The organism is unidentified bacterial endosymbiont, from assembly GCF_918797525.1.
In the GTDB taxonomy this organism is placed as follows: Bacteria; Pseudomonadota; Gammaproteobacteria; order Enterobacterales; family Enterobacteriaceae; genus Enterobacter.
The window spans coordinates 344,216-401,886 of the sequence record NZ_OU963893.1; the positions used below are offsets into that span (position 1 = coordinate 344,216).

At 52.9% G+C, this 57,671-nt stretch carries 49 protein-coding genes, 2 rRNA genes and 4 pseudogenes (2 of these 55 running past the window's edge); 37 read left to right on the plus strand and 18 right to left on the minus strand.

The features are described from left to right. The 6 genes from NL510_RS01640 to aceK form a co-directional block, all read left to right on the plus strand. Positions 1–19: ribosomal RNA gene (locus NL510_RS01640) — 23S ribosomal RNA — on the plus strand; it begins 2,888 nt to the left of the window's first position. Positions 20–81: 62 nt separating this feature from the next. Further along, positions 82–197 (plus strand): 5S ribosomal RNA (rrf, locus tag NL510_RS01645). 181 nt (positions 198–378) lie between these two features. Continuing rightward, a complete protein-coding gene (gene metA / locus NL510_RS01650; protein WP_253381057.1) occupies positions 379–1,308 on the plus strand; it encodes a homoserine O-acetyltransferase MetA in 930 nt (309 codons plus the stop codon). A gap of 269 nt (positions 1,309–1,577) precedes the next feature. Then, positions 1,578–3,179, plus strand: a complete 1,602-nt coding sequence (aceB, locus tag NL510_RS01655; RefSeq protein ID WP_253381059.1) for a malate synthase A — start codon at positions 1,578–1,580, stop codon at positions 3,177–3,179. A 31-nt stretch (positions 3,180–3,210) separates the two neighbouring features. Further along, on the plus strand, positions 3,211–4,515 hold the full coding sequence (gene aceA, locus NL510_RS01660; protein WP_253381061.1) for an isocitrate lyase: 1,305 nt from the start codon (positions 3,211–3,213) through the stop codon (positions 4,513–4,515). A gap of 50 nt (positions 4,516–4,565) precedes the next feature. Further along, on the plus strand, positions 4,566–6,311 hold the full coding sequence (aceK, locus tag NL510_RS01665) for a bifunctional isocitrate dehydrogenase kinase/phosphatase (RefSeq protein WP_253381062.1): 1,746 nt from the start codon (positions 4,566–4,568) through the stop codon (positions 6,309–6,311). Here the strand turns inward: aceK and iclR are convergent. Next, on the minus strand, positions 6,283–7,110 hold the full coding sequence (iclR, locus tag NL510_RS01670) for a glyoxylate bypass operon transcriptional repressor IclR (RefSeq protein ID WP_253381064.1): 828 nt from the start codon (positions 7,108–7,110) through the stop codon (positions 6,283–6,285). The genes aceK and iclR overlap by 29 nt on opposite strands. A 191-nt stretch (positions 7,111–7,301) precedes the next feature. On the opposite strand from iclR, the gene metH reads away from it, so the two are divergent. From metH to rluF, 4 genes and pseudogenes are all read left to right on the plus strand, one after another. Beyond that, positions 7,302–10,985 carry a methionine synthase gene (metH, locus tag NL510_RS01675; RefSeq protein WP_253381067.1) on the plus strand — a complete coding sequence of 1,228 codons (3,684 nt, stop codon included), beginning with the start codon at positions 7,302–7,304 and terminating at the stop codon, positions 10,983–10,985. A gap of 113 nt (positions 10,986–11,098) precedes the next feature. Next, positions 11,099–12,730 (plus strand): Na/Pi cotransporter family protein, encoded by a 1,632-nt coding sequence (locus NL510_RS01680; RefSeq protein ID WP_253381069.1) that lies wholly within the window; start codon positions 11,099–11,101, stop codon positions 12,728–12,730. Positions 12,731–13,188: 458 nt separating this feature from the next. Next, a pseudogene (locus NL510_RS01685) lies at positions 13,189–13,434 on the plus strand (helix-turn-helix domain-containing protein); the annotation flags it as partial. A 53-nt stretch (positions 13,435–13,487) separates the two neighbouring features. Then, positions 13,488–14,360, plus strand: a complete 873-nt coding sequence (gene rluF / locus NL510_RS01690) for a 23S rRNA pseudouridine(2604) synthase RluF (protein ID WP_253381071.1) — start codon at positions 13,488–13,490, stop codon at positions 14,358–14,360. Here rluF and NL510_RS01695 read toward each other — a convergent pair whose 3' ends face one another. The 3 genes from NL510_RS01695 to lysC all read right to left on the minus strand — a co-directional run bounded on the left by NL510_RS01695 (position 14,361) and on the right by lysC (position 16,957). After that, entirely contained in the window at positions 14,361–14,633 is a 273-nt protein-coding gene (locus tag NL510_RS01695) for a YjbD family protein (RefSeq protein WP_253381073.1), read from the minus strand. It abuts the gene before it with no gap. A gap of 69 nt (positions 14,634–14,702) precedes the next feature. Then, positions 14,703–15,434 carry a hypothetical protein gene (locus NL510_RS01700; RefSeq protein ID WP_253381075.1) on the minus strand — a complete coding sequence of 244 codons (732 nt, stop codon included), beginning with the start codon at positions 15,432–15,434 and terminating at the stop codon, positions 14,703–14,705. Between the two features lie 173 nt (positions 15,435–15,607). Continuing rightward, positions 15,608–16,957 (minus strand): lysine-sensitive aspartokinase 3, encoded by a 1,350-nt coding sequence (lysC, locus tag NL510_RS01705; protein WP_253381077.1) that lies wholly within the window; start codon positions 16,955–16,957, stop codon positions 15,608–15,610. 374 nt (positions 16,958–17,331) lie between these two features. Between lysC and pgi the strand changes: the two genes are divergently transcribed. The 10 genes from pgi to NL510_RS01755 all read left to right on the plus strand — a co-directional run bounded on the left by pgi (position 17,332) and on the right by NL510_RS01755 (position 28,160). Beyond that, a complete protein-coding gene (gene pgi, locus NL510_RS01710; protein WP_253381079.1) occupies positions 17,332–18,981 on the plus strand; it encodes a glucose-6-phosphate isomerase in 1,650 nt (549 codons plus the stop codon). 365 nt (positions 18,982–19,346) lie between these two features. After that, on the plus strand, positions 19,347–19,589 hold the full coding sequence (gene yjbE / locus NL510_RS01715; protein WP_003860341.1) for an exopolysaccharide production protein YjbE: 243 nt from the start codon (positions 19,347–19,349) through the stop codon (positions 19,587–19,589). A gap of 63 nt (positions 19,590–19,652) precedes the next feature. Then, positions 19,653–20,291 (plus strand): YjbF family lipoprotein, encoded by a 639-nt coding sequence (locus NL510_RS01720; protein WP_253381081.1) that lies wholly within the window; start codon positions 19,653–19,655, stop codon positions 20,289–20,291. Further along, a complete protein-coding gene (locus tag NL510_RS01725) occupies positions 20,288–21,025 on the plus strand; it encodes a capsule biosynthesis GfcC family protein (protein WP_253381083.1) in 738 nt (245 codons plus the stop codon). Before NL510_RS01720 ends, NL510_RS01725 begins: the two co-directional genes overlap by 4 nt. Next, positions 21,025–23,121 carry a YjbH domain-containing protein gene (locus NL510_RS01730; RefSeq protein ID WP_253381085.1) on the plus strand — a complete coding sequence of 699 codons (2,097 nt, stop codon included), beginning with the start codon at positions 21,025–21,027 and terminating at the stop codon, positions 23,119–23,121. Before NL510_RS01725 ends, NL510_RS01730 begins: the two co-directional genes overlap by 1 nt. Positions 23,122–23,267: 146 nt before the next feature. Next, entirely contained in the window at positions 23,268–23,678 is a 411-nt protein-coding gene (gene psiE / locus NL510_RS01735) for a phosphate-starvation-inducible protein PsiE (RefSeq protein WP_000202963.1), read from the plus strand. 151 nt (positions 23,679–23,829) lie between these two features. Continuing rightward, positions 23,830–25,512: a PTS transporter subunit EIIC gene (locus NL510_RS01740; RefSeq protein WP_253381087.1), complete on the plus strand. Its 1,683-nt coding sequence runs from the start codon at positions 23,830–23,832 to the stop codon at positions 25,510–25,512. After that, positions 25,509–26,555, plus strand: a complete 1,047-nt coding sequence (locus tag NL510_RS01745) for an oxidoreductase (RefSeq protein ID WP_253381089.1) — start codon at positions 25,509–25,511, stop codon at positions 26,553–26,555. The genes NL510_RS01740 and NL510_RS01745 overlap by 4 nt, the downstream gene beginning before the upstream one ends. Further along, a complete protein-coding gene (locus NL510_RS01750; protein WP_253381090.1) occupies positions 26,552–27,415 on the plus strand; it encodes a DUF7916 family protein in 864 nt (287 codons plus the stop codon). The genes NL510_RS01745 and NL510_RS01750 overlap by 4 nt, the downstream gene beginning before the upstream one ends. A gap of 40 nt (positions 27,416–27,455) precedes the next feature. Continuing rightward, a complete protein-coding gene (locus NL510_RS01755) occupies positions 27,456–28,160 on the plus strand; it encodes a GntR family transcriptional regulator (protein ID WP_253381092.1) in 705 nt (234 codons plus the stop codon). Positions 28,161–28,261: 101 nt separating this feature from the next. Here NL510_RS01755 and malG read toward each other — a convergent pair whose 3' ends face one another. The 3 genes from malG to malE all read right to left on the minus strand — a co-directional run bounded on the left by malG (position 28,262) and on the right by malE (position 31,965). Then, a complete protein-coding gene (gene malG, locus NL510_RS01760) occupies positions 28,262–29,152 on the minus strand; it encodes a maltose ABC transporter permease MalG (RefSeq protein ID WP_253381094.1) in 891 nt (296 codons plus the stop codon). A gap of 14 nt (positions 29,153–29,166) precedes the next feature. Beyond that, on the minus strand, positions 29,167–30,711 hold the full coding sequence (malF, locus tag NL510_RS01765) for a maltose ABC transporter permease MalF (RefSeq protein WP_253381096.1): 1,545 nt from the start codon (positions 30,709–30,711) through the stop codon (positions 29,167–29,169). A gap of 63 nt (positions 30,712–30,774) precedes the next feature. Then, on the minus strand, positions 30,775–31,965 hold the full coding sequence (gene malE / locus NL510_RS01770; RefSeq protein ID WP_253381098.1) for a maltose/maltodextrin ABC transporter substrate-binding protein MalE: 1,191 nt from the start codon (positions 31,963–31,965) through the stop codon (positions 30,775–30,777). Between the two features lie 371 nt (positions 31,966–32,336). Here malE and malK point away from each other — a divergent pair, with 371 nt between their 5' ends. The 5 genes from malK (at position 32,337) to ubiA (ending at position 37,445) form a co-directional block, all read left to right on the plus strand. Further along, a complete protein-coding gene (malK, locus tag NL510_RS01775; protein WP_253381100.1) occupies positions 32,337–33,446 on the plus strand; it encodes a maltose/maltodextrin ABC transporter ATP-binding protein MalK in 1,110 nt (369 codons plus the stop codon). A 74-nt stretch (positions 33,447–33,520) separates the two neighbouring features. Then, positions 33,521–34,825: a maltoporin gene (locus NL510_RS01780; protein WP_494546343.1), complete on the plus strand. Its 1,305-nt coding sequence runs from the start codon at positions 33,521–33,523 to the stop codon at positions 34,823–34,825. Between the two features lie 114 nt (positions 34,826–34,939). Next, entirely contained in the window at positions 34,940–35,887 is a 948-nt protein-coding gene (gene malM / locus NL510_RS01785; protein WP_253381104.1) for a maltose operon protein MalM, read from the plus strand. Between the two features lie 178 nt (positions 35,888–36,065). Further along, complete coding sequence (ubiC, locus tag NL510_RS01790) at positions 36,066–36,563, plus strand: chorismate lyase (protein ID WP_253381106.1); 498 nt, start codon at positions 36,066–36,068, stop codon at positions 36,561–36,563. 12 nt (positions 36,564–36,575) lie between these two features. Then, positions 36,576–37,445 (plus strand): 4-hydroxybenzoate octaprenyltransferase, encoded by an 870-nt coding sequence (gene ubiA, locus NL510_RS01795; protein ID WP_253381108.1) that lies wholly within the window; start codon positions 36,576–36,578, stop codon positions 37,443–37,445. 57 nt (positions 37,446–37,502) lie between these two features. Here ubiA and plsB read toward each other — a convergent pair whose 3' ends face one another. Beyond that, positions 37,503–39,923, minus strand: a complete 2,421-nt coding sequence (gene plsB, locus NL510_RS01800) for a glycerol-3-phosphate 1-O-acyltransferase PlsB (protein ID WP_253381110.1) — start codon at positions 39,921–39,923, stop codon at positions 37,503–37,505. Positions 39,924–40,057: 134 nt separating this feature from the next. Between plsB and NL510_RS01805 the strand changes: the two genes are divergently transcribed. The 4 genes and pseudogenes from NL510_RS01805 to NL510_RS01820 all read left to right on the plus strand — a co-directional run bounded on the left by NL510_RS01805 (position 40,058) and on the right by NL510_RS01820 (position 42,873). Further along, positions 40,058–40,426: a diacylglycerol kinase gene (locus NL510_RS01805; RefSeq protein ID WP_253381112.1), complete on the plus strand. Its 369-nt coding sequence runs from the start codon at positions 40,058–40,060 to the stop codon at positions 40,424–40,426. A 108-nt stretch (positions 40,427–40,534) separates the two neighbouring features. Next, positions 40,535–41,143, plus strand: coding sequence for a transcriptional repressor LexA (gene lexA, locus NL510_RS01810; RefSeq protein ID WP_253381114.1), 609 nt, complete (start codon positions 40,535–40,537; stop codon positions 41,141–41,143). A 64-nt stretch (positions 41,144–41,207) separates the two neighbouring features. Beyond that, positions 41,208–42,550, plus strand: a pseudogene (dinF, locus tag NL510_RS01815) (MATE family efflux transporter DinF). A gap of 113 nt (positions 42,551–42,663) precedes the next feature. After that, positions 42,664–42,873, plus strand: coding sequence for a CsbD family protein (locus NL510_RS01820; RefSeq protein ID WP_112012120.1), 210 nt, complete (start codon positions 42,664–42,666; stop codon positions 42,871–42,873). A 52-nt stretch (positions 42,874–42,925) separates the two neighbouring features. Here NL510_RS01820 and zur read toward each other — a convergent pair whose 3' ends face one another. Then, positions 42,926–43,438, minus strand: a complete 513-nt coding sequence (gene zur / locus NL510_RS01825; RefSeq protein ID WP_253381116.1) for a zinc uptake transcriptional repressor Zur — start codon at positions 43,436–43,438, stop codon at positions 42,926–42,928. Between the two features lie 72 nt (positions 43,439–43,510). Between zur and NL510_RS01830 the strand changes: the two are divergent. From NL510_RS01830 to pspG, 4 genes and pseudogenes are all read left to right on the plus strand, one after another. Further along, a pseudogene (locus tag NL510_RS01830) lies at positions 43,511–43,782 on the plus strand (cupin domain-containing protein); the annotation flags it as partial. Positions 43,783–44,003: 221 nt separating this feature from the next. Further along, entirely contained in the window at positions 44,004–45,263 is a 1,260-nt protein-coding gene (locus NL510_RS01835; RefSeq protein WP_436299124.1) for a conjugal transfer protein TraF, read from the plus strand. A gap of 82 nt (positions 45,264–45,345) precedes the next feature. Continuing rightward, positions 45,346–46,341 carry a tRNA dihydrouridine(20/20a) synthase DusA gene (gene dusA / locus NL510_RS01840; protein ID WP_253381120.1) on the plus strand — a complete coding sequence of 332 codons (996 nt, stop codon included), beginning with the start codon at positions 45,346–45,348 and terminating at the stop codon, positions 46,339–46,341. A gap of 136 nt (positions 46,342–46,477) precedes the next feature. Beyond that, positions 46,478–46,720: an envelope stress response protein PspG gene (gene pspG, locus NL510_RS01845; protein ID WP_253381122.1), complete on the plus strand. Its 243-nt coding sequence runs from the start codon at positions 46,478–46,480 to the stop codon at positions 46,718–46,720. A 274-nt stretch (positions 46,721–46,994) separates the two neighbouring features. Here pspG and NL510_RS01850 read toward each other — a convergent pair whose 3' ends face one another. Next, a complete protein-coding gene (locus NL510_RS01850; protein ID WP_253381124.1) occupies positions 46,995–47,990 on the minus strand; it encodes a quinone oxidoreductase in 996 nt (331 codons plus the stop codon). A gap of 66 nt (positions 47,991–48,056) precedes the next feature. On the opposite strand from NL510_RS01850, the gene dnaB reads away from it, so the two are divergent. Together dnaB and alr are read left to right on the plus strand one after the other, a co-directional pair. Further along, the gene (gene dnaB / locus NL510_RS01855; RefSeq protein ID WP_253381126.1) at positions 48,057–49,469 is read left to right on the plus strand and encodes a replicative DNA helicase; all 1,413 of its coding nucleotides are present in this window, start codon (positions 48,057–48,059) and stop codon (positions 49,467–49,469) included. Between the two features lie 16 nt (positions 49,470–49,485). Continuing rightward, a complete protein-coding gene (alr, locus tag NL510_RS01860) occupies positions 49,486–50,565 on the plus strand; it encodes an alanine racemase (RefSeq protein ID WP_253381128.1) in 1,080 nt (359 codons plus the stop codon). Between the two features lie 253 nt (positions 50,566–50,818). On the opposite strand, the gene NL510_RS01865 is transcribed toward alr, so the two are convergent. Continuing rightward, positions 50,819–51,718, minus strand: coding sequence for a LysR family transcriptional regulator (locus NL510_RS01865; RefSeq protein WP_253381130.1), 900 nt, complete (start codon positions 51,716–51,718; stop codon positions 50,819–50,821). A gap of 437 nt (positions 51,719–52,155) precedes the next feature. Then, positions 52,156–53,601, minus strand: coding sequence for a lytic polysaccharide monooxygenase (locus NL510_RS01870; RefSeq protein WP_253381132.1), 1,446 nt, complete (start codon positions 53,599–53,601; stop codon positions 52,156–52,158). Between the two features lie 536 nt (positions 53,602–54,137). Here NL510_RS01870 and NL510_RS01875 point away from each other — a divergent pair. Both NL510_RS01875 and NL510_RS01880 read left to right on the plus strand, forming a co-directional pair. After that, positions 54,138–54,294: pseudogene (locus NL510_RS01875) on the plus strand (IS6 family transposase); the annotation flags it as partial. 251 nt (positions 54,295–54,545) lie between these two features. Next, positions 54,546–55,166, plus strand: coding sequence for a response regulator transcription factor (locus tag NL510_RS01880; protein WP_253381134.1), 621 nt, complete (start codon positions 54,546–54,548; stop codon positions 55,164–55,166). A gap of 88 nt (positions 55,167–55,254) precedes the next feature. On the opposite strand, the gene NL510_RS01885 is transcribed toward NL510_RS01880, so the two are convergent. From NL510_RS01885 to NL510_RS01910, 6 genes are all read right to left on the minus strand, one after another. Then, entirely contained in the window at positions 55,255–55,545 is a 291-nt protein-coding gene (locus tag NL510_RS01885) for a hypothetical protein (RefSeq protein ID WP_253381135.1), read from the minus strand. Between the two features lies 1 nt (position 55,546). Next, complete coding sequence (locus NL510_RS01890; protein WP_253381137.1) at positions 55,547–55,954, minus strand: hypothetical protein; 408 nt, start codon at positions 55,952–55,954, stop codon at positions 55,547–55,549. A gap of 52 nt (positions 55,955–56,006) precedes the next feature. Continuing rightward, positions 56,007–56,489: a ribonuclease domain-containing protein gene (locus NL510_RS01895; protein WP_253381139.1), complete on the minus strand. Its 483-nt coding sequence runs from the start codon at positions 56,487–56,489 to the stop codon at positions 56,007–56,009. A gap of 26 nt (positions 56,490–56,515) precedes the next feature. After that, the gene (locus NL510_RS01900) at positions 56,516–56,965 is read right to left on the minus strand and encodes a lysozyme (protein WP_253381141.1); all 450 of its coding nucleotides are present in this window, start codon (positions 56,963–56,965) and stop codon (positions 56,516–56,518) included. Continuing rightward, the gene (locus tag NL510_RS01905; protein WP_253381143.1) at positions 56,965–57,564 is read right to left on the minus strand and encodes a DUF2589 domain-containing protein; all 600 of its coding nucleotides are present in this window, start codon (positions 57,562–57,564) and stop codon (positions 56,965–56,967) included. Before NL510_RS01905 ends, NL510_RS01900 begins: the two co-directional genes overlap by 1 nt. 75 nt (positions 57,565–57,639) lie before the next feature. Continuing rightward, positions 57,640–57,671: the 3' portion of a DUF2589 domain-containing protein gene (locus NL510_RS01910; protein ID WP_253381145.1), read on the minus strand. Its footprint extends 526 nt past the window's final position; the window shows 32 of its 558 coding nt (coding positions 527–558); the start codon falls outside the window, past its right edge; it ends in the stop codon at positions 57,640–57,642.

Consider the following 57,671-nt stretch of genomic DNA (forward strand, 5'->3'; position numbering starts at 1 on the left):
AACCGTGAGGCTTAACCTTACAACGCCGAAGCTGTTTTGGCGGAGAGAGAGATTTTCAGCCTGATACAGATAAAGAATTTGCCTGGCGGCTGTAGCGCGGTGGTCCCACCTGACCCCATGCCGAACTCAGAAGTGAAACGCCGTAGCGCCGATGGTAGTGTGGGGTCTCCCCATGTGAGAGTAGGGAACTGCCAGGCATCAATAAAGAAGAACCCCGTACCGTAAGGTGCGGGGTTTTTTGCTTTTGCATTTTACTATTTTCCCTCCTTGAAATTTTCTCACCTTGCACATGCATACTCGACATTCAAAGCATTTCTGGGTATCTTTAGCTGTCTGGATGTCTAAACGTTTATACGTATGCTGTGAGGAAGTAAGGTTATGCCGATTCGGGTGCAGGACGAGCTACCAGCCGTCAATTTCTTACGTGAAGAAAACGTCTTTGTGATGACGGCTTCACGTGCCACAGGTCAGGAAATTCGTCCGCTAAAGGTGCTTATTCTCAATCTGATGCCGAAAAAAATCGAGACAGAGAACCAATTTCTGCGTCTGCTTTCGAACTCACCCCTACAGGTGGATATCCAGTTGCTGCGTATTGATGCCCGCGAGTCGCGCAATACACCGTCTGAGCATCTGAACAACTTTTACTGTAACTTCGACGATATCCGTGAGGATAATTTTGATGGATTGATTGTGACCGGCGCGCCGCTGGGTCTGGTGGAGTTCAATGACGTTGCCTACTGGCCGCAGATCAAACAGGTGATGGAGTGGGCAAAAGATCACGTCACTTCCACGCTTTTTGTCTGTTGGGCGGTACAAGCCGCACTGAATATTCTTTATGGGATCCCCAAGCAAACCCGCAGTGACAAGCTTTCAGGCGTATATGCACACCATATTCTTCATCCCCATGCGCTACTGACGCGCGGTTTTGATGACTCCTTCCTTGCTCCGCACTCCCGGTATGCCGATTTCCCGGCTCAATTGATTCGGGACTATACCGATCTGGAGATCCTGGCGGAAACGGAAGACGGAGATGCCTACCTGTTTGCCAGTAAAGACAAACGTATTGCTTTTGTCACGGGACATCCTGAGTATGATCCGCATACCCTTGCGGCCGAATATTTTCGCGATATCGAAGCGGGTCTTAATCCGGATGTCCCGTACAACTATTTCCCGAAAAACGACCCGCAACACACGCCAGCGGCAACCTGGCGTAGTCATGGAAATTTGTTATTTACCAACTGGCTCAACTATTACGTCTACCAAATTACGCCATACGATCTGCGTCATATGAATCCGACGCTGGAGTAATCTTCTGCTCTAAACGATCCTAAAGCGTTTCAGCTATTTGCAACAGGCACCTTCGGGTGCCTTTTTTATTTCCGAAATAGCACTCAACATCCACTGCAACTTTAATAACTTGTTAATCAGCAAGTTACAGTTGACTTGAAATTAAAATGGAAATTGTTTTTGATTTTAGAAAAATAATAGATAGTCTTAAATCTGCTGAGCGAAAATCAAACAGCGATCTTTCGCTCGCATTGGGGGAGTGATATTGGATCTCGTTGAGGAGCAGAAAAATGACACAACAGACAATCACGGTTGATGAACTGGCTTTTACCCAGCCATATGGCGACCAGGAGCAGCAAATTCTTACGGCAGAAGCGGTAGACTTTCTCACCGAGCTGGTGACTCGCTTTACCCCACAGCGCAACAAACTGCTGGCGGCACGCATTTATCAACAGCAGGAAATTGACGAGGGTAAATTACCCGGGTTTATTTCGGAAACAGCTTCCATTCGTCATGGCGAATGGAAAATCCGCGGCATCCCTGATGATTTACAGGATCGTCGCGTGGAGATCACCGGCCCGGTAGAGCGCAAGATGGTGATCAACGCCATGAACGCCAACGTTAACGTTTTTATGGCGGATTTCGAAGATTCTCTGGCACCGGACTGGCGTAAAGTGATTGAGGGGCAAATCAACCTGCGTGATGCCGTTAACGGGACTATCAGTTACACCAACGAAGCCGGTAAAATTTATCAACTCAAACCGGATCCGGCGGTTCTGATCTGTCGCGTACGTGGTCTGCATCTGCCTGAAAAGCACGTGACCTGGCGCAGTGAAGCCATCCCGGGCAGTCTGTTTGATTTCGCTCTCTATTTCTTTCACAACCACAAAAGCCTGCTGGCGAAAGGCAGTGGCCCCTATTTCTATTTACCAAAAACCCAGTCATGGCAAGAAGCCGCGTGGTGGAGTGACGTCTTCAGCTATGCAGAAGATCGTTTCAACCTGGCGCGCGGCACCATCAAAGCCACGCTACTGATTGAAACGCTGCCTGCAGTATTCCAGATGAACGAAATTCTGCATGCGCTGCGCGACCATATTGTGGGCCTGAACTGCGGACGCTGGGATTACATCTTCAGCTATATCAAAACGCTCAAGAATCACGCCGACCGCGTGTTGCCGGATCGCCAGGTTGTCACCATGGATAAACCTTTCCTGAGCGCTTACTCACGCTTGCTGATTAAGACCTGCCACAAGCGCGGAGCCTTTGCGATGGGGGGCATGGCGGCATTTATTCCGAGCAAAGACGCCGGGCGCAATAATCAGGTGCTTAACAAAGTGAAAGCGGATAAAGAGCTGGAAGCGCGTAACGGCCATGACGGAACCTGGATTGCCCATCCGGGGCTGGCCGATACGGCGATGGACGTCTTTAATCGCGTACTGGGGAACAATAAAAACCAGCTGTTTATCACCCTTGAAGAGGATGCGCCAGTAGCAGAAGAACACCTGCTGGTACCCTGTACCGGCGAAAGGACGGAAGAGGGCATGCGCGCCAATATCCGCGTTGCCGTGCAGTACATCGAAGCGTGGATTTCCGGTAACGGCTGCGTGCCGATTTACGGCCTGATGGAAGATGCCGCCACGGCGGAGATCTCGCGAACCTCTATCTGGCAGTGGATCCACCATCAACAAACGCTAAGTAACGGCAAGCTGGTCACCAAATCCCTGTTCCGCCAAATGCTGGGTGAAGAGTTGCGGGTTATCCAGGACGAGCTGGGCGAACACCGTTTTAGCCGCGGCCGTTTTGACGACGCTGCGCGCCTGTTGGAGCAAATCACCACCTCAGATGAGTTAATCGACTTCCTCACTTTGCCGGGCTACCGCTTGCTGGCGTAATTCACCTCATAACAATACGGAGCATCTGCACATGAAAACCCGCACCCAACAGATCGAAGAATTACAAAAAGAGTGGACTCAACCGCGCTGGGAGGGCATCCGCCGTCCGTACAGCGCCGAGGAAGTGGTGAAATTACGCGGCTCGGTTAACCCTGAATGTACGCTGGCACAACATGGCGCGGCGAAAATGTGGCGTCTGCTGCACGGCAGCTCTAAAAAAGGCTACATCAACAGCCTTGGCGCGCTAACCGGCGGCCAGGCGCTGCAGCAGGCGAAGGCAGGTATTGAGGCAATCTATCTTTCCGGATGGCAGGTTGCGGCGGATGCCAACCTCGCCTCCAGCATGTATCCGGATCAATCGCTCTATCCGGCAAACTCCGTGCCGTCGGTGGTGGATCGGATCAACAACACTTTCCGCCGCGCGGATCAGATCCAGTGGGCGGCAGGTATCGAGCCAAACGATCCGCGCTTTACCGACTATTTCCTGCCGATCGTCGCGGATGCAGAAGCGGGTTTCGGCGGGGTATTGAACGCGTATGAGCTGATGAAATCGATGATTGAGGCCGGTGCAGCGGCCGTTCACTTCGAAGATCAGCTGGCGTCGGTGAAGAAGTGTGGGCACATGGGCGGCAAGGTACTGGTACCGACGCAGGAAGCCATTCAGAAGCTGGTCGCGGCGCGTCTTGCCGCAGACGTTCTCGGCGTGCCGACGCTGGTCATTGCGCGTACCGATGCGGATGCAGCGGATCTCATTACTTCTGACTGTGACCCGTATGACAGCGAATTTATTACCGGCGAGCGTACCAGCGAAGGCTTTTACCGCACCCATGCAGGTATCGAGCAGGCGATTAGCCGTGGCCTGGCGTATGCGCCCTATGCGGACCTGATATGGTGTGAAACCTCTACGCCAGACCTGGGGCTGGCGCAACGCTTTGCCGATGCCATTCATGCGAAATTCCCGGGCAAACTGCTGGCCTATAACTGCTCGCCGTCCTTCAACTGGCAGAAGAAACTGGATGACAAAACCATCGCCAGCTTCCAGCAACAGCTGTCTGACATGGGCTACAAATACCAGTTCATCACCCTGGCGGGTATTCACAGCATGTGGTTCAACATGTTCGACCTGGCACACGCCTACGCGCAGGGGGAAGGCATGAAGCACTATGTCGAGAAAGTGCAACAGCCAGAGTTTGCCGCAGGTAAAGATGGTTATACCTTCGTCTCGCACCAGCAGGAGGTAGGCACCGGCTATTTCGATAACGTCACCACCATTATTCAGGGCGGCACCTCCTCAGTCACCGCCTTAACGGGGTCAACCGAAGAAGCACAGTTTTAATCTGTTCCCCCTCTCCCCCCGGGGAGAGGGCCGGGTTGAGGGGGAATTATATGTCGCGTGGTCTGGAATTATTGATTGCACAAACCATTCTGCAGGGCTTCGACGCCCAGTATGGCCGTTTTCTGGAGGTCACTTCCGGCGCGCAGCAACGCTTTGAACAAGCAGACTGGCATGCGGTGCAACAGGCTATGAAGCAGCGTATCCACCTTTACGATCACCACGTGGGCCTGGTGGTGAAACAACTCCGTTGTATTACCGACGGTAAACACCCCGACGCGGCATTTTTACTGCGCGTGAAGGAGCACTACGCTCATCTGTTACCCGACTATCCGCGCTTCGAAATTGCGGAGAGTTTCTTCAACTCCGTCTATTGCCGGCTATTTGACCACCGGGCATTATCCCCTGAGCGGTTATTTATCTTCAGCTCCCAGCCGGAGCGACGCTTTCGTTCCATTCCGCGTCCGCTGGCGAAAGATTTTTTCCCCGATCGCGGATGGGAAAAGATGCTGCATCGGGTATTATCCGACTTACCGCTGCGTTTGCCCTGGGAGAACAAAGCCCGGGATATCGGCTATATCATCGCGCACCTCAATGAAACCATCGGCGCAGAGACGCTCACCCAGAGCCATTTGCAGGTTGCCAATGAGCTTTTCTACCGCAATAAAGCCGCCTGGCTGGTCGGCAAACTGGTGATGCCATCGGCCACGGTGCCGTTTCTGCTGCCCATTCACCGTACCGATGACGGTGAGCTTTTTGTGGATACCTGCCTGACGACCAGCGTCGGGGCCAGCATTGTCTTCGGTTTCGCCCGTTCCTATTTTATGGTCTACGCCCTGCTACCTGCGGCCCTCGTGGAGTGGTTGCGCGAGATCCTGCCCGGAAAATCGACTGCCGAACTGTATATGGCGATTGGCTGTCAGAAGCATGCAAAAACCGAAAGCTATCGGGAGTATCTGTACTATATTTCCAGCGCGGATGAGCTGTTTATTGAAGCCCCCGGTATTCGCGGCATGGTGATGCTGGTGTTTACGCTGCCAGGATTTGACCGGGTGTTTAAGGTGATAAAAGATAAATTCGCGCCGCAGAAAGAGATGACCGCCGCCCACGTCCGGGCCTGTTACCAGTTGGTGAAAGAGCACGACCGCGTCGGACGAATGGCCGATACCCAGGAGTACGAAAATTTCGTGCTGGATAAACAGCAGATTGATCCGGCGCTGATGGCGCTGTTAATGCAGGAAGCGCCGGGGAAGATCACCGATCTTGGCGACAAAATCGTGATAAGCCATCTTTATATTGAGCGACGCATGGTGCCGCTGAACATCTGGCTGGAACAGTCAGAAGGCCAGGCGCTGCGGGATGCGATTGAAGAGTATGGCAATGCCATCCGCCAGCTCGCCGCTGCGAACATTTTTCCTGGCGACATGCTATTCAAAAACTTCGGCGTCACGCGCCACGGCCGGGTGGTGTTCTACGATTACGATGAAATTTGCTATATGACCGAGGTGAATTTCCGCGACATTCCGCAGCCGCGCTATCCGGAAGATGAACTGTCCGGCGAGCCATGGTACAGCGTCTCGCCTGGTGATGTCTTTCCTGAAGAATTCCGCCACTGGCTGTGCGTTGACCCGCGTATCAGACCGTTATTTGAAGAGATGCATGATGACCTGTTTCGCGCCAGCTACTGGCGTGGTCTGCAGACGCGGATCAAGAACGGGCATGTGGAAGACGTCTACGCTTACCGCCGCAAGCAGCGGTTTAGCGTGCGGTTTAACGCATCCCACCGTACGCCAGCGTAACCTCTTTCGCCGCCTTAATCACCAGCGCACCCAGCTCGGTCACGCGGTCATCTGTCATACGCGAAATCGGCCCGGAGATGGAAATGGCCGCAAAGGGCTCGCGGTGTTCGTCAAAAATACAGGCCGCGAGGCAACGTAACCCGAGTGCATGTTCTTCATCATCAAATGAATAGCCGCGCTTGCGGGAAATAGCCAGATCTTCTTTCAGATGCACAGGGGAAACCAGCGTGGCGTGCGTATAGGCGTGCAGACCTTTGCGATGTAACAACCCGGTAACCTGCTCTTCGCTGAGCTGTGATAAGAAGGCCTTACCCGCCCCGGAGGCATGCATCGGCAACTTGCCGCCAATGGGCGCCGACATGCGCATTAACTGCGTGCACTGCACCTGGTCAATAATGATTGCCTGATGATCGCTCTGATCCAGCACTGCCAGGTTCACCGTCTCGCCAGAGTCTTCCATTAGCTGGCGCAGAATAGGGTGCACAATCGCCAGCAGGTTGCGGCTCTGCAGGAAGCTACTGCCGACAACAAACGCATGTGCCCCCACCGCCCAATGCCCTAAATCCCCCACCTGACGGACAAAGCCCAACTGTTGCATGGTGGTCAGCAGACGGTGGGTGGTAGAGTTTGGCAAACCAGCCTGTTGCGCCAGCTCGGTCAGGGCCACACTGCTGTGCGACTCGGCTATCCATTCCAGCAGCTTCAGGCCACGCGTCAGCGATTGAACCTGTCCGCCCTGAGGCGCAGCGGAGGGGACAGCGGGTTTTCTGCCGCGTTTAGCGGGAACGGTAGCGACCATGACGGTCTCCTTTTCTGTATCGTGGAAATCATTTTCGTTTTATTTGGTGATTTTGCAACCGTATCCTGACTGATCGGATGAGTCATGGTGAACTTGTCTCATGTTACGGCAGTGCGCCTTTTCCACCCTGCAAGATTATGCCAGTATGGAACGCAGCCTTTTGGCCATGTTGAGCGTTGTCGGGAGCAAGTGTGAGCAGCAAAGTAAAACAACTGCGTGCGCAGTTAAATGAACGAATTCTGGTGCTGGACGGCGGTATGGGCACCATGATCCAGGGCTATCGTCTGAGCGAAGACGATTTCCGCGGCGAGCGTTTCGCCGACTGGCCCTGCGACCTGAAGGGTAACAACGACCTGCTGGTGTTAAGCAAGCCGAAAGTGATTACCGATATCCACAACGCCTACTTCGAAGCGGGGGCGGATATTGTTGAAACTAACACCTTTAACTCGACAACCATCGCCATGGCGGATTACCAGATGGGATCCCTGTCGGCAGAGATCAACTTTGAGGCGGCAAAACTGGCGCGCGCCTGCGCAGACGAGTGGACGGCGCGCACGCCTGACAAGCCGCGCTACGTGGCGGGGGTTCTGGGGCCGACAAACCGCACCGCGTCAATTTCACCGGATGTGAATGACCCTGCTTTTCGTAACATCACCTTCGATCAGCTGGTCGACGCATATCGTGAGTCCACCAAAGCGCTGGTGGAAGGCGGTTCAGATCTGATCCTGATCGAAACGGTATTCGATACCCTCAATGCCAAAGCGGCCATTTTCGCGGTGAAAGAGGAATTCGAGGCGCTGGGCGTTGAGCTGCCGATCATGATTTCCGGCACCATTACCGACGCGTCTGGACGCACCCTGTCCGGCCAGACGACCGAAGCCTTTTACAACTCTCTGCGCCATGCTGACGCGCTCTCATTCGGCCTGAACTGTGCGCTGGGGCCGGATGAACTGCGTCAGTATGTGCAGGAACTTTCGCGCATCGCACAGTGCTACGTTACCGCGCACCCGAACGCGGGTCTGCCAAACGCCTTTGGCGAATACGACCTGGACGCTGACACCATGGCAGCGCAAATCCGCGAGTGGGCTGAATCCGGCTTTCTGAATATCGTCGGCGGCTGCTGCGGCACCACGCCGGAGCATATCGCCGCGATGAGCCGTGCGGTCGCCGGGCTGCCGCCGCGTAAACTGCCTGAGCTGCCGGTCGCCTGCCGTCTTGCTGGCCTTGAGCCGTTAACCATCGGCAACGATAGCCTGTTTGTGAACGTCGGAGAACGTACTAACGTCACGGGTTCCGCGAAGTTCAAACGGCTGATTAAGGAAGAGAAGTACAGCGAAGCGCTGGACGTCGCCCGCCAGCAGGTGGAGAGCGGTGCACAAATTATCGATATCAACATGGATGAGGGAATGCTCGACGCGGAAGCGGCGATGGTGCGCTTCCTCAACCTGATTGCTGGTGAGCCGGATATCGCCCGCGTGCCAATCATGATCGACTCCTCCAAATGGGAGGTCATCGAAAAAGGGCTGAAATGCATTCAGGGTAAAGGCATCGTTAACTCCATCTCGATGAAAGAGGGGGTCGAAATCTTTACCCACCATGCGAAGCGGGTGCGCAGATATGGCGCGGCTGTCGTGGTGATGGCCTTCGACGAAGTGGGCCAGGCCGATACTCGCGAGCGCAAAATTGAGATATGCCGCCGCGCGTACAAGATTCTGACCGAAGAGGTGGGCTTCCCGCCGGAAGACATCATCTTCGACCCGAACATTTTCGCCGTCGCGACCGGTATCGAAGAACACAACAACTACGCCCAGGACTTTATCGGCGCGTGTGAGGACATCAAGCGCGAGCTGCCGCATGCGCTGATCTCCGGCGGGGTGTCAAACGTGTCGTTCTCGTTCCGTGGCAACGACCCGGTGCGTGAAGCCATCCACGCTGTGTTCCTTTATTACGCCATTCGTAACGGTATGGACATGGGGATCGTCAATGCCGGACAGTTGGCGATTTACGACGACCTGCCGTCAGAGCTACGTGATGGGGTGGAAGACGTCATCCTCAACCGCCGTGACGATGCCACCGAACGGATGCTGGATCTGGCAGAAAAATACCGCGGCAGTAAATCGGACGGAGCCGTTAACGTTCAGCAGGCCGAGTGGCGTGCGTGGGACGTGAAAAAACGTCTGGAGTACTCGCTGGTCAAAGGCATCACTGAGTTTATTGAGCAGGATACGGAAGAAGCGCGTCAGCAGGCCGTCCGCCCGATTGAGGTGATCGAAGGGCCACTAATGGACGGCATGAACGTGGTGGGCGATCTGTTTGGCGAGGGCAAAATGTTCCTGCCGCAGGTGGTGAAATCCGCGCGGGTGATGAAGCAGGCGGTGGCCTACCTTGAACCCTATATTGAAGCCAGCAAAGAGAAGGGTTCCAGCAACGGTAAAATGGTCATCGCCACCGTGAAGGGCGACGTGCATGACATTGGCAAAAACATTGTCGGCGTTGTGTTGCAGTGTAATAACTATGAGATTGTCGATCTTGGGGTGATGGTCCCGGCGGACAAAATCCTCAAAACCGCGCGTGAAGTGAATGCCGACCTGATTGGTCTCTCCGGGCTGATTACCCCGTCGCTGGACGAAATGGTCAATGTAGCTAAAGAGATGGAGCGTCAGGGCTTTACTATTCCGCTGTTGATTGGCGGGGCGACCACCTCAAAAGCGCACACGGCGGTGAAAATTGAGCAAAACTACAGCGGCCCGACGGTCTATGTGCAAAACGCTTCGCGTACCGTGGGTGTTGTCGCTTCGCTATTATCAGCCACGCAGCATGACGATTTTGTGGCACGCACCCGCAAAGAGTACGAAACCGTCCGTATCCAGCACGCCCGCAAGAAACCGCGCACCCCGCCGGTGACGTTGCAGGCAGCGCGCGATAACGATCTGGCGTTTGACTGGTCAAGCTATACGCCACCGGTGGCGCACCGTCCTGGCGTGCAGGCGGTGAGTGCCAGCATTGAGACGCTGCGAAACTACATCGACTGGACGCCGTTCTTTATGACCTGGTCGCTGGCGGGGAAATATCCGCGCATCCTCGAAGATGAGGTGGTCGGCGTTGAGGCGAAGCGTCTGTTCCAGGATGCCAACGACATGCTGGATCAACTGAGCGCAGAGAAAACCCTCAACCCGCGCGGGGTAGTGGGGCTGTTCCCGGCGAACCGCGTGGGTGACGACGTTGAAATTTATCGTGATGAAACCCGCACGCATGTGCTCGCCGTAAGCCGCCATTTGCGCCAGCAGACGGAGAAAGTGGGCTTTGCGAACTACTGCCTGGCTGATTTTGTTGCGCCAAAGCTCAGTGGTAAAGCCGACTATATCGGCGCTTTCGCCGTAACCGGTGGCCTGGAAGAAGACACCCTGGCGGAGGCGTTCGAAACCCAACACGATGATTACAACAAAATCATGGTGAAGGCAATTGCAGACCGACTGGCGGAAGCCTTCGCGGAATACCTGCATGAGCGCGTACGTAAGGTGCACTGGGGCTACGCGGCAAATGAAAACCTCAGCAACGAGGAACTTATCCGTGAAAACTACCAGGGGATCCGGCCGGCACCGGGCTACCCGGCCTGCCCGGAACATACCGAGAAGGGGACTATCTGGCAGTTGCTGGACGTCGAAACCCATACGGGGATGAAACTGACCGAATCGTTCGCCATGTGGCCTGGGGCGTCGGTCTCAGGCTGGTACTTCAGCCATCCGGACAGTAAATACTTCGCCGTGGCGCAGTTGCAGCGCGATCAGGTCGAAGATTACGCGCTGCGCAAAGGCATGAGCGTGTCAGACGTCGAACGTTGGTTAGCGCCTAACCTGGGCTACGACGCCGACTAACGTCACTTTTTCTTACAACAAACAGGGTACCTCTTTGGCGCCCTGTCTCTTTCTTGCGTTTAACCCCTTATACTGAGTCATAAAATCGATAACGATAAGGAGAACTCCCTTCCGTGCTGACGTTGTTACACCTGCTCTCCGCAGTGGCATTGCTGGTCTGGGGCACGCACATTGTCCGTACCGGCGTGATGCGCGTATTTGGCGCGCGCTTACGTACCGTTCTTAGCGGAAGCGTTGAGAAGAAGCCGCTCGCCTTCTGCGCGGGCATCGGCGTGACCGCGCTGGTGCAAAGCAGTAACGCCACCACCATGCTTGTGACCTCGTTTGTGGCGCAGGATCTGGTGGCGCTTGCTCCGGCGTTAGTGATCGTTCTGGGCGCCGACGTGGGAACCGCGCTGATGGCGCGTATCCTGACCTTTGACCTCTCCTGGCTGTCGCCGCTGCTGATTTTTATCGGCGTCATCTTTTTCCTCGGCCGCAAGCAGACCCGTGCCGGACAGCTTGGCCGCGTGGGCATTGGCCTCGGCCTCATCCTGCTTGCGCTTGAGCTGATTGTGCAGGCGGTTACCCCTATTACCCAGGCCAGCGGCGTGCAGGTGATTTTCGCCTCACTGACCGGGGATATTATGCTGGATGCGCTGATCGGCGCGGTCTTTGCCATCGTCAGCTACTCCAGTCTGGCGGCGGTGTTACTGACGGCGACGTTAACCACGGCGGGGGCGATCTCCTTCCCGGTGGCGCTGTGCCTGGTTATCGGTGCTAACCTCGGCTCAGGGCTGCTGGCGATGCTCAACAACAGTGCGGCCAATGCCGCCGCCCGCCGCGTGGCGCTGGGCAGCCTGCTGTTTAAGCTGGTGGGCAGCCTGATTATTCTGCCGTTCGTTCACCCGCTGGCAAACCTGATGGACAACCTCCCGTTACCGAAGGCGGAGCTGGTTATCTACTTCCACGTCTTCTATAACCTGGTGCGCTGCCTGGCGATGGTACCTTTTGCCGTGCCGATGGCCCGCTTCTGCGAACGCCTTATTCGCGACGAACCGGAACTCGATGTTCGCCTTAAGCCTAAGCATCTGGATACCTCTGTGCTGGACACGCCGGCGCTGGCTATCGCCAATGCCGCCCGCGAAACGCTACGCATGGGGGATGCGATGGAGACCATGCTCGAGGGCCTGCAAAAGGTCATGCACGGGGAGCCGCGCGAAGCGAAAGAGTTGCGCAGGCTGGCCGACGACATCAACGTGCTCTATACCGCCATAAAACTCTATCTGGCGCGTATTCCGCAGGACGAACTGGCGGAAGAGGAGTCCCGTCGCTGGGCGGAAATCATCGAGATGTCGCTTAACCTTGAGCAGGCCTCGGATATCGTCGAGCGTATGGGCAGTGAAATTGCCGACAAATCGCTGGCCGCGCGTCGGGCGTTTTCAGGCGAAGGTTTGAAGGAACTGGAAACACTTCACGAAAAACTGGTGAGCAACCTGAAGCTGGCGATGTCGGTCTTCTTCTCCAGCGACGTACCGGGCGCGCGACGCCTGCGCCGCAACAAGCACCGTTTCCGCATCCTTAACCGCCGCTATTCACACGCGCACGTTGAGCGATTGCACCAGCAGAACGTGCAGAGTATCGAAACCAGTTCCCTGCACCTGGGGCTGCTGGGGGATATGAAGCGCCTTAATTCCTTGTTCTGCGCGGTGGCGTATAGCGTGATGGAACAGCCGGATGAAGACGGCGAGCGGGATGAGTATTAATTTCGGGGAGACTTAACCGCTAATCTCAGGCCCAACGCTTTCATGACCGCTAATATGGTTTTAAGCGTTGGGTTTAATAATCTTAAATTGTCTAATATTTTTGTGGTTATATATTATTTACTTTAAGTAAAGGTGGTTTCCCTTGGTATGGAGTTTTACATATTTAGATAAATCTCTTTAGGTACGATGTGTTATGTCTCGAATGGATGTGCTCTGGATATTTAATAGGCGGTGAAAACTGGCTGTTTTCATAATAAAATACACCAGTTTGGCTTGGTTTTGATTTATATCAAATAAATACAGAAGTCTCGTTTCTGATATTACTAATTCGCCTTACAAACTCCCACCAGAGAGTATTCATAAGTTGGGCAAAAGCCTCGTTTGCTTTAGCGAGTTAATCCCAGCTCTGTTTCAGTTGGAAGCGAAAGCTGATCAGCAACATTTTGCTTTTACGTATACAGCTACAGGAAAACGCTGAGAAAGAAGTAGGGCAACTGCTTGCTATCAAGCGGCAACTTATGCAAGAAATTTCCATATGGATTACGGAAAACAAACTCCGTCAGGTGGATGTTGCCGCCAGGCTTAATGTATCCCGACCACGTGTTTCCGACGTGGTGAATCTTAAAACTAACAAGTTTACGCTCGATACGCTGGTCATGATGTTGTGCAAACCTGGAAAACCCGTTTCAGTAACCGTAGGCTAATCTTTTTTTCCAGCCCAAATCTAAGGTATATTTCGCCCTTCACAGGAGAAACTATGCTGCCAACTCAATCAACCCGATTAAACAAATACATTAGCGAGAGCGGGATCTGCTCTCGTCGTGAGGCTGACCGTTACATTGAACAGGGTAACGTGTTTCTTAACGGCAAGCGCGCCACCATCGGCGACCAGGTGGTGCCTGGCGATGTGGTGAAAGTGAATGGTCAGGTCATCGAACCGCGAGATGCTGAAGACCTGGTGTTTATCGCGTTGAACAAACCGGTTGGCATTGTCAGCACCACGGAAGACGGCGAGCGGGACAACATCGTTGATTTCGTAAACCACAGCAGCCGCATTTTCCCGATTGGTCGTCTGGATAAAGACTCTCAGGGTCTGATTTTCCTCACTAACCACGGCGACCTGGTAAACAAAATCCTGCGTGCCGGTAACGACCACGAGAAAGAGTACATCGTTACGGTGAACAAGCCAGTGACGGATGAGTTTATTCGCGGGATGGGGGCGGGCGTGCCGATCCTGGGTACCGTGACGAAGAAATGTAAGGTCAAAAAAGAAGCACCGTTTGCGTTCCGAATCACGCTGGTGCAGGGGCTGAACCGCCAGATCCGCCGCATGTGCGAGCACTTCGGCTATGACGTGACGAAGCTGGAACGTACCCGCATCATGAACGTCAGCCTGTCCGGGATCCCGCTGGGCGAGTGGCGTGACTTAACGGATGATGAACTGATCGAGCTGTTCAAGCTTATCGAGAACTCCTCGTCCGAAGCGAAGCCGAAAGCTAAAGCGAAACCTAAAACCCAGGCGATAAAGCGCCCGGTGGTGAACGCGCCGCAGGCGGAAGAGAAAGGGCGTGGCAAGCCGGCCAACGGGAAGCGCTTTGTCCAGCCGGGCCGCAAAAAGAAAGGGCGCTAGTTAGCGCCTGCCACGGGTTGATGTGGTGGCGGACCAGGAAAAGGTCGCCTCTGCATCTGGCTTATAGGCCTGCTCTTTTTTCAGCTTGCGGGCTTTCTTCGCCGCAGCCTCACGTTGCGCCATCAGTTTATCGATGTACTCTTTCTTAACCTGATTGGTTTCGGCGTTCGTCAGCGTGCGGCCATGCGCGATGCGGGCGCGGTCGAGAAGCGTTTTCAGTTCACGCTGCTCGGCTTCGGTCATCTCTTTCTGGGTCAAACGTGGTGTAGCCATTGCTGAAGCCTCCTGATGGGGAGGCTTCATTGTAAAGCAAACTGGTGAATGTGAAAAACACTCTTCACTCTATTTCAGTCGATATTTTTCGTCTATTTTTTCCCATTTTGTTGCGTCTAAGGGATAGCTTGTCGTCTTGTTTGCGATAAATTCCAGGTTAGCATTTATCCCGGATAATTTTGTGTCATTATGGCTTTTTATATAATCTTTCATCTCATTGACGAGCTGTTGATAATGGGTAAAATCTGGGCCCACAATATCTCCTGCCTTTGATTCAAAGGCTTCTTCCGGATCGTCAGACCGTTTTTTGGATTCCGGACCTGGGAAGAGATTTCCGGGCATCCAGATATATAATGAAAAGAAATCATCTTTATAATCTGGAGACTCCGTTTTGTCTTTATTCTCGGTGATGCTTCCACTGGCGATCATCGCTGCAAGCGAGGCCCCCCCCTGAATGTCATCGCTATGGCAATTTGACGCGTTATACTCGACTGCTTTGCTGCTCAATTTATTCAGAAAGCCAGCGAGTCGGGTAATTTTTCCATCTGCTATAACAGTGTTATAAAAATCACGTAATAAATTGTAGGGGATAATATGGTGTCGTGAAAGCTTAACGAGGTATTCTGCACCATCTCCGGTTGCCGTAAGGGATGAGTTATATTTCCCTAAATGTGGAAAACATTTATTCGGGCGTTCAGACATCTTAAGGTTATAACTCCCAGCCTCAATTAAACGCGGTGCTGCAAGAGTGCTTTGAGTCAATGTCAGTAGTATTGCGATAACGAAAACATGCTTTTTCATCTCTTTTTCCTTCATCAGTTAAGTGTGCCTGTTGAACATATTGAGATGCGCAATGCATGTATATTTGCCTTATGGCCTGTGCCATTTGGCAGCCACTGATATTGCGGTATGAATGATAATAAAAAAGCCGGGCTGGGCCCGGCTTGTCGCTTTGTGAATCACCTGAGTGACACTTATTCAAACAAATTCTGATGAAGTTTCTGCACGACCTGCTCTGCCTGATCGGCCGGTACCAGGAAACAAAGGTTATAGCTGGAAGCACCGTAGCAAATCATGCGGATGCTGAACGGGTCGAGTACGCCGAAGACCTCTTTGCCCACGCCACAGGCGCGCGACAGTTTGTTACCGATGATAGCCACCAGCGCCAGATCTTCTTCCACTTCTACGCGGCACAGCTCAGACAGCTCAATCAGCAGCGACTGCGTCAGCAGGGTATCGCCCTTGGACGTTGAGCCGGTGGTATCCAGCGTCAGGGCGATACTTACTTCCGACGTGGTGATCAGATCTACGGAGATATTGTGGCGCGCAAGGATCCCAAATACTTCTGCCAGGAAGCCGCGTGAGTGGAGCATATTATGGCTGTGCAGCGTGACCAGAGTCTGCTTGCGACGCAGCGCCAGCGCGCGGAACAGCGGCGGGCTTTCGGTACGCTTACAGACCATTGTGCCGCCTGCTTTCGGGTCTTTACTGGAGCCGACGAAAACCGGAATATCGCTGCGCACGGCAGGCAGCAGCGTTGCAGGATGTAGTACTTTTGCGCCGAAGGTTGCCATCTCCGCCGCTTCTTCAAAGGCGATGACATCAATACGTTTTGCCGTAGCAACCACGCGTGGGTCGGTAGTGTAAATGCCCGGCACGTCGGTCCAGATATCCACACGGCTAGCGTGCAGGGCTTCACCCAGCAGGGCTGCGGTATAGTCGCTACCGCCCCGGCCAAGCGTTGTGGTGCGGCCTTTCGCTTCGCTGCCGATAAAGCCCTGGGTGATCACAATACTTTCTTCCAGGCGCGGAGCTAACTGCTGGCCAGCCAGCTCGGCCAGCGCCTCAATGTCCGGCTCGGCACGGCCAAAGCGATCGCTGGTGCGCATTACTTTACGCACGTCAAACCACTGCGCCTGAACGCTACGCTCGCGCAGGATCTCAACGAACAGCAGGGTAGACATTAGCTCCCCGTGGCTGACCAGTTCATCCGTCAGGGCGGTGGAGTTTGCCAGAGAGGCCGCTTCCGCCAGCGTGGTGATGTTTTCCAGCAGACGCTCGATTTCCTCGCGGATCACGTCCGGATTGTGCAGACATTCAAGAATATCGAACTGAATTTTGCGCAGTGCATCCAGCTTCACGAAACGTTCGGGCGCTTCCAGTCCTTCAGACAGAGAAACCAGCAGGTTCGTCACGCCAGCGGATGCAGAGAGCACCACCAGGCGGGTATTCGGATCGGCCAGCACTACATCGGCGCTGCGGTTCATGGCAGCGTAATCTGCCACACTGGTGCCGCCAAATTTGGCGACCACAAAACTCGTCATAACAACCTCGTGTCAGGGAATGAATAAGCGACCTTGGCACAAGAATGAAATGAAAACAGGTGCAGGCGCAAAATACGGCCCTATAAATAAAATGCGGGGGAGGTCCTGTCAATGCCGGGATTATGCGGATTTTTTATGGGGGGGTACCCCTGAGAAACAGGACTTATAACAGGGCCATATTTTATGCTCCGTTTTAGCCTGTTTTGGACGACATTTTGCCGCCGCAGGAAGGGACTTCAGCAGCTATACTTTTCGGGTCTTTTCACCTGCGTTTGATGCAGGCCAGGGCAATGACATAAAAACCATCACAATTTTTATTCGCAGGCGCTACAATCGACCGCAGTCACAATTCTCAAATCAGAAGAGTATTGCTAATGAAAAACATCAACCCAACGCAGACCGCTGCCTGGCAGGCATTACAAAAACATTTTGATGAAATGAAAGACGTCACCCTCGCGGATCTGTTCGCAAACGATGGCGATCGTTTCAATAAATTCTCCGCGACTTTTGATGACCTGATGCTGGTGGACTTCTCCAAAAACCGCATTACCGAAGAGACGCTGGCAAAACTGCAGGATCTGGCGAAAGAGACAGAGCTGGCAGACGCCATCAAATCCATGTTCTCCGGTGAGAAGATCAACCGCACCGAAGACCGTGCCGTGCTGCACGTGGCGCTGCGTAACCGTAGCAATACGCCGATCATCGTTGACGGCAAAGATGTAATGCCGGAAGTGAACGCGGTGCTGGAAAAGATGAAAACCTTCTCTAAAGCGATCATCTCCGGTAGCTGGAAGGGCTACACCGGTAAAGCAATCACCGACGTGGTGAACATTGGTATCGGCGGTTCAGACCTTGGTCCTTTTATGGTGACCGAAGCGCTGCGTCCGTACAAAAATCACCTCAACATGCATTTCGTCTCTAACGTTGATGGTACCCATATTGCCGAAGTGCTGAAGAACGTGAACCCGGAAACGACCCTGTTCCTGGTGGCGTCTAAAACCTTCACCACTCAGGAAACCATGACCAACGCCCACAGCGCGCGCGACTGGTTCCTGAAAACGGCTGGCGATAACCAGCACGTGGCGAAACACTTTGCTGCGCTTTCCACTAACGGTAAAGCCGTGGGCGAGTTCGGTATCGATATCGCCAACATGTTTGAGTTCTGGGACTGGGTTGGCGGCCGTTATTCTCTGTGGTCTGCCATTGGCTTGTCTATTATCCTGTCCGTGGGCTTCGACAACTTCGTTGAACTGTTGTCCGGCGCGCACGCGATGGATAAACACTTCTCCAGCACCGCGCCTGAGAAAAATCTGCCGGTGCTGTTGGCGCTGATCGGTATCTGGTACAACAACTTCTTCGGCGCCGAAACCGAAGCCATTCTGCCATACGACCAGTACATGCACCGCTTTGCTGCTTACTTCCAGCAGGGCAACATGGAATCCAACGGTAAATACGTGGACCGTAACGGCAACGCGGTGGATTACCAGACCGGTCCAATCATCTGGGGCGAGCCGGGTACCAACGGCCAGCACGCGTTCTACCAGCTGATTCACCAGGGCACCAAAATGGTGCCATGCGATTTCATTGCGCCTGCCATTACGCATAACGCGTTGTCGGACCACCATCCAAAGCTGCTGTCTAACTTCTTCGCCCAGACGGAAGCGCTGGCGTTCGGTAAATCTCGCGAGGTGGTTGAGCAGGAATACCGTGATCAGGGTAAAGACCCTGCCACCCTTGACCACGTGGTGCCGTTCAAGGTGTTTGAAGGCAACCGCCCAACCAACTCCATTCTGCTACGCGAAATCACCCCGTTTAGCCTGGGCGCGCTGATTGCTCTGTATGAGCACAAAATTTTCACCCAGGGCGCCATTCTGAACATCTTCACCTTTGACCAGTGGGGCGTTGAGCTGGGTAAACAGCTGGCAAATCGTATTCTGCCAGAGCTGGGTGACGATAAGGCAATTAACAGCCACGATAGCTCTACGAATGGTTTGATTAACCGCTATAAAGCATGGCGTACGTAATTAATATGCCATGAAAAATGCCGGCAATATGCCGGCATTTTTTATCGGATAAATCCTGATGTCTGTTATTCATCTCAAATTCTGGATCTGAGTTTAATCTGAAAAAGCTCGTAAACCTGCTAATTATTGTAGTTTATTTTAGGACTATACGGATAAGCAAGTATACAGCGCTTAATTATATGTCATTGATTTTAATAATTTATATATTTATACGAAAGCCCCTGAAATTGAATTTTATCCATTAGTCTGAAAACCCTTCTCCTATTTACCCGCACGGCAAACCCTCTGCTTTAGTTGTGTATACTCGATTCCGCCTGAATTTCTTTTTAGGCACATCTCCATTCATTCAATGAAGGGAAATTGTTATGAAAAAAGTACTGTATGGCATTTTTGCCATATCTGCGCTTGCGGCGACATCTGTGTATGCGGCTCCGGTTCAGGTCGGTGAAGCAGCAGGGTCGGCAGCGACGTCTGCGTCTGCGGGGAGTTCTACCGCGGCCAGTACCAGCGCCGTAAGTTCAGCCGTGGGTGTCGCGCTGGCGGCAACCGGTGGCGGTGATGGCTCTAATACCGGAACCACGACCACCACGACGACCAGCACCCAGTAATACCGGGTGTTTTAATCATAACCACACTTCGGTGTGGTTATTTCGCCCCTTCGGAGAAGAGTCGTGAAGCGACCTGCAATCATCATGTTTTGCCTGCTGTTGCAGGCGTGCTCAGCCACCACCAAAGGGCTGGGAAATTCACTGTGGGACAGCATGTTTGGCACACCGGGCGTACATCTGACCGATGACGAACTGCAAAACATGCCGTATGCCAGCCAGTACATACAGTTAAACGATGGCCCGCAGCTGTTTGTGGTGCTCGCTTTCGATGAAAACGGGCAGCAGAAATGGGTGACGCAGGATCAGGCCACCATCGTCACCCGGCATGGACGTCTCGTGAAAACGCTTCTCGGCGGCGACAACCTGCTTGAGGTGAACAACATCGCCGCAGACCCACTCATTAAGCCGAACCAGATAACCGACGGCGCAAGCTGGACGCGCACCCTGGGGTGGACCGAACACAAGCAGGTGCGCTATGCCACTGCCCGCTCGGTATTCCGCTGGGATGGCACGGACAGCGTGAAAGTGGGCAGTGACGAAACGCAGGTTCGCGTGCTGGATGAAGAGGTCACCACCGACCAGGCCCGCTGGCATAACCGCTTCTGGGTGGATGATGAAGGGCAGATCCGCCAGTCCTTGCAGTATCTCGGCGCCGGTTTCTTCCCGGTGAAGACCACCCTGATCAAGGCCGCGAAGTCATGAAAACAGTTATCCGCGTAGCAGTGATCGCCAGCCTGATAACCCCTGTGGCATGGTCTGCGGGAACAGTGAAGGTTTATACGCCGGAAAGCCAAAAACCGAAAACATTAACCGACGCAGGGCACTTGCTCGATCTTGTCGGCCAGCCAAGGCTTGCCAACAGCTGGTGGACTGGTGCGGTCATCAGTGAGCGACAGGCGACGGTTGAGGCAGAACAAAAACACCGCGCGCTGCTGGCCCGGCTGGCGGGGTTAGCCGGACAGGAAGATGGCGATGATACTGCAGCCATTAACAGCGTTCGCCAGCAGCTCCAGGCGCTGAAGGTGACGGGCCGCCAGAAGGTGAACCTGGATCCCGATGAAGTGCGTGTGGCTGAAAACGGCAACCCGGCGCTGGAAGGGGACTATACGCTGTGGCTACCGGCGCAGCCTTCCACCATCACCGTGATGGGGCTGATTAGCAGCCCAGGTGAAAAGCCCTTTACGCCAGGCCGGGATGTGGCGAGCTATCTCGACGAGCAGCGCCTGCTGAGCGGGGCGGATAATAGCTACGCATGGGTGGTTTACCCTGACGGGCACACGCAAAAAGCCTCAGTGGCCTACTGGAATAAACGCCATATCGAACCCATGCCAGGCAGCATCATTTTTGTCGGTTTTGCCGACCATTTCTGGACGAAGGCCTATGACGGGTTAAACGCCGATATCCTTCATTCCCTGACGCAGCGGATCCCGGATTAATGAAAAGAACCTATCTCTACAGCATGCTGGCGCTGTGCGTAAGTGCCGCCTGCCATGCGGAAACCTATCCGGCACCCATTGGCCCGTCTCAGTCAGACTTTGGCGGTGTCGGTTTACTGCAAACGCCTACTGCCCGTATGGCGCGTGAGGGTGAAATCAGCCTTAACTATCGCGATAACGACCAGTACCGCTACTACTCTGCGTCGGTGCAGTTGTTCCCATGGCTGGAAACCACGCTGCGCTATACCGATGTCCGTACAAAAAAGTACAGCAGCGTTGAAGCCTTCTCCGGCAACCAGACCTATAAAGACAAAGCGTTCGACGTAAAATTGCGCCTGTGGGAAGAGAGTTACTGGATGCCGCAGGTTTCCGTTGGGGCGAAAGATATTGGCGGTACGGGCCTGTTTGATGCGGAATACATTGTGGCGAGCAAGGCGTGGGGCCCGTTTGATTTCTCGCTGGGTCTTGGCTGGGGCTATCTCGGCACCAGCGGCAACGTGAAAAACCCGTTCTGCTCCTACAGCGATAAGTATTGCTATCGCGATAACAGCTATAAAAAAGCCGGCTCGATTAACGGCGATCAGATGTTCCACGGCCCGGCTTCGCTGTTTGGCGGCGTGGAATACCAAACGCCGTGGCAGCCGCTGCGCCTGAAGCTGGAATACGAAGGGAATAACTACAGCGAAGATTTTGCCGGGAAAATTGAGCAGAAGAGCAAGTTTAACGTCGGCGCCATTTACCGCGTGACCGATTGGGCCGACGTTAACCTCAGCTATGAGCGTGGCAACACCGTGATGTTTGGCTTCACGCTACGCACCAACTTCAACGATATGCATCCGCGCTACAACGACAATGCGCGACCGACGTATCAGCCGGAGCCGCAGGATGCGATCATTCAGCACTCCGTGGTGGCTAACCAGTTGACGTTGCTGAAATATAACGCCGGTTTTGCGAACCCGAAAATTCAGACCAGGGGCGATACGCTGTACGTTACTGGCGAGCAGGTGAAATATCGCGACTCGCAAGAAGGGATAGAGCGTGCCAACCGGATAATCATGAACGATCTGCCGGAGGGGATCCGAACGATCCGCATCACGGAGAACCGTCTTAACCTGCCGCAGGTAACCACAGAAACCGATGTCGCCAGTCTCAAGCGCCATCTGGAAGGTGAACCCTTAGGGCATGAAACCGAGCTGGTGCAAAAACGCATTGAGCCGGTCGTACCCGAAACCACCGAGCAGGGCTGGTATATCGATAAATCGCGCTTCGATTTCCACATTGACCCGGTACTGAATCAGTCCGTTGGCGGGCCGGAAAACTTTTACATGTACCAGTTGGGCGTCATGGCGACGGCGGATCTGTGGCTCACTGACCACCTCCTGACCACCGGAAGCCTGTTTGGCAACATTGCGAATAACTACGGCAAGTTCAACTACACTAACCCGCCGAACGACTCGACGCTACCGCGCGTACGTACCCGCGTGCGTGAATATGTGCAGAACAACGCCTATGTGAATAACCTGCAGGCCAACTATTTTCAGTACTTCGGCAATGGTTTCTACGGCCAGGTGTATGGCGGTTATCTGGAAACCATGTACGGCGGCGCGGGGGCTGAAGTGCTTTATCGGCCTGTCGACAGCAACTGGGCGTTTGGGATTGATGCCAATTATGTGAAGCAGCGTGACTGGCGTAGCGCGCAGGACATGATGAAGTTCACTGACTACAGCGTTAAAACCGGCCATCTAACCGCCTACTGGACGCCGTCGTTTGCGCAGAATGTGCTGGTGAAAGCCAGCGTCGGTCAGTATCTGGCAGGCGATAAAGGCGGCACGCTGGATATCTCCAGACATTTCGACAGCGGCGTGGTCGTGGGGGGTTATGCCACCATCACTAACGTTTCGCCGGACGAATACGGGGAAGGGGACTTCACCAAAGGCGTGTATGTGTCAATTCCGCTGGATCTGTTCTCGTCTGGCCCAACTCGCAGCCGCGCGGCAGTGGGCTGGACGCCGCTGACGCGCGATGGCGGCCAGCCGCTTGGGCGTAAATTCCAGCTGTATGATATGACCAGCGATAAGAATATTAACTTCAGATAAGGGAATGATTCGCGCCGTCTTCCTTTTCGGGAGACGGCTGAGGTAGGGTAATGGCTCTGGATCGAACAAAACATAAACAAAAAATATAGATCCCCGTCACACTTTTGCGTTATACAGGAATCTCGTCCTGGAGAATGAGGTGCTGTATGACATCCCTGACCCGCCCGCGCGTTGAGTTTATCTCAACGATCCTCCAGACCGTGCTTAATCTCGGTCTGCTGAGCCTTGGCCTGATCCTGGTCGTCTTTCTCGGTAAAGAGACGGTGCATCTGGCGGATGTGCTGTTTGCCCCCGAACAAACCAGCAAATATGCGCTGGTGGAAGGGCTGGTGGTTTACTTTCTCTATTTTGAATTTATCGCCCTGATTGTGAAGTATTTTCAGTCCGGCTTTCACTTCCCGCTGCGCTATTTTGTTTACATTGGGATCACCGCGATTGTGCGGTTGATCATCGTCGATCATAAATCCCCGCTCGACGTGCTGATCTATTCGGCGGCAATCCTGCTGCTGGTGATCACCCTGTGGCTGTGTAACTCTAAACGGTTAAAGAGAGAGTAATCGGACGGCGCTATCTGGAAAAAGTGTGGGTTAAAATGTGATCGCTATAGATTTAATTTAAAACTATATAGTTTTAAATGTGTGGCAGTTCAGGTTCGAGTCGCACTGAAATTGACAGCCACATACTAAATCTCTTCGACAGGTGATCTGCATGAGCCACTCTTCATTACTGGAGCGGATAACTAACGTCTCGCAAAAGCTGGCGTCAGAAATCCACCTTCGCAGCTTGCGGGACAGTTTTATTATTACCGTCCCGTTCCTCGTCCTTGCCGGACTATTCATCATGCTCAATTATGTGTTTTTGGATGCCAAAGGCATATTGAGCCGCGTTTTATCGCCAGAATCTCTTCTTGATCTACGAAACATTGGTGAGCGTATTCTTAACGGAACCATGAATATATTGTCGCTGATGCTGGTGATATTAATTGCGTACCATATTGCAAGTAAGAAAAAACATTCCACGCCGGTTATTCCGGCGATGGTCGCCCTGGCGGTATTTTATGTGCTCATGCCCGTTGCGACCGTGCAAACCCTGGCTGACGGTCAGCAGGTTCAGCTAACGGGAATTGTCCCGTACAGCAATACCAATGCTGGCGGCGTATTCCTGGCAATCGTTACGGCAGTACTCGCCACCAATGTATTTTTGTGGATTGCCAAAAATAGACGATTACAGATCCGGCTGGGAGAGGATGTACCCCCTATGGTGGTGCAATCTTTCCAGTCGATGTTTTCAATCATGTTGACGGTTGGTATGTTCGCGCTTGCGGCGTTTGCGATTACGGTATTGCTGCATACTGAATTACAGGCATTGATCCAGCAGCTCATCCAGGCGCCGCTGGTGCATTTAACCACAAACTTACCTGGTTTCCTGGTGCTGACAACCCTGACCAATTTTCTCTTTTCTCTGGGTATCCATCCTGGCGGGATCATTAACCCGATTCTTGAACCCCCCTTGCTGGTTGCTATGCAGGAGAATATGGCCGCCTTTTCCAGCGGACACGTTCCACCTCATATCATAGTCTTGCCATTTCGCGATCTGTACGGACATATGGGAGGGACCGGGAGCACCCTGGCACTCCTTTTAGCCGTATTTGTGCGCAGTAAAATGGCCAGCCACCGCAATTTCTCCCGCACGGTAATTGCTCCCGGGGTGTTCAATATTAATGAGCCGGTCATTTTTGGTTTCCCGGTGCTCTTCAACCCGCTGATGATGATCCCGTTTATCATCTACCCGCAGATTAATTTTACGATCGCTTATTTCGCCACTGACTGGGGGTGGGTTTCTAAAATTGTTGCCTACGTGCCCTGGTCAGTGCCTCCGCTTATTTCAGGTTGGCTCGGCTCGGGCGGCGATATCCGTAATGTGGTCCTGCAGGTAGTGCTATTAGCGCTTGGGGTCATGATCTATCTTCCCTTTTTAACGGCGTATGAACGTTCGTTAATGACGCGCAATAAAAAAACATTAGTGAGCGATATTGTCGGCGGGCAAGAAGAGGCTGGAGATATTCATCTGCTGGACGGCAAAACAATTATTCTGGCCTGCAATGAAGGCATGTCGACCTCATTAATGGCAACAAAAATGCGCAAATACTGTGAGAGTCAAAACTGTACGCTCACTGTCTTTGCCGTTAATGCCGGAAAACTGGTTGAGGAATATCAACAGGCCCAGCTCATCCTGCTCGGGCCGCAAATCGCTTATCTTCAGGAGACTATCCTCCAGGATATTAACCATCACTGTCCGGTGCTGCCGCTGGATCCACAGCATTTCAGCAAACTCGATGGACCGGCGGTGATTAATGCCGCTCTGCCCTGGTTTAAAAAGGAAACTGTATGATTAACTGTGCCTACATTGGTTTTGGTAAAAGCGCGACGCGCTATCATCTCCCCTACGTATTATGCCGTAAGGATAAATTTCGCGTTAAATGCATTTATGATATTGCACGTAAATATGACGTTGAAGCGCAGCCGCAATATCAACATATTGATTTTACCTCCCGACTAAACGATATCATTGAGGATAACGCCATTCAACTGGTGGTGATTTGCACACATCCCGATAGCCATTTTGATTACGCCCGCTTATGCCTTGAGCACGGGAAACATGTGCTGGTGGAGAAGCCTTTTACCGCGACGTCTGAAGAGGCTAACATCCTCTTCGCGCTGGCGAGAAAAAAAGGGTTAACCGTATCCCCGTTCCAGAACCGGCGCTTTGACAGCTGTTTTCTGACTATGAAGCAGGCGATTGCCAGCGGCAAGCTTGGCGATATTGTTGAAATTGAGAGCCATTTTGACTATTTCCGTCCGCAGGCAAATACCCGTCCCGGGAGCTATTTCGACGGGGCATGGTACGGCCTCGGGATACATACAGTGGATCAAATCATCGCCCTGCTCGGTCGTCCGCAGCAGGTGGGGTATCACCTGCTACGCCAGCGAAACCCGCTCAATCCGGACGATGCCTTTGACGTTCGCCTCTATTACCCGACCACCACCGCAATCGTGAAAACCAGCCATCTGGTGAAAATCCCCGCCCCGCGATTCACCGTTCACGGCACCCGTGGCTCGTTTATTCGCTACAGTATCGACAGGCAAGAAACCAGCCTGAAGGCGGGCATTATGCCCATGGAGGCGGGTTTTGGCGAAGATGATGAGCGTGCGGTGATGGAATACATCGATGATAGCGGCCGCACTGTTCGTGAGGAAATGCAGGCGGTGCCGGGTGACTATGGTCGGGTTTACGATGCCCTGTACGAGACGTTGATCGCCGGAAAGGCAAATTACGTCAGCGAACGGGAAGCGTTGACCACACTCTCGATTCTCGAAAGGGCGTTTCATCAGCCCTCTCCCGCCATCATCACCCTCGACCAGGAGATATCATGATGAAACGGATCCTCAACTGCCGGGCCAGCGATTTCCAGATGGGCGTAACGGGAGAGCGCCTGCGCGAAGCCATTATTGCCAGCGAAGGGCGGGTGATCATGGCCGAGATTGCCGTCAATGCGCCTCCGCTGTTTGCAGAGGTGACAAATGCAGAGCTATTGTGCGCATTCGGTGCCGACCTGCTGTTGCTAAAAGGGATTAATTTTCAACAGCCTGCCCTAAACGGGGGAGATAAACGATTTGGAGCCGATCCTTTCAGTCAGGTGAAATTTCTTACCGGTCGCTTAACCGGCGTCAATTTTGAGGTTCTGCCTGCAGAAGCTCTCCCGCATCCTGGCGCCTTTTTACCCGCCCATCTGAATGCGATGCGGCATGCGGACTTTTTCTGTCTCACCGGATACGACAAACCTGGCGTCACGGCCGGGCGGATGCGCCAGACGATAGCGCAGCTCCGGGAGCAAACCGATAAGCCGATCCTGGCGGCGAAATTTTACATCTCTGGGCTGGCGGCACCGGATGAGTATGCCAGCTATATTGATGCGGGCGCGGATGGCGCGATCTTTCCTGCGCCGGGCGGATGCCGGGGCGCGTCGCAGGAAAAGGTTAGCCAAATTGTACAGGCGGTACAAACCCGGGGCGGTCTTGCCATCACGACGCTGAGCAGTAGTCAGGAAGGCGCGGATTGTGATACGGTGCGCGAAATTGGCCTGGCCAGTAAGCGATGCGGGAGCGACATGCACAACTTTGGCGATGCGGGGGTGGCGGGAATGGCCGACCCTCAGGCGCTAAATGCCCTGTCCATCGCCATTCGCGGTCGACGACACACCTGGGTGCGTATGGCGGCATCGATGTCGCGTTAATATTATTCGGCCCCGACAGGGGCCGCTTGCGGAGAGCGTTATGCCTAAGTATATGGCGATCTACCATGAGGTGCGGCGACGCATCGTGGCTGGCCTGTATGCTCCGGATAAAAAACTGCCTGAAGGGGTGAAGCTGGCGGGTGAATTTCACTGCAGCGAGCTTACCATCACCAAAGCGCTGGACCTGCTGGTCCGTGAGGGGCTGGTGCTGCGCAAGCGCGGGCTGGGCTCGTTTGTTAAGCGCCAGGTTTCGGCTGCCAGCAATTCACATCTGATAGGCACCGCGCAGCGTTGTGCCTGGCAAGGCAAAACGCTGACTACGCGCGTCCAGCGGTATACGGCCGTCCCTGCGCCGGCGAATATTGCGCAAAAAATACAAATTGCCGAAGGCAAACTGGTACATGAGATCCACCGGGTGCGCGTAATAGATAGCACGCCCTCGATTGTTGAGTATACCTGGATGCCCGTCGCCCTGTTTCCCCATCTTACGCTGGGCCATGTCCAGCAATCCATTTATGCCTACATCACGGATGAACTCGGCTATACCGTGCACAGTGCCCATATGAAGGTCACCGGGCATATCGCCAGCGAACAAGAGATGGCGTGGCTGGAGCGGGCGGAGCCGGTGACGTTAATTCAGGTTGAACAGACGGCGTTTCTTGATAACGGCAAGCTTTTTGAATACTCCTGCGCCCGCCATCTCTGGCAGACCTTCAACTTTGAAACTGATTTTGTCCGTGTCTGACATAAAAAAAGGCGGTCCGAAGGCCGCCAAACAACAGTCACAAGTAAGTTCAATACGATACGTCTAAAGTTGAGGGTTGCAGTGGCATAACATGATGAAACTTAACCTTTTACCCCGCCCGCCGTCAGGCCGTTAACCAGCCAGCGCTGCGCCAGCAGGAACACAACGGTAATCGGGATGGCAGAAAGCACGGCCGCTGCGGCAAAGTCGCCCCACAGGTAATTTTGCGGATTGAGGTATTGCTGCATACCCACCGCCAGGGTGTAGCTGCTCACATCGCGCAGCAGCAGCGATGCGACCGGCACTTCGGTGATGGCGGCGATAAACGACAGGATGAACACCACCGCCAGGATAGGTACCGACAGCGGCAGTAGCACCAGGCGGAACGCCTGCCAGGGTGTTGCGCCATCCAACGCCGCTGCTTCTTCCAGCGAGCCATCGATGGTTTCGAAATAGCCTTTGATGGTCCACACATGCAGAGCGATGCCGCCAAGATAGGCGAAGATCACCCCGCCGTGGGTATTCAGGCCGATAAACGGAACATACTGGCCCAGACGGTCAAACAAGGCATATAACGCGACCAGGGAGAGTACCGCCGGGAACATCTGAAAAATTAGCATCCCTTTTAGCAGCGTGGCTTTGCCCGGGAAACGCATACGGGCAAAGGCGTAAGCACAGGTGGTGGAAAGGGCCACGATCCCGATCGCGGTGATGGTCGCGACTTTTACCGAGTTCCATAGCCACAGCAGCACCGGGAACGGCGGCGGCGTGATACGGCCATCCGCATGTTCAACGCTGAAGCCCAGCGCTAACTTCCAGTGCTCCCAGGAGATTTCGTCCGGGATCAGGCTTCCGGTCGCAAAGTTACCCGGGCGCAGTGAGATGGCGATTACCATCAGCAGCGGGAACATAATTGCTGCGATAAACGTCAGCAGGCCTACGTGCGTGGCAAAGAGGCGCAGTTTTTGAGATTTGGGTTGGACCATAGACATATTCTGTCCCCTCCTTAGTCGAATTTCATGCGTGTGGCTTTCAGGTTCACAATCGCCAGGACGCCTACCAGCAGGAAGATCAGGGTGGCAATCGCTGCCGCCAGACCGAAGTCCTGGCCGCCGCCCCCTTCAAAGGCGATACGGTAGGTGTAGCTTACGAGCAGGTCGGTATAACCTGCAGGCGTGGTGGTACCCAGACGGTCCGGGCCGCCGTTGGTTAACAACTGAATCAGCACGAAGTTGTTAAAGTTAAAGGCGAAACTGGCAATCATCAGCGGCGTCAGCGGCTTAATCAGTAGCGGCAAGGTAATTTTGAAGAAGTTCTGGAACGGGCCGGCGCCGTCCATTGCTGAGGCTTCGTACAGATCTTCCGGAATGGCCTTCAGCAGCCCCATGCACAGAATCATCATATACGGGTAGCCCAGCCAGGTATTGACGATGATAACCATCGAGCGGGCCGTGGTCGGGTCGCTGAACCAGGCCGGTTTGATGCCGAACAGCGCGCTCAGCATCATATTGATTTCGCCGAAGCTCTGGTTAAACAGCCCCTTGAAAATAAGAATCGAAATAAACGACGGCACGGCATACGGCAGAATCAACAGCACGCGGTAAATCGCTTTGCCTTTGAGAGATTCCCACTGCACGAGACAGGCCAGCACCATGCCTACGGCTACGGTCAGAATGACGGTCAGTACGGAGAAGACCACCGTCCAGACGAAGATGGCGAAGAAGGGTTTTTGGATGCCTTCGTCGGTGAAAACGCGGGTAAAGTTCTCCCAGCCGATGGTCACGGTATAGCCCGGGCTGAGTTTGTCCTCCCCCCAGCTACCGTCTGCATTGACGGACTGATAGAAGCCGACGTCGTTGTTCGGGCGGTATTTCACACCGCTCTGGTTGTTGGTCAGCGTGCCGTTATCTGCCAGGGCGTAGAGCGGTCGCGTGCCAGAGAACTGGCGCAGTGAGCTCATGGTCACTTTGCTTTCATTGGGCAGCATGGCGGTCAGTCGAGTCAGCGCCTGTCGATTTTGGGTGATGATACGCAGGTTGGCGCGTTCATCTTCCGGCAGGGCTTCCGTTTCGTTTAAAATCAGCTTCTGCTCGCCGCCAAATTTGAAGGCGTCGGAAATAAAGTGTTTACCGCTTTCTGTGTCAGTGAGTGCTAACTTCCACTCATCGCCTGCGGGATACAGGCCGAAGTTAAAGCTTTTACCCGCCTGATAAGATCTGTCCATAAGTACCTGCGTGGCCCGCTCTTGCGCCAGCTGGTTGGTGCTGCTGTAGTTAGTGAAAGCGATGGCGATAGTGCAGATCAACGGGAAGAGAACAAACAGCCCCATCCCGGCCACACCCGGATAAACATAGCGCCAGGCATAGGCTTTACGGTTGGCGAAAATATACAGGCCAGCAGAGCTTAAAATCAGCGTCATGATGGCAAAAAGGTACTCCCCTTGTACGTACATTAAAACAACAAGGTAACCCACCAGCAGGCACAGCAGACCAAGCACTGACCATTTCAGCGCGTCGCTTTGCCACCAGCGTTTCTTTTTAATGACATCCATGGGGTTCTTCCTCTACAACATATTCTGTTTTCCCTCTCCCTTAGGGGAGAGGGAACTGCGGTATTACCGGGTTATACGGCCCTGAGCATCCTTCAGCGCGGCTTCAACAGTCTGGCGACCGCTGGCGGCGTTGATGACGGCCGTGCGGGTGGCGTACCAGAACGCGGCCATCTGTGGAATGTTCGGCATGATTTCGCCCTTCTGGGCGTTATCCATGGTGGCCGCGATGCGTGGGTCTTTTGCCAGCTGATCCTGGAAGGATTTCAGCGCCACCGCACCCAGCGGTTTGTCTTTGTTTACGGCATCCAGACCCTCATCGGTCAGCAGGTAGTTTTCCAGGAACTCTTTCGCCAGCTCTTTATTTGGGCTGGCGGCGTTAATACCTGCGCTCAGTACGCCAACGAACGGTTTTGACGGCTTGCCGTTGAAGGTGGGCAGCAGCGTGACGCCGTAGTTGATTTTGCTCTTGTCGATGTTGGTCCAGGCCCAAGGACCGTTGATGGTCATCGCAGTGTCGCCTTTGTTGAAAGCCGCTTCTGCGATGGAGTAATCGGTATCGGCATTCATATGCTTGTTTTTAATCAGGTCAACCAGGAAGGTCAGACCCGCTTTCGCGCCAGCGTTGTCCACGCCCACGTTTTTCACATCATATTTGCCGTTTTCAAACTTGAATGCGTAACCACCGTCGGCTGCAATCAACGGCCAGGTGAAGTACGGTTCTTGCAGGTTGAACATCAGGGCTGATTTGCCTTTCGCCCTCAGCTCTTTATCCAGCGCCGGGATCTCTTCCCAGGTTTTCGGCGGATTGGGCACCAGGTCTTTGTTGTAAATCAGCGACAGCGCTTCCACTGCGATAGGGTAGGCGATAAGTTTGCCGTTGTAGCGAACGGCGTCCCAGGTGAACGGGACCAGCTTGTCCTGGAACGCTTTGTCCGGGGTAACTTCAGCCAGCAGACCTGATTGTGCATAACCACCAAAACGATCATGCGCCCAGAAGATAATGTCCGGACCGTCACCGGTTGCTGCAACCTGCGGGAATTTCTCTTCCAGCTTATCCGGATGTTCAACGGTGACTTTAATACCGGTGTCTTTTTCGAATTTTTTACCCACTTCCGCCAGGCCGTTATAGCCTTTGTCGCCGTTGATCCAGATAACCAGCTTACCTTCTTCAATTTTGGCGAGAGCCGGTGCGGAAATCATCATTGCTGCCAGGGCGGACAATGCGAAAACGCGTGCGCCAGTCTTGATCTTCATATCTGCCATCCTTTATGGGTGATGTGCTCGTGGATACATTGAGGTGGTTCAATGTGACTCAGTCTCCTTATTTGACATCCTCTTTCCATCCTCCTGAGCCCTACGCCCCACCCCCTGTTTGTGTGATCTCTGTTGCATAAATTTAAGTTATGAGTGCTGGCGCACATAAACACCCACCGAATTTTGCAGGCGATATCACGAATTTCGCCTCAGCCTGCCAGCTGCGGTCGCAGGGCCTGCTCTCTCATCCTCCCGCCTCCTCCCCCATAAAAAAGACAGGGGTGGAGGATTCACGAGAGTAATGGATATCCGATAGTGAACTTATCTTGAATGTTTCTGTCAGTGACAGGTTGTAACGAAGGGAGAAGGGCATGGCGAGCGTACAGCTGCGTAATGTAACGAAGGCCTGGGGCGACGTAGTGGTGTCGAAGGAGATCAATCTGGACATCACAGAAGGTGAGTTTGTGGTGTTCGTTGGCCCATCTGGCTGTGGTAAATCTACTCTGCTGCGTATGATTGCCGGTCTTGAAACCATCACCAGCGGCGATTTGTTTATTGGTGATACCCGTATGAACGACATTCCGCCTGCCGAACGTGGCGTAGGTATGGTGTTCCAGTCCTATGCGCTTTATCCCCACCTGTCCGTTGCCGAGAACATGTCCTTTGGCCTGAAACTGGCTGGTGCGAAGAAAGAGGTGATTAACCCGCGCGTCACCCAGGTCGCGGAGGTGTTGCAGCTAGGACACCTGCTAGAGCGTAAACCGAAAGCCCTCTCCGGCGGCCAGCGTCAGCGTGTTGCAATCGGCCGTACGCTGGTGGCAGAACCGCGCGTGTTTCTGCTCGATGAACCGCTTTCTAACCTGGATGCCGCCCTGCGCGCCCAGATGCGTATTGAAATTTCCCGTCTGCACAAACGCCTTGGCCGCACGATGATTTACGTCACCCACGATCAGGTCGAAGCGATGACCCTGGCCGATAAGATTGTGGTGCTGGACGCCGGTCGTGTGGCGCAGGTGGGGAAACCACTGGAGCTTTATCACTACCCGGCAGACCGCTTTGTTGCGGGCTTTATTGGCTCGCCAAAGATGAACTTCCTGCCCGTCAAAGTGACCGCAACAGCCATTGAGCAGGTACAGGTGGAGCTGCCAAACCGCCAGCAGGTCTGGCTTCCGGTCGATAGCGCCAACGTACAGGTGGGGGCCAACATGTCCCTCGGTATTCGTCCTGAGCATTTACTGCCAAGCCATATCGCTGATGTGACGCTGGAGGGTGTTGTTCAGGTTGTAGAACAGCTTGGTCACGAAACTCAGATTCATATCCAGATCCCCGCCATCCGTCAGAACCTGGTCTACCGCCAGAACGACGTGGTGTTGGTAGAAGAGGGTGCCACATTCGCTATCGGTTTGCCGCCAGAGCGTTGCCATTTGTTCCGTGAGGATGGCACTGCATGTCGTCGGTTGCACAAAGAGCCAGGCGTTTAAGCAATCCCAAAAGAAGACGCGAAGCCGACAGGTGAAGTGTTCAAAGAAAAGCAATGATCTCAGGAGATAGATTAATGATTACTCTGCGCAAAGTTCCTCTGGCGCTCGCTATTGCGGCAGGTATCCTGTCTGCACAGGCAGGCGCCGTAGACTTTAAAGGTTATGCTCGTTCCGGCATTGGCTGGACCGGGAGTGGCGGTGAACAACAGTGTTTCCAGGCAACGGGTGCTCAAAGTAAATACCGTCTGGGTAACGAATGTGAAACCTATGCTGAACTGAAACTGGGTCAGGAAGTGTGGAAAGAGGGCGATAAGAGCTTCTACTTCGACACCAACGTTGCCTACTCTGTTTCTCAGCAGAACGACTGGGAAGCAACCAGCCCGGCCTTCCGTGAAGCTAACGTGCAGGGTAAAAACCTGATTGAATGGCTGCCAGGCGCCACCATGTGGGCCGGTAAGCGTTTCTATCAGCGTCATGACGTACACATGATCGACTTCTACTACTGGGATATTTCTGGTCCTGGCGCAGGTCTGGAAAATATCGACCTGGGCTTCGGTAAGCTCTCTCTGGCTGCCACCCGTTCTTCTGAATCAGGCGGTTCCGGCACCTTCGCCGACCGTGATGTAGACGGCAACCGTGTCTACGACAATATCGTCCCGAACGATGTCTTCGACGTGCGCTTAGCCGGTATGGAAATCAACCCAGGCGGTACGCTGGAGCTGGGTGTTGACTACGGTCACACTAATCTGCCAGACGACTACTCTCTGGCGCCGGGCGCATCTAAAGATGGCTGGATGTTCACCGCTGAACATACCCAGAGCATGATGAAAGGCTTCAACAAGTTCGTTCTGCAGTACGCAACGGACTCAATGACCTCTAACGGGAAAGGTATTCCACAAGGCGGTAGCATCAATAACGATGGTTCCATGTGGCGTGTTCTCGACCACGGTGCGATCACCCTGGCAGAGCGTTGGGACCTGATGTATGTCGGTATGTACCAGAACATCGATCGTGACAACAACAACGGTACCGAGTGGTGGACTGTCGGTGTGCGCCCAATGTACAAATGGACGCCAATCATGAGCACCTTGCTGGAAGTGGGTTACGACAACGTTAAATCGCAGAAAACTGACGAGAAAAACAGCCAGTACAAAATTACGCTGGCCCAGCAATGGCAGGCAGGCGACAGCATCTGGTCTCGTCCGGCTATCCGTGTCTTCGCAACCTATGCGAAGTGGGATGAGAAATGGGGCTATGCCAACAATGACGACACGGGTTACTCCTCTGGCGTTGCGTATAGCGATACTTCAGCGAAAACCTTCAGCCGTGGCGACTCTGACGAGTGGACCTTCGGTGCTCAGATGGAAATCTGGTGGTAAGTGGTTAGACCTGACGTAATGACCTAAAAAGAGGGGCGAAAGCCCCTCTCTCCTTAGGGCGCTGCGCGCTATTGCCTGGCCACCGCAGTGCTCATGCTATCAGAGGTAATAACAATGAAAATGAAGAAAAGTCTCGTCGCGCTGTGCCTCTCTGCGGGGCTGCTGGCCTGTGCGCCAGCGCTCACCTTTGCAGACGTCAATTTCGTGCCACAAAATACCAGCGCTGCGCCAGCCATTCCGGCTGCGGCGCTCCAGCAGTTGACCTGGACGCCTGTGGACCAGTCCAAAACGCAGTCAACCCAGCTTTCTACGGGCGGTCAGCAGTTAAACGTTTCCGGTATTACCGGCCCGGTTGCTGCCTACAGCGTTCCGGCAAACATCGGTGAGCTGACCCTGACGCTCACCAGCGAAGTGAACAAACAAACCAGTTTATTTGCCCCTAACGTGCTCATTCTTGACCAGAATCTGACACCATCGGCTTTCTTCCCGAGCAGCTACTTTAGCTATCAGGAGCCGGGCGTGATGAGTGCCGATCGCCTGCAGGGCGTTATGCGCCTGACGCCCGCACTGGGACAGCAAAAAATCTATGTGCTGGTATTTACCACGGAGAAAGATTTACAGCAGACCACTAAGCTGCTTGACCCAGCGAAAGCCTATGCGAAGGGGACCGGAAACGCCGTCCCGGACATTCCTGACCCCATTGCCCGTCACACCACGGATGGCCTGGTCAAACTCAACGTCTCTACCAATAGCGCTTCCAGCGTGCTCGTTGGCCCGCTGTTCGGTTCGTCCGGTCCGGGTCCGGTTACCGTGGGTAACACGGCAGCGCCAGCGTATGCCGCCCCTGCAGCCGTTGCTGCTCCGGCCGCCGCCGCCCCTGCTCCCGCGAAACCTTCCGGGCCTGTCCTCAACGACACCGAAACGTACTTCAATAATGCCATTAAGCAGGCAGTGAAGAGTGGCGATGTCGACAAAGCGCTGAAGCTGCTTGATGAAGCCGAGCGTTTAGGTTCAACCACTGCCCGTTCCACCTTTATCAGCAGTGTAAAAGGCAAGGGGTGACCGTCTCCCCACAGTGCTGATTTGTTCGTTTTAGTGCGCCTGAAGGGGCGCACTTTTTTTTGTGTTATCCGTATTGTTGCGCTGTTGTTGCAATAGTGATCGCTAAATATCGTTTGGCCGCCCTGAATCCGCTTTTCTGCGATACAATGCCATTACGTTATGTATCGGAGACTCTGGCATGTCACACCCTGCGTTAACGCAACTGCGTGCGCTGCGCTATTTCGAGCAAATACCCGCGCTTGACCCGACGCAACTCGACTGGTTGCTGCTGGAAGATTCCATGACGAAACGTTTTGAACAACAGGGCAAAACGGTTACGGTGACGATAATTCAGGAAGGGTTTGTCTCTTCGGCTGATATTGCCGCCGAGCTGCCGCTGTTGCCGCCAGAAGAACGTTACTGGCTGCGTGAAATTCTACTCTGCGCTGACGGCGAGCCCTGGCTTGCCGGGCGGACAGTCGTGCCTGAATCCTCCCTGTCCGGGCCGGAGCTGGCGCTGCAACAACTGGGAAAAACGCCGCTGGGGCGCTATCTTTTTACGTCGTCCCGGCTAACCCGTGATTTTATTGAAATTGGACGCGATGCCGAACTGTGGGGGCGTCGTTCCCGCCTTCGCCTGAGTGGTAAACCGTTAATTCTGACGGAGCTTTTTTTACCGGCGTCGCCGTTGTACTAAGAGGAAGAAAAAATGGAGTGGAGCCTGACGCAAAGCAAGCTGCTGGCCTATCACCGCTTAATGCGTACAGATAAACCCATTGGCGCATTACTGTTGCTATGGCCAACCTTATGGGCATTGTGGGTAGCGACCCCAGGCATACCACCGCTGTGGATCCTGGGCGTGTTCATTGCTGGCGTCTGGCTGATGCGCGCGGCGGGCTGTGTCGTTAATGACTATGCAGACAGAAAATTCGACGGCCATGTTAAACGTACCGCTAACCGCCCCCTGCCAAGTGGACAGGTCACCGGGAAAGAGGCTCGGGCGCTGTTTGTTGTGCTGGTGCTGCTCTCCTTCCTGCTGGTATTAACGCTCAATACCATGACGATTCTGCTCTCCGTTGCGGCGCTCGCATTAGCGTGGGTTTATCCCTTCATGAAGCGTTATACCCATCTGCCACAGGTGGTGTTAGGTGCCGCGTTTGGCTGGTCGATACCTATGGCATTTGCCGCGGTAAGTGAATCTTTACCGCTCAGCTGCTGGCTGATGTTCCTCGCCAATATCCTCTGGGCGGTGGCGTACGATACGCAATATGCGATGGTCGACCGCGACGATGACCTGAAAATTGGCATCAAATCAACCGCGATCCTGTTTGGTCGTCAGGACAATACGATCATCGGTATTCTGCAGGTTGCTGTGCTGGCGTTGATGGTGGCAATTGGCCGCCTGAACGAGCTGAACTGGGCGTTCTACTGGTCAGTACTTATCGCGGGTTTGCTGTTTGCGTATCAGCAGAAGCTTCTCGCGAAGCGCGAGCGTGAAGCGTGCTTTAAGGCATTTTTGAATAATAACTATGTCGGGCTGGTGCTGTTTTTAGGACTGGCAATGAGTTACTGGTATTAATTATCCCTATGGCGAGTAAAAACCCGGTAAGCGTGAGTGCCACCGGGCTTTTTCCCATCACTCGTCCTGAGTGGCGCTCTCAATCGTCAAACGCACATCCGACGTAATCAGCCCGGCAAGCATCTGATAAACCTTGAGCGTTTCTTCCGGTTCGGCATCGCCCGTATCGCTGATAAACCCTTCATCACGCAGCGTCAGCACCAACGAACTGAAGACCGCTTTATCGAAGAATTCGGGAGCGTTAATACCATGCAAAACAGACAGGCGCTGTGCCAGCGTCCGGCTCTCTTTTTCCAGCGTTCCGCGGTTGATAGACGGATTGACGCTCAGCAGCCAGAAGGTTATAGCGTAGCGCTGTAGCGTTTCACGCGCACCGGCCGCCAGCAGTTGCAGGGTTCGGGAACGTGAAGGATTAATGGTGAGTTGGTCGTTATTGACGGTAATCAGCCCCTGGCGACGCATCTCTTCCGTCATCTTATCCAGCTCAACCGCCAGCTCCTCCTTGCTCCAGCGCAGGAACAACTCGGTTTTCAGCATGGGGTAGAGCGTCTCGACGTGGCGCAGCAGCTCCTCACGTGAGATATGGCGGTGCTGCGTAACGATCGCGGCCATCAGTGACGGCAGCATCAGCATATGCGTGATGTTGTTGCGATAGTACGTCATCAGCACGGCCTGTTCGCGTGGCAGAATAATAATGTCGCCGATTGTGTCTTTCTCGACTTCAAATTTGTTCATCTGCAGCGCATGTTCGATCAGCTCGTTCGCGGTGCTGGTTGGCACGGTCGAATCCACCGAGTACGGCACGTTACGCATAATGTCCAGATAACAATCCAACTGCTCGGTGAGCTGTTCCCGTGTCAATGAACGCTGGCGTGAGGCCAGTAGCGCCGTGCAGCACAGGTTCATGGCGTTTGCCGCACCTGCGTTGTTAATGCGAACCATAAGCTCCGCGGCGATGCTGTTTACCGTCGGGGTTAGCCAGGCGGGGCGGATCGCTTCGATAGGGTCAATGGATTCACGCCATTCCGGCACACGGGTGTTCAGGTACGTCATCAGCGGCATAGGTTCGCCAAAGTTAACGTAGCCCTGGCCGAGATTGCGCAATTTGCTCAGGCCGCGCATCATCTGCAGCAGGCTCTCTTTCTCTTTGGTCGCCCCCCGCAGCTCTTTTGCATACGTGCCCACTTCCATTACGTGCTCGTAACCGATGTAAATCGGCACCAGCGTAATTGGACGAGTACCGCCTCGCAGCATCGCCTGAATGGTCATCGACAGGGTGCCGGTCTTCGGATCGAGCAGACGCCCGGTACGAGAACGACCGCCTTCGACGAAGTACTCAACGGAATAACCCCGACTGAACAGTTCGCCCAAATATTCGCGAAATACGGTGGAGTAGAGCTTGTTGCCCTTAAAGGTACGACGAATAAAGAATGCGCCCAGGCGACGGAAAATCGGGCCTGCTGGCCAAAAGTTCAGGTTAATTCCGGCCGCAATATGTGGCGGGACCAGTCCCTGGTGATAAAGCACATAAGAGAGCAGCAGGTAGTCCATGTGGCTACGGTGGCAAGGCACATAGACAATTTCGTGACCATCGTGGGCCAGTTGACGCACGCGTTCCGCGTTATGGACGTTGATGCCCTGATAGAGGCGGTTCCACGTGAAACTCAGGATCCGGTCAGAAAGACGAATCATCTCATAGGAGAAGTTCGCCGCGATCTCTTCCATCAGCGCAATGGCGTTCTGCTGTGCTTTTTCGTGTGAAATCTTCTTGCTACGCGCTTCATCTTCAACGGCACGGGCGATAGCTTTAGAGGCCAGCAATTTGTTGAATAGATCCTGTCGCGCCGGGAGGCGAGGCCCAACGGCGGCCAGGCGCTGACGAGCGAAGTGCATACGCGCTACGCGCGCCAGCTTTTGCGCGATGATTTTATCAGTACCGTGCTCGTCCGCCATTCGGCGTAGCGAAACGGAAGGGGAGAAGCGCACAAAGCTGTCACGTCCCAGCCAGGAGACAGCGAAGAATTTTTGGATGCCGTTCAGCATGCGCAGCGGTGGGTTCTCTTCCCCTTTCTCGCGACCCGGTCGGCGACCGAACATCACGGAAACCGGCACCATCTGCACATCCAGATCGGGATTGCTGCGGTGCAGGTCAAGGTACTCGTGGAACAGCTTGATGGACTCTTCTTTTGGCGTGTAATAAGTAAACACGCGCGGCCCGCCGTGAATGAACACGTAACGCGGTAGCAGAGCGCCGTCAATTTCCAGCGGTTCAAGCGGATCGGGTAAATCATGCGCCAGACACTGGGCGCGAAGCGTCAGTAAATCTGCCTTCGAGTTATAAGGCAAAACGTACATAATGGGGCGCGAGGTATCGAGCCCCAATTCCAGCGCGGGTTCTGCTGGAATAGACTTACTTTTTACCAGGACGCTTAGTGGTAAATTCAGTAATTTGTAGTAAATTCGTGGCCAGCCGGACATAAACGATGTAAAGCCTCTGGTTAATAATGCAAATGCGGCGCAAGGATAACAGAAAGCGCGCAAAATTTCTGTTGTTACCCGTCATACTTCAGGCGGTATAGTTACTGACGCTGTTTCCAATAAAAGGTTCTAAAATGGCCAATAATACCACTGGGTTAACCCGCATCATCAAAGCTGCCAGCTATTCATGGAAGGGGTTTCATGCCGCGTGGGCCAATGAAGCCGCTTTCCGTCAGGAGAGCATCGTCGCCCTCGTCGCGGTGGTCGTCGCCTGTTTCCTTGATGTCGATGCTATTACCCGCGTTCTTCTCATCGGCTCCGTGCTTCTGGTGATGATAGTGGAAATTCTCAATAGTGCTATAGAGGCCGTCGTTGACCGTATTGGATCGGATTTCCATGAGCTCTCTGGCCGGGCGAAAGATATGGGGTCTGCTGCTGTCCTGCTGGCGATGATAATCGCGGCAATCACCTGGGTCACGCTGTTGTGGTCGCATTTTCGATGAGCCTCGAAGAATAATTAAGTCCCTGGTTTTTTGTGCAGTTTTTGGTTCCATAATCGACTTTGACTGTATATACTCACAGCATAACTGTATATACACCCAGGGGGCGGAATGAAAGCGTTAACGACCAGGCAGCAAGAGGTGTTTGATCTCATCCGGGATCACATCAGCCAGACGGGTATGCCACCCACGCGTGCGGAAATCGCTCAGCGTCTGGGCTTCCGTTCTCCAAATGCTGCCGAGGAACACCTTAAAGCGCTCGCGCGCAAAGGCGTGATTGAGATTGTTTCAGGTGCTTCACGTGGCATCCGCCTGTTGGTGGAAGAGGAGACGGGCATTCCACTGATTGGCCGTGTCGCTGCCGGTGAACCTCTGCTGGCACAACAGCATATTGAAGGGCACTATCAGGTCGATCCTGGTATGTTTAAGCCGAGCGCGGATTTCTTGCTGCGTGTAAGCGGTATGTCAATGAAAGATATCGGCATTCTCGACGGTGACCTACTTGCAGTGCATAAAACGCAGGACGTGCGCAACGGCCAGGTAGTGGTTGCGCGCATTGATGATGAAGTGACCGTCAAGCGTCTTAAGAAACAGGGTAATACCGTTCAACTGCTGCCAGAAAACAACGAATTTACCCCGATTATGGTGGATCTCCGCGAGCAGAACTTCTCTATCGAAGGGCTAGCGGTTGGCGTTATTCGCAACGGTGAATGGCTCTAACTCCTCCCTGACAGGCTGCGAAATCACCGTGGCCTGATTCACTTTTTTCTTTCCCGGTAATGTCATGTCACTGCTGAAGGCCTCAGATAGGGCATTGTGGCGTCTTGCTCTGCCAATGATTTTTTCCAACATCACTGTTCCTTTACTGGGACTGGTGGATACGGCGGTAATTGGTCATCTGGATTCGCCCGTCTATCTGGGCGGCGTGGCGATCGGCGCGACGGCGACCAGCTTCCTCTTCATGCTGCTCCTCTTCTTGCGTATGAGCACCACTGGGTTGACGGCACAGGCGTTTGGGGCGAAAGATCCCCTGCGGCTGGCTCGGGCGTTGGTTCAGCCCTTAATTCTGGCGCTGGGCGCGGGTGGGGTCATCGTTCTGCTGCGCGCGCCGCTCATCGATCTGGCGCTGACTCTTGTGGGGGGCAGTGACGCGGTACTTGAGCAGGCGCGGCGTTTTCTTGAAATTCGCTGGCTCAGCGCGCCTGCATCGCTGGCAAACCTGGTATTGCTTGGCTGGCTGCTGGGCGTGCAGTACGCCCGGGCCCCGGTCATTCTGCTGGTGGTGGGAAACCTCCTGAATATTGTTCTCGACCTCTGGCTGGTGATGGGCCTGCACATGAACGTGCGGGGGGCAGCGCTGGCGACCGCGATTGCAGAATACGGGACATTTATCTTCGGCCTGTGGATGGTATGGCGCGTTCTGTCGCTGCGTGGCATCTCCTGACGCTGCTGAGAACCGCATGGCGTGGCAATATCCGCAAGCTGTTAGCGCTTAACCGCGACATCATGCTGCGTTCTCTGCTCCTGCAGCTCTGCTTTGGCGCCCTGACGGTCTTTGGGGCGCGTCTCGGGCCGGAGATTGTCGCGGTGAACGCGGTGTTGATGACGCTGTTGACCTTTACCGCCTATGCGCTGGATGGCTTTGCCTATGCCGTTGAAGCGCATTCCGGGCAGGCCTATGGCGCGCGCGAAAGCGGCCAGCTTCGCGAGGTCTGGCGGGCCGCGTGTCGTCAGGCAGGCTTTGTGGCCGTGGGTTTTGCGCTCATTTATGCCCTGTTCGGCGAGCATCTTATTGCGCTACTTACCACCCTGCCGGCTCTTCGCGAACTGGCGAGCCATTACCTTATCTGGCAGGTCATCTTACCGGTGGTGGGTGTCTGGTGTTATTTGCTGGACGGTATGTTCATTGGCGCAACGCGAGGCGCAGAGATGCGTAACAGCATGGCAGTCGCCGCGGTTGGGTTCGCCGTAACGCTGCTGACGCTCCCCTGGCTGGGTAATCATGGGTTATGGCTGGCGCTGGCGGTGTTTCTCTTATTGCGCGGCCTGTCATTGGCATTCATCTGGCATCGCCACTGGCGTAACAATACCTGGTTTCCATTTCGCCCCGATATACCGCGACGGTAAAAGATTCCGAATATGAAAACAGCTTCCGAATCCTTAACTACAATGATAATCACGTCCAGCAGAAAAGAACGCAGCGGACGATTCTCTTAGACGCTTAACACGAGGACACGATTATGAATAAAGACGAAATCGGCGGCAACTGGAAGCAATTCAAAGGTAAAGCGAAAGAACAGTGGGGTAAACTGACAGATGACGATATGACCGTTATCGAAGGTAAACGCGATCAGCTTGTCGGTAAAATCCAGGAACGTTACGGTTACGAGAAAGATAAAGCCGAAACCGAAGTAAAAGACTGGGAAACCCGTAACGATTACCGCTGGTAATTGCCTACTATTCCCGAGGGCGGCCACAGGCCGCCTTTTCTTTTATTTGGTGTTAACGCGGTTTTCTCTTCACCTGGACTGAATGGTCGTGTTGACACGCATCCTGATGATTGCAGGATTCCACCTCAACGCACGCTGAACACAACCCGTGCGCTTCAATAACGTTATGACGCAGAGCAAAGCCCATTTGCGCTGCCAGCGTATGCATAATGTCTTCAACGCCTTCCGCGCACTCTTCCTTCACTACGCCACAGCGGTCGCAGATAAACATGGCTGACGTGTGGGTAGGTTGATCAAAAAGATGGCACAGTACGTAGCTGTTTGTCGATTCAACCTTATGCACAAATCCCTGTTCCAGCAAAAAGTCCAGCGCACGATAAACCGTAGGCGGTTTAGCCTGAGGCTCGCTCTCACGCAGCAGGTCGAGTAGGTCATATGCGCTGATAGCACCCCGCTGCAGGCTCATCAGGCGCAAGGCCTCAAGGCGCTGCGGAGTCAGGCGCACATTGCGTTGCGCACATAGCTTTTCTGCCTGTGCTAACAGCTCTTTTGTGGACTTATCCATTAAGCACCTCGGATGTTTAGGATGGAAAACCGTCACTTTATCATGTTCTGATCAAAACACCGAGATCCGCCAGGCTGTCCGGAAGACTGGATTAATGGCTATTTGTGGAAAACTCGGGCCGGGAGATAGCGTGGCTTTCCCAGCCGAAACCAGCGTCTGCTATACCTTCATTAATAACACCGATGAAGAAGTCGGGTTACTGGTGGTGGGGGGAGGCGAATAAAAAGTACAGCCGTATCTATTATTCTTTGAACCCCGTGTATGTCGCAATGCGCGAGGATCGCCGGGAAGATCTTCCTCCTCAATTTTTTGGGCCGCACGATGGAAAACCTGGGCGAAAATAATTTCCTCTTCTATAAATATTGAGGGCCGTCACAAATTACAACAGGCCTGAGCAGGATTTAACTTAAGGAAATAGCGGGTCTTTTTGTACTTATTCACAGCAATAGTTCGCACCTGTTTAAGTGATAACAGACAGGGGTTATTTAATAACAGACTATAAGACGAGCATACTGTGAAAAAACATTTTAAATTTTCGGTGGTTAGCATCGCTGTTTCCGTGTTTATGGCAAATCAGGCGGGAGCAGCCAATACCTGGACAGAGGCGCGTAGCGACGCAATGGGTGGCACGGGCGTGGCGGCAGGCAGTTACGGCAGCGGGGCGTTAATCAACCCCGCATTGCTGGCCAAGGCAAAACCTGAGGATGATGTCACCGTGATCCTGCCATCCGTTGGGGCGCAGATTACGGATAAAGACAATCTTCAGGACGAGATTGACAAGATTAACGACAAAATTAATCACTACCAGGATGTGATTGATAATCTTACCCCCATTGAGATCATCACCAATCCGGCAGGCTCAATTAACCAGTTTCAGGGCGCAGCGAAAGATCTCGCCGATGAGCTGGACTTTTTAAAAGGCAAAACGGCACGCGCTTCTGCAGGGGCAGGTATTGCTGTGAGCATTCCTAATGATGTGCTCTCCGTAGCCTTTATGGCAAAAGGTTATGCCCACGGCCGTGTCAGCTCTTCTATTGATCAACAGGACATTGATTACCTTCGCGGTATTCAAGGATCTGAAGGGGTTGCGGTAACGGAAGCACTGAAAGCGGCGTTAGGCGGTACCGATGAGATTACGCGAAACCTGAACTCAACGGCGTCAGGCCGGGCGGCTATTGTGTCCGACTACGGTATTGCTGTTGCGCGTCAGTTCGACCTTGGCGGTGTTCCTGTGTCCGTTGGCGTCACGCCCAAACTACAGAAATCCTGGATTTATAACTACACCACGTCCATTTACGATTATGACAGCAGCAACTGGAATGACAGCCGCTATCGTACAGACGACACGGGCTTTAACGTCGATGCTGGTATCGCAGCTGATTTCGGTGAGCACTGGACGCTAGGGGTGAGCGGACAAAACCTGATGTCGCGCGATATCGATACCAAAGATATCCGCATCCGCAATGGGCGCACGGGGGAAGTGGTGAGTTACAAGGATACCTACCAGATCCGTCCGCTGGTGACGGTCGGTGCCGCCTGGCATAACGATCTGGTCACTCTGACCGCTGATGGCGATTTGACGGAAACGAAAGGCTTCAAGAGCGAAGATACTTCGCAGTACGTTGGCGTAGGTGCTGAAGTTACGCCGCTGAGCTGGCTGGCCGTGCGTGCCGGTTATCGTGCCGACGTAAAAGGTAATGATAGCAACGTCTTTACGGGCGGTGTCGGCTTTGCGCCGTTTAACAGGGTGCATGTTGACCTGATGGGCCTGTACGGTGAAGACGAAACCTGGGGCGCAGGGGCACAGTTAAGCCTGACGTTTTAAAGTAGACCGGAGGCGCTGCGTCTCCGGCTTTTCTTTGTGCTATAGTAGCGCCCCTTTTCCACCAGATGCTTAAAACTTCGCCATGTCGTCAGAATTACAGACTGCTTTTCCTGCACACCGCTTCTCCATCGCGCCGATGCTCGACTGGACGGACAGACATTGCCGCTACTTTCTGCGCCAGCTCTCCCGCCAGACGTTGCTGTACACCGAAATGGTAACTACTGGCGCGATTATTCACGGTAAGGGTGACTATCTGGCCTATAGCCAGGCAGAGCATCCGGTTGCGCTGCAGCTCGGTGGAAGCGATCCGTCCGTGCTGGCGCAGTGTGCAAAGCTGGCCGAAGAGCGCGGTTATGACGAGATTAACCTGAACGTCGGCTGTCCCTCCGATCGCGTGCAAAACGGCATGTTCGGCGCTTGTCTGATGGGTAACGCCCAACTGGTGGCGGATTGCGTCAAGGCGATGCGCGACGTGGTCTCCATTCCGGTTACGGTCAAAACCCGTATTGGTATCGACGACCAGGACAGCTACCCATTCCTGTGTGATTTCATCACCACGGTAGCCGGGAAAGGCGAGTGCGAGATGTTCATTATCCATGCCCGTAAAGCCTGGCTTTCTGGTTTGAGTCCGAAAGAAAACCGTGAGATCCCACCGCTGGATTACCCGCGTGTGTATCAACTTAAACGTGATTTCCCGCACCTGACCCTGTCGATCAACGGCGGCATTAAATCGCTGGACGAGGCCAAAGCGCATCTGGACCATATGGATGGCGTGATGATCGGGCGTGAGGCCTATCAGAACCCGGGTATTCTGGCGACGGTCGATCGTGAAATCTTTGGTGTAGAAAGCGCCCGGACCTGTCCGGTTGCGGTGGTGCGTGCCATGTATCCCTACATCGAGCGTGAGCTGAGTAACGGGACCTACCTTGGCCACATCACTCGTCATATGCTGGGGCTGTTCCAGGGCATTCCGGGCGCACGGCAGTGGCGACGCTACCTGAGCGAGAATGCCCATAAAGCGGGTGCGGATATCAATGTGTTAGAACACGCCCTACGTCTGGTAGCGGATAAGCAATAAATTACGCTAAAAGATAGTCAAATTCACCACGCCTCGCACAAATGTGTGGGACGTTATTGTTTAAAAACAATGCGTTAATTTTGGCATGATTCTTGTAATACTATGTGCATCATTCGGGAACTCGTGGGAGAGAACCATGCTGGAACTACTTTTTGTGATTGGCTTTTTTGTCATGCTATTGGTCACGGGTGTTTCGCTGCTCGGTATTTTGGCGGCGCTGGTTGTTGCGACGGCGGTAATGTTTGTGGGAGGACTCTTTGTCCTGACGATAAAACTGTTGCCTTGGCTGCTTCTGGCGATTGCGGTTGTGTGGGTGGTACGGGCAATTAAATCTCCAAAAGTGCCCCAATATCAGCGCAATAACCGCTTTCGTTACTAAGGTTTGCGGGGTTCGTCACATAGTTGTAACTTTTCCGTCAGCATTGCTTAGAACAGAATAGGATTTACTTATCGAATCTGTCACTATGAATGCCGCTAAAGAATTCATCGAGCTGTACCCTACATACAGCCGAACAAAAAAAGAAAGGGCTTCCCTCGGGAAGCCCAATTTCTTTTCCCCGTCATAATTCACGTCGCAGACGCGTTGGCTGCGTTCATTCACCCCAGTCACTTTCCCGGGGGTTCAATCCCTTGCCGGCTTCCTGTGCCAAGAATTATTGTGGGGAAAATGGAATGAGCAGGCTTGACCCTTGTGTTGCCCGGCTCTCCAGCACCTCATGCGCGCGCCGGGCATCCGTCAGCGCGTATTTCTGCTCATCTGCAACATCCACCTTAATCACCCCGCTGGCGATCAGCGAAAACAGTTCATTGCTGGCTTCGATCAGCTCTTCACGGTTGGTGATGTAGCCCTGAAGAGAAGGACGAGTGGCATACAGCGACCCTTTCTGATTCAGAATGCCGAGGTTAACGCCGGTCACGGCGCCTGATGAATTGCCAAAACTCACCATCAGGCCGCGGCGTTGCAGGCAGTCCAGAGAGGCTTCCCAGGTATCTTTACCTACCGAGTCATACACCACGCGCACTTTTTTGCCGCCGGTTATCTCTTTTAACCGCTCAACCACGCTCTCTTCTCGGTAATTGATCACCTGCCATGCGCCAGCCTGCAGGGCGCGTTGCGCTTTTTGCGCACTGCCCACCGTGCCGATGAGTTTTGCGCCCAACGCTTTTGCCCATTGGCAGGCTATCAGCCCTACGCCGCCGGCGGCGGCATGAAACAGGAATGGCTCGTCGGGTTTGATTTCATAGGTTTTGCGCAGCAGGTAATAAACCGTCAACCCTTTCAGGAACGATGCTGCAGCTTGTTCAAATGAAATGGCGTTGGGTAAAAGGGCCACTTTGTCGGCCGGGACGTTATGAACTGAACTGTAAGCGCCGAGCGGAGATTGCGCGTACACTACCCGGTCACCTTCTTTAATCTCTTTTACACCGCGGCCCACCTTAATTACCACCCCCGCGGCTTCGGTTCCCAGGCCGCTCGGCATTGACGGCGGCGGATACAGCCCGCTGCGAATGTAGGTATCGATGTAGTTGATGCCGATGGCTTTATTTTCAACCTGAACGTCGGTTTCACCTGGTTCTGCGGGGGCGAACTCCACCGCTTTCAGTACCTCAGGTCCACCATGTTTCTGGAACTCAATGCGCGTTGCCATGCTCCCTCCGTAAGAAAAATATGGTAATCTTTCGACCCACTCTTTATCTCGGTAACTCCATTCACTATGGCAGGAAACAAACCCTTCAACAAACAGACTGAACCCCGCGAGCGTGATTTCCAGGTCGCCGGGTTAAAAGTCCCGCCGCACTCGATTGAAGCGGAACAGTCGGTGTTGGGCGGTTTAATGCTGGATAACGAACGCTGGGATGATGTCGCCGAGCGCGTTGTCTCTGAAGATTTCTATACCCGTCCGCACCGTCATATCTTTACAGAAATGGCGCGTCTGCAGGAATCGGGCAGCCCGATTGACCTGATTACGCTCGCAGAATCGCTGGAGCGGTTGGGGCAACTGGACAGCGTCGGCGGGTTTGCTTACCTGGCAGAACTCTCGAAAAACACGCCAAGCGCGGCAAATATTAGCGCCTACGCCGATATCGTGCGTGAACGTGCCGTTGTACGTGAGATGATCTCTGTTGCCAACGAGATCGCCGAGGCCGGTTTTGACCCCCAGGGGCGCACCAGCGAAGATCTTCTCGATCTTGCTGAGTCACGCGTATTTAAAATCGCCGAAAGCCGCGCCAATAAAGACGAAGGGCCGAAAAACATTGCCGATGTCCTCGATGCCACCGTCGCGCGTATCGAACAGCTTTTCCAGCAGCCGCACGATGGTGTAACCGGCGTAAATACCGGCTATGACGATCTCAACAAGAAAACCGCTGGCCTGCAGCCCTCGGATTTGATCATCGTTGCGGCGCGTCCGTCGATGGGCAAAACGACATTTGCGATGAACCTCGTCGAAAATGCGGCGATGTTGCAGGATAAACCGGTTTTAATTTTCAGTCTTGAAATGCCATCAGAACAGATCATGATGCGTTCTCTGGCGTCGCTGTCGCGCGTGGATCAAACCCGTATTCGTACCGGACAGCTCGACGACGAGGACTGGGCGCGGATCTCCGGTACGATGGGCATTCTGCTGGAAAAGCGAAACATCTATATTGATGACTCCTCCGGCCTGACGCCAACGGAAGTGCGTTCCCGCGCGCGCCGTATCGCCCGTGAGCATGACGGCATCGGCCTTATCATGATCGACTACCTTCAGCTGATGCGTGTACCGTCGCTTTCTGACAACCGTACGCTGGAAATTGCCGAGATTTCCCGCTCACTTAAAGCGTTAGCCAAAGAGCTACAGGTGCCGGTGGTGGCGCTCTCGCAGCTTAACCGCTCCCTTGAACAGCGCGCCGACAAACGCCCGGTCAATTCCGACCTGCGTGAATCGGGATCTATTGAGCAGGATGCCGACTTAATCATGTTTATTTACCGTGACGAGGTTTATCACGAAAACAGCGACCTGAAAGGGATCGCTGAAATCATTATTGGTAAGCAACGTAACGGCCCCATCGGCACGGTACGTCTGACCTTTAACGGACAGTGGTCGCGTTTCGACAACTATGCCGGTCCACAATATGATGATGAGTAATTTCTAAGGAATTTAAATGCAAGCGGCAACTGTTGTGATTAACCGCCGCGCTCTGCGACACAACCTGCAACGTTTGCGTGAACTGGCGCCTGCCAGCAAGCTCGTTGCAGTCGTGAAAGCGAACGCTTACGGACACGGTCTTATTGAGACCGCGCGAACGCTCCCCGATGCCGATGCCTTTGGCGTCGCCCGTCTTGAAGAGGCTCTCCACCTGCGTGCAGGGGGGGTCACTCATCCGATTTTGCTCCTCGAAGGCTTTTTTGAAGCCACAGACTTGCAGACCATCGCGCGCCAGCATTTGCACACGGCAGTACATAACGAAGAACAACTTGCCGCCCTCGAAGGTGCCGAGCTGAGTGAACCCGTTACCGTCTGGATGAAGCTCGACACCGGCATGCACCGCCTGGGCGTGCGCCCGGAAAACGCCGGGGCCTTTTATCAGCGTCTGTGTCAGTGCAAAAATGTGCGCCAGCCGGTGAATATCGTCAGCCACTTTGCGCGTGCCGATGAGCCCGAGTGCGGCGCGACCGAGCAGCAGCTTGCTATCTTTAATGCGTTTTGCGAAGGCAAGCAAGGTATGCGCTCTATTGCGGCCTCCGGTGGTATTCTGCTCTGGCCGCAGTCCCACTATGACTGGGTGCGTCCGGGCATTATCCTCTACGGTGTATCGCCGCTGGAGGGTAATCCCTGGGGGCCGGATTTTGGTTTCCAGCCGGTGATGTCCCTTGTCTCTACCCTGATTGCAGTGCGCGAGCACAAAGCGGGCGAGCCGGTAGGTTACGGCGGGACCTGGACAAGCGCACGGGATACGCGGCTGGGCGTGGTCGCCGTGGGCTATGGTGATGGCTATCCTCGCGCCGCGCCAACCGGCACACCGGTGCTGGTGAATGGCCGCGAAGTTAACATTGTCGGCCGGGTGGCGATGGACATGATTTGTGTGGACCTGGGGCCGGAGGCGCATGACAAAGCAGGCGATGACGTGGTGTTGTGGGGAGAAGGACTGCCGGTCGAACGCATTGCGGAAATAACTAAAGTAAGTGCTTACGAACTGATCACCCGTCTGACGTCGCGGGTTGCCATGAAATACACCGACTAACTAAACGAGCGGCAAGGCGTTAACTGCCGCTCGCCTCCCTTCACGCCGCGCTCAGCCATTAACTCTTTCAGATTGCACAGGCTCAGGGGCAGGCGAGGAACCCGCGGGCACACGGGGCAATAATGTCGGCGGAATAATTTAAGCGTTAAAAGGATTTTTGAGACAGGGGCATGGTCAGGCAACGTTGCGAAAAAACAGTATGGTACCTGACCACTTTTTATTGCGGCAGAACCTAATGAACGCCTTATCCAGCTTACTCTTTAACAAAAAACCAGGAGCTGACAAGAACGGAAATAAATTCCTCGATTATTCTTTCTCTTTTTTTTAAAAAGTATATTTTTATTTCTATCTTAACGCTATGCTGATTGATGACGAGCGGACATAAAATAATGTTATTTAATTTGCAGTCTGTTGGTTTCAATGACTGACTGGAAATTAGGCCGATAACTTCTCCGCGTTCTATGGAGGATAAGTGGTTTTTAATTTCAGGTGTAATAATCACTTCAGCCTCATCAATATCCTCAAGGTTTTTTTTCAACTCCTGACGCCAGTTTATATCTGTTCTGTCCAGAATGTTTAGTAGCGTAGCGGGTATAATGATAGACTTTTGTGACAATGGTTTTATTTTGGGCTTTACTATATTTATGGTGGCTGTTTTATATGAGGCTATAGCAATCTCGCTCTTATCATATTGCAATTCCTTATTGGATATAATGATGTCTAGCTCTCCTGATAATAATTCCTGGGTTATTTCATTATTAAAATCCCTATATATCAATTGACTTATAACTCTCAACTGAGAGTGTGTCAGGTTAGATAAACAGTCATGCAAGCAATGCTCAATCGATATGCTATAACCATGACTGGAGCGCGCTGGTTTATTTGCAGGGGTAAACTTATTCATAAAGTGATTTTCTAACAGGGTTAATTCATCATAGTAGCGGGAGATAGCATCATAGAGTTCCTTTCCCTCATGCGTAAGATCAACACCGTCACGTCCGCGAAGAAAGAGATTACAGCCAAGCCTTTCCTCAAGAATTTTGATTCTTCTTGAGAGTGGTGACTTGGTAATGTAGAGTTGCTCAGCACCACTCTTCAACGACTTGTTGCGGGTTGTAACTATGAATGATCGTAATAAGTTTGAAACAAACACGGCATATCCCCTTTTAATTAAATGGGTATTGGAATGATAAAGGTTTATTGAAAATAATTGAATCTTTAATCATTATGCAAGATTTAAAAACGTTTTTAGCGAGAGGGGAGCGAGCAGGCTGCATATAGCAACAAGTGATATTTCAGGGACGATATACGCTGCACCCGACTCTAAGTAGTGAAGCAAGGATTACTGAAAAATATGACTTTTATTTGTGGATGAAACGTTTTATATAATAAATGAGCATTCCCGGTGGTCAATGTTTATGCTGCACTGCACATTTGCGCAATACAGGTCGAAGATGATTTTATTGGTTAAACTAATAATCTCGTGGCGTTATTGCCATGAGAGAGGATTGTATGGTGACATTATATTTATTAAAGATGACCGGGATAACCGGCCATCTTGATTTTCTTATTATTAAAACATTCGTATAATTATATTGCGCGCCACAGTGTCTCGGAGTCGGCACCGCCAGGTGACCAGTCATAAACATGAGCGGTGTGGGTCTGCAGGCAAATCCAGTTCCGACCGCGGTAGCTTACCCGGGTTCCTACTGGATAGGTTGTATTAAGTTTCCACTCCGGGTAATCTCCCTCGCCCGGACCAGGGCCTGGGTCCGAACCTGCCAGGGTAGTGGCGCTCAGGGTATTACTCGCTGCTGAACGCCGTCCGTATGCATCCTCCGCGATAACATGGTAATTATATGTAGTACTGTACTGCAACCCGGTATCCTGGAACGAAAGCTGTGAAGCCGGAACACGGGTTATCTCGACGTTATTACGGAAGATCAAATAGGCAGCCAGCGTACTTGACGTTGTCGATGAAGGTCCCCACATCAGGCTTACGCTATTTTCAGAGACACCCATACTGTGCAAATTTGTCGGAGGAGTTGGTTTCGTCTGATTGCCGCCGCTGGGTAATGTTTCTACCGACAGAGATGAACTCCGGGCAGACTCCTTAATCGCAGTGACGGAATACTGGAACCTTGTATTCGCCGGTAAACTTGAATCTGTCCAGCTCAATCCACTGGTCGTGGCATGGTACGTACCGTTACGATAAATCTTATAGTAAGAGACATTCGCAGAGGATGCGTTCCAGGCAAGCGATACCGAACTGGCAGTGACATTCACTACGCGCAGATTATGCGGCGGCAGCGGGCAAAGACAGTCGCCATTGCCGCCGTCTCCACCACCGTCTTCACCGCCGTCTCCACCACCGCCTTCACCACCGTCTCCACCACCGCCTTCACCCACAAAGTTCAGATCAATAACCTGGTAGAAAGCATTGCCGGTATCGGCGACTTCCCAGACGGCCAGAATGACATGGTAACCGCTGCGTTCCGGTAATATAACATCATGCACCGTGGGTTGCGGCGGAGTTAATGCTGTACCATGACTCCAGAAAGGTTGTTCAGTTAGTTCAACCTGATAAAAAGGCTTGTCTTCAAACTGGGCGCGGCTAAGAGGCAGATTTGGATTCCAGTTCGGTCGCGTAATAAAATAGTTCCAGCGCCGGGTTAAGTGCGTGGCAGAATAAAACCAAGAAATCGTTAAGACGTCTGATGATAGCACATCATGTTTTTGCCAGTGAGTACCCGGCGCGTCCAAAAATTCACCATTTCCCTGGTTCGCACTGCCAATTTTGCCATCAGGCGGCGGTAATGCGTTAGCCTGATCCTGGGGTGCTATAGGATCACGAAGGCCCGAATTAAATGCAGGGAAAAATTTACCCGCCTCACGCTGGTTAAGCTGGCCTGTATCGAGCTGCCCGGCTTGCCAGGCAAAATATGCCCGTGATGCCGGGGAGAAAACATGGCCATGGAATGGGGTAACATTTGATTGCTTATCCTTGGAGATAATAGTTGGTGAACGGTATGTCATAATATTATTCCTTATAGCATTGAACAATTAATGAATGATTAATTTGGAACCTTTGCGAGTAACTCGTTTAATAGGCTGTTTTTTGTTTTTCCTACCTCCATTAGCTCATGTTGTCTGACGTCATTTGATAGATAATTGAAACTTTAGTGCAGTATTACGTGGCTTCCACCTTACATCCCTGAGGCGTGTTTTAATGATTTTTCTTTTATCTTTTATGAAGAAAATGTTCTTTCAATTATCAAGTGAAATAAATGAAAACATTGTCGGTAAGTATTGTCAGTATTCGCAACATTACAAATTCAAATATTGGAATCGTAGGTGTTAAAAATTAGCACTGTGATGTTTCTTTCTTTATAATTGCTAAAAATCAGATGGTTGAAGTTTGTTAAAGGAGGAGGCACATTTAAAGACAATATTGTTTTTCGTTTGAAAGTAGGGCTCTGTCGCTTCAAACCTCGCCAGATAACTGGTTGTCTTTATGAGATGCTACCCAATCATGCCTTTGCTCAAAAACCTCTAAGCGCTGGCATTATCCCATCGATGTTATTGCTAAAGTGTCTGCTGATACCTCGCCTGTCCCCTGAGCTTGTGCAATCCGGAAGAGGTAATGGCTGAGCATGGTATCATTGTTGACTATTCCACCAGCACCGGTGGGTTAATCGTATGGAGCCACTTCTGGATAAGGCCTCCAGAAGCAAAGGCATGATCGGGTAGCATCTCAAACAGACAGCATCTTATCTGACGAGGTTTTATGCGGCAGAGTCCGCTCTCTCCCTATCCGACCAAAAAATGAGCGTTTTTGTATTGCTTAAATATATATTTCTGTCCAATGACATATGACAAATGCGGTTTTCTCAATTTGTTTTTAAGACTCATACTTATAACGGCTTAAGAAAGTGGTGTCGTTTTGATGGAAAAATAAACTTATTGAGGTTATTTCAGTTATGAACATTTTGATGATTGATGAATTGCCGTTATATATTCACGGCATGAAGGTTGAGCTCCAAAGGATAATGCCTGAAAGTCAGGTTATAGACGCTAATAATTTTGATCAAGCATGCGCTTTACTGTCAAATGAGAGTGTTGACCTGATACTACTCGATGGTGATATGGAATGCGCCCCATTGCTCCCCCTGCTCAGCAGGGAGTACCCACGAATACCGGTGGTACTGATGTTAAGGAAAGTGACAGGGAAGGTGTTTAGCTTCTATCTTAAACAAAACATTAAAGGGGTACTAACCCGGGATCAGCCAGTGGATAAAATTAGTCAAATACTGAAGATGGTTGATGCCGGGATCATCTGTTTTCCTGAGCAGATTGCCCTGTCGATGGATAAAAAGGATAGCGACGATACCGTGAGTCAGTTGAGTCATCGGCAGCAGGAGGTTCTGGAGTTGCTCGCGAAAGGCGGTACCAATAAGCAAATCGGCCGCCAGTTGAATATCAGCGCCGGAACCGTGAAAGTTCATCTGGAATCTATTTTTAATCGTTTACAGGTTAATAATCGAACTCAGGCAGCCAGGCTTTACTTTAGTTATATTAATAATCACGTAATTTCTGAATAATATATTGCACTTTACTTCACACAGAAACTATTTTATAGCCTTTGCTTAATAATGGCGCGAAAGGTTTTCACCGTTTCGCGCCATCGTATTATTTAATTTTAAAGATAAAATAGCCGAAAATGATCAAAAGTGTACCGAAGTCTTGTAATAACCAAAAAGGAATGCTATTAGTAACATTATCAACACCGGTAAACAAAAAATGAATGTTCATTCCGCTCTGCGCAAATAATCCGAACGCAATGGCCGCCAGACCAAACTTGTAGATAAAATGCAGGGGGGTTATTTTGCGGCTGTATGCACAAAAAAGAATAATAAATGACGTAGACATATCGACCATAATGGTGAAAAACAGCATCCACCCATCCAGGACGCTATTCATATTAATCTCCGCTTTGTTTACGACTGGTGGAGCCTGCGGCGGATGACCTTTCACGGCTAACACGTTTTTTCAGCTCTCCGGCAACGTCAAAAATGTCCTTTTGTTCGTGGCGGCGGAAAAAATTCGCCAGCCAGACAATTAACCCGTTGCTTATCGCGCCAACGATATAACCCAGCCCCAGAGTCGCGTCCGCTTCATTTAAGTCGATTTTCAGCCACCGTGCGGTAAAGCCGCCGAGAGCAAAGGCGGCACACATGCTGATACTGCCGATGATAACCCCGGCGATAAAACGACTATGCTGCTGAAGTTTTCGCGGCTGCCAAAAGAAAGAGACGCTGACGCCGCCAAAGAGACCGGCAACGGCAAGGAGCCCTTCGTTAATCAGGGTAGGGGTGAGAAAACTGTTCATTATAACTCCTTAGTAACCGGCTCCACGTCTTAGCGGGCGTGGAGCCGTAGGGTTACTGGCAGGGGGTAACTTCAACAAAATGTTGATAGTTATCCGGTGTGAAAAAACGCTGTTGGCCTGAGAGGGTATAGACCAGCCGTTTAGGGCTTCGGTAACCGCGCGAGACGTCTACATCAGCGCTGTACCACTTCACGCTGGCGGGCAATGTCTTGTGCTGATACGCATCGCCGCCAATCCACTTATTGTGGGTAGGTTTTAAGCCCCACAGCGTCTCTGAGTCAGAACCCGACCAGCCGAGACGTTTTGCTTCCTCGCTGGTGATATATTTCGCCGGCAGACGGCCCGTTGTATTGAGCGTTCTTAGCGTTGCGCTGAAATCCGCCACATTATTAATACCGGGTGAGCCGTTATTGTTTAGAAATGTGTTGATCTCATTCACTTCTTTTTCGCAGGTCACCGTTTCGGCAGCAGTGCTGAAATGGCTGAATAGTGCCATGCATAAAACGAGTGAACCGGTCCGAATTGCTTTTTTCATCTTTATTTCCTTGCTTATTTATCGGGTCAACTAAGAAACAGTTTCATTTCAGCTTCGCGACGACGCGTAAGCCCTGGCAGAATTTTACCGCCAGCTTTATTCCAGCTTTTGAATTGCAGTGCGGCGCCCTGAATATCACCAGCGTTGAGTTTTTTTAGCAGGGTTGATTTTTTGAGATTGCCGGTTCCCACGTTGAAGGCAAGCGAGACCAGCGCGTCAAACTGATTTTGCGTAACCGTCACGCCGACCATTTTCTCTACCCCCTGTTCTGTTCTACGCAGGTCTTTGCGAAGCAGGTTTTTAGCCTCGCCGGTTGTGATTTTAATGAGTTTTTCCATCTCCTTTGTCAGGATTAAATGGCCGTAGCCAATGGTCCATAAACCGACGGCATCGCGATAACGTTCCAGCTTTAGCCCTTCAAACTGGCAAATCAGCTGTACGCCTTTATCGCCGGTACTATTTGGTTGTTTATTCATTACGGCGTCTCCTCTGCTTTCGGAAGGGGAATGACTTTATTGGTGTATTCATCAATTAAACGCATTACGCTTTCTGGCGGTTCGAGTGCGGTAAATTGCATTTCCACATCAATGTGGCGACTGTCACGCCCACCCTGGGTTTCGCTGGAAGGGGAAAGGCTGACGTGAAAGCGGCCAAATTCGTTCTCGCCTGATTGTCGGGAAGGGGCCTGCATCCCTTCAGAGCGAATTGTCAGATTGACCTTCATCTTTTCCAGCATCAGCCCGCGCGGTGTCGACATCGCGACGAGCGGGAGATCAAAGTAGTGCTTTTCATCCAGCGTCAGCTGTACGGTGCGGGGGATTAACGAACCGTCATCGGCCGGTTCGAAAAAGGGATCCAGCGCCTTCATATATTGCTGAGCGATGAGTTCGTTCGCGGCCGTTGCCGCGTATTGCATACCACGCGTGATATCCTCAAGCGAAATGGGGACACCGGGAATATTGGCTGGAGGGGGCGAGTTTCCCTGCTCCGGAGGCGGTGCATCCGTGGCCTCGTTGCCCGTCTTGTTTTCGGGCTCTTCGTCCTTCCCGCCGCGTAGCCATGTTTTGAAAGACATAATTCGCTCCTGAAAAAGGGCCACCACCGGCGGCCCATCGGTTACTTAATCGCACTGAAATCGCGGCGAGAAACGTTATTGCGCGGCGACAGGCTTGGTTTTGGCGT

Coding starts and splice junctions, on each gene's coding strand:
- ubiA (WP_253381108.1), top strand. CDS start 36,576: ATGGAGTGGAGCCTGACGCAAAGCAAGCTGCTGGCCTATCACCGCTTA.
- aceK (WP_253381062.1), top strand. CDS start 4,566: ATGTCGCGTGGTCTGGAATTATTGATTGCACAAACCATTCTGCAGGGC.
- NL510_RS01755 (WP_253381092.1), top strand. CDS start 27,456: ATGCCTAAGTATATGGCGATCTACCATGAGGTGCGGCGACGCATCGTG.
- malF (WP_253381096.1), bottom strand. CDS start 30,711: ATGGATGTCATTAAAAAGAAACGCTGGTGGCAAAGCGACGCGCTGAAA.
- lexA (WP_253381114.1), top strand. CDS start 40,535: ATGAAAGCGTTAACGACCAGGCAGCAAGAGGTGTTTGATCTCATCCGG.
- NL510_RS01725 (WP_253381083.1), top strand. CDS start 20,288: ATGAAAACAGTTATCCGCGTAGCAGTGATCGCCAGCCTGATAACCCCT.
- NL510_RS01890 (WP_253381137.1), bottom strand. CDS start 55,954: ATGAACAGTTTTCTCACCCCTACCCTGATTAACGAAGGGCTCCTTGCC.
- malM (WP_253381104.1), top strand. CDS start 34,940: ATGAAAATGAAGAAAAGTCTCGTCGCGCTGTGCCTCTCTGCGGGGCTG.
- NL510_RS01780 (WP_494546343.1), top strand. CDS start 33,521: ATGATTACTCTGCGCAAAGTTCCTCTGGCGCTCGCTATTGCGGCAGGT.
- yjbE (WP_003860341.1), top strand. CDS start 19,347: ATGAAAAAAGTACTGTATGGCATTTTTGCCATATCTGCGCTTGCGGCG.
- iclR (WP_253381064.1), bottom strand. CDS start 7,110: ATGGTCGCTACCGTTCCCGCTAAACGCGGCAGAAAACCCGCTGTCCCC.
- zur (WP_253381116.1), bottom strand. CDS start 43,438: ATGGATAAGTCCACAAAAGAGCTGTTAGCACAGGCAGAAAAGCTATGT.
- psiE (WP_000202963.1), top strand. CDS start 23,268: ATGACATCCCTGACCCGCCCGCGCGTTGAGTTTATCTCAACGATCCTC.
- NL510_RS01745 (WP_253381089.1), top strand. CDS start 25,509: ATGATTAACTGTGCCTACATTGGTTTTGGTAAAAGCGCGACGCGCTAT.
- lysC (WP_253381077.1), bottom strand. CDS start 16,957: ATGACGAGTTTTGTGGTCGCCAAATTTGGCGGCACCAGTGTGGCAGAT.
- aceB (WP_253381059.1), top strand. CDS start 1,578: ATGACACAACAGACAATCACGGTTGATGAACTGGCTTTTACCCAGCCA.
- NL510_RS01900 (WP_253381141.1), bottom strand. CDS start 56,965: ATGAATAAACAACCAAATAGTACCGGCGATAAAGGCGTACAGCTGATT.
- NL510_RS01905 (WP_253381143.1), bottom strand. CDS start 57,564: ATGTCTTTCAAAACATGGCTACGCGGCGGGAAGGACGAAGAGCCCGAA.
- malK (WP_253381100.1), top strand. CDS start 32,337: ATGGCGAGCGTACAGCTGCGTAATGTAACGAAGGCCTGGGGCGACGTA.
- NL510_RS01820 (WP_112012120.1), top strand. CDS start 42,664: ATGAATAAAGACGAAATCGGCGGCAACTGGAAGCAATTCAAAGGTAAA.
- NL510_RS01750 (WP_253381090.1), top strand. CDS start 26,552: ATGATGAAACGGATCCTCAACTGCCGGGCCAGCGATTTCCAGATGGGC.
- dusA (WP_253381120.1), top strand. CDS start 45,346: ATGTCGTCAGAATTACAGACTGCTTTTCCTGCACACCGCTTCTCCATC.
- NL510_RS01730 (WP_253381085.1), top strand. CDS start 21,025: ATGAAAAGAACCTATCTCTACAGCATGCTGGCGCTGTGCGTAAGTGCC.
- malG (WP_253381094.1), bottom strand. CDS start 29,152: ATGTCTATGGTCCAACCCAAATCTCAAAAACTGCGCCTCTTTGCCACG.
- rluF (WP_253381071.1), top strand. CDS start 13,488: ATGCTGCCAACTCAATCAACCCGATTAAACAAATACATTAGCGAGAGC.
- NL510_RS01700 (WP_253381075.1), bottom strand. CDS start 15,434: ATGAAAAAGCATGTTTTCGTTATCGCAATACTACTGACATTGACTCAA.
- NL510_RS01850 (WP_253381124.1), bottom strand. CDS start 47,990: ATGGCAACGCGCATTGAGTTCCAGAAACATGGTGGACCTGAGGTACTG.
- NL510_RS01835 (WP_436299124.1), top strand. CDS start 44,004: ATGGCAAATCAGGCGGGAGCAGCCAATACCTGGACAGAGGCGCGTAGC.
- pspG (WP_253381122.1), top strand. CDS start 46,478: ATGCTGGAACTACTTTTTGTGATTGGCTTTTTTGTCATGCTATTGGTC.
- NL510_RS01740 (WP_253381087.1), top strand. CDS start 23,830: ATGAGCCACTCTTCATTACTGGAGCGGATAACTAACGTCTCGCAAAAG.
- dnaB (WP_253381126.1), top strand. CDS start 48,057: ATGGCAGGAAACAAACCCTTCAACAAACAGACTGAACCCCGCGAGCGT.
- NL510_RS01870 (WP_253381132.1), bottom strand. CDS start 53,601: ATGACATACCGTTCACCAACTATTATCTCCAAGGATAAGCAATCAAAT.
- NL510_RS01895 (WP_253381139.1), bottom strand. CDS start 56,489: ATGAAAAAAGCAATTCGGACCGGTTCACTCGTTTTATGCATGGCACTA.
- pgi (WP_253381079.1), top strand. CDS start 17,332: ATGAAAAACATCAACCCAACGCAGACCGCTGCCTGGCAGGCATTACAA.
- NL510_RS01880 (WP_253381134.1), top strand. CDS start 54,546: ATGAACATTTTGATGATTGATGAATTGCCGTTATATATTCACGGCATG.
- aceA (WP_253381061.1), top strand. CDS start 3,211: ATGAAAACCCGCACCCAACAGATCGAAGAATTACAAAAAGAGTGGACT.
- NL510_RS01805 (WP_253381112.1), top strand. CDS start 40,058: ATGGCCAATAATACCACTGGGTTAACCCGCATCATCAAAGCTGCCAGC.
- malE (WP_253381098.1), bottom strand. CDS start 31,965: ATGAAGATCAAGACTGGCGCACGCGTTTTCGCATTGTCCGCCCTGGCA.
- alr (WP_253381128.1), top strand. CDS start 49,486: ATGCAAGCGGCAACTGTTGTGATTAACCGCCGCGCTCTGCGACACAAC.
- plsB (WP_253381110.1), bottom strand. CDS start 39,923: ATGTCCGGCTGGCCACGAATTTACTACAAATTACTGAATTTACCACTA.
- NL510_RS01695 (WP_253381073.1), bottom strand. CDS start 14,633: ATGGCTACACCACGTTTGACCCAGAAAGAGATGACCGAAGCCGAGCAG.
- ubiC (WP_253381106.1), top strand. CDS start 36,066: ATGTCACACCCTGCGTTAACGCAACTGCGTGCGCTGCGCTATTTCGAG.
- metA (WP_253381057.1), top strand. CDS start 379: ATGCCGATTCGGGTGCAGGACGAGCTACCAGCCGTCAATTTCTTACGT.
- NL510_RS01885 (WP_253381135.1), bottom strand. CDS start 55,545: ATGAATAGCGTCCTGGATGGGTGGATGCTGTTTTTCACCATTATGGTC.